This is a genomic window from Flagellimonas lutimaris (assembly GCF_051494225.1).
Lineage (GTDB): Bacteria > Bacteroidota > Bacteroidia > Flavobacteriales > Flavobacteriaceae > Flagellimonas > Flagellimonas lutimaris_A.
The window spans coordinates 519,043-576,713 of the sequence record NZ_JBNPYE010000001.1 but is presented as its reverse complement, the minus strand read 5'-3'; the positions used below and the strand labels follow the sequence as shown (position 1 = coordinate 576,713).

Below are 57,671 nucleotides of genomic sequence, written 5' to 3'. Positions count from 1 at the left end.
GTGGCCGTAGCTCACCAGTCGCCAGCCATAACGAAATCATGGCCGAGACCGTTGTGCTTTATTATAACAAACCGTAATAATATTATTTCAAAAGAAAATGGAAGTATCTTTAGACTAAACTTCGCTTGATGTTTTCAAAATATCTCGACAAATACAACGACACCCTTATATTCCTAATATTAATACCTTTTATTAATACCATTAATTACCATTTAACCTATACCAATATTCGTTGGGACTGGTACACCTATACCACTTACCTGATAGATACGGCTCAAGGCTATGTTGCATGGTGGATTATAAGGGTTATAATAAGATTTTTAGATCGAAGATTGCCCTACGATAAGGCCTTGATGAAGCGCTTATTTTTGCAATTGTTATTGACCAACATTTTTGCGCAAGGGTTTATTATTCTGGCTACCGTTGTAATAAATGAAATTTTTGGGGACCACCCCCTGCCCATAAAATTCTATACCTATAATCTTTTTATCTTTTTTATTTGGATATTGGTCATCAATGGGATTTACATTGGAATGTATTTTTATGACCAATGGCTAAAAACGCAGTCGCTTCGCGAAAAAGACAAGAAACTCCGGCTACACGGATTTGAAGTTCAATTGGGGAAAACTGTTGAAACAATACCTTTTGAATCGATTTCTGCATTTTATGTTGATGATGGCGCAACATATTTAAAAACGAAGGAAAACAAGAATTTTGTCCTTGATAATTCGCTCAACAAAATTATGCCATTACTACCCCAAGAACTTTTCTATCGACTAAATAGAAAATTTATTCTTCATAGAGATTTAATTAAAAATTACAGTAGGGATATTAATGGCAAATTAAGTGTATCCATATACCAAACTAAAAACCTTCCCGATAAAATTATTGTAAGTAGAACCATTGCCCCAGATTTTAAGCGATGGGTAAGTATTACATCTCATGACTGATGAAATGCAATTGCTACATTTCATACTGAAATTTGCTACACTTCAAGAAAACGACAAAAAACTATTCATGGTATTCACTTGAATCCCATAATATTTGCTCAAAATCTTTAATCATGAAAAGAACAGCATTTATTTTAGTATGTACATTCCTTGTGTCCATAAACACGTTTTCACAAACCGTTGAGTTTCCAAAAGAAAAGCAGGAAGCTTTAAAAAAGGTATTTAAAAAATATTTGGACATGGGTATTCCCGGTCTTGGAATTTCGGTTTATACCCCCGATACGGGAGTGTGGTCCTATGCCGATGGCTATGCCAATTTGGAGAGAAAAACTCCACTTACCGTAAACCATAAGTTTTATTTACAAAGCATAAGCAAAACATATATGGCAGTAATTATCTTAAAACTTTATGAAGAGGGAAAGATTGATCTAGAAGACCCGATCAATAAATTCTTGGACTATCCTTGGTTAAATTCCATTGAAGGTTTTGAAAAGATTACGGTCAAAATGCTTTTGAACCATACATCGGGGCTTCCTGAATACAGTACAAATCCATTGATGGTTTCCAGGATCATGCAGGACCCACCTACGATAATTTCAGTTCCAGAAATGTTATCCTATATACAGAACGGTAGCTTAACTTGTGAACCTGGGACCAAATACGAATATCGAAACACCAATTATGAAGTGCTTTCATTGATCGCCGATAAAATAACAGGCGACCATGGTACCTATATGAAAAAGGTGATTTTTGATAAACTAAATTTGGATTCAACATTTTATCTGACCAAAGATAATTACTTGTCAGACCTAAAATTGGTAGATGCTTATTGGGATGTCTTACAGGTAAGCCTACCTGTAAATGTTTCTAAATTGCAAAGATCCAATGTGGCTTCAATGCGTGGCGATGATGGCCTCATAACAACAACACAGGATGCTGTACAATTTTTGAAAGGTTTAGTGGAAGGAAAACTGCTCAAACCCCAAACTTTGGAAATGATGCAGGAATGGGTGACCAATGAAAAAGGAGAGAAACGATATGGTTTAGGATTAACTTATTATGATTTGGATGTGACTTATGGTGTAGGACATTCAGGTGGCGGTATTGGTGCTGGATGCGTGTTGATCTATCTACCCGAATTGAATGCCATTGTATTTCTGGCCACAAATTTCAATACAATGATGGAGTCTCCAATTAGGGAAAAAGCCGACAACATTCAAACGGATGTATTAATGACCCTATTTTCTCAATAGGTGATATTATTAAGATCAATGAAGTTTTCTAATTCACAGTGCACTATGAACAACTTAATCAATAAAAAATGGTGCTAGTGATTAACTATTAAAATTTAGCTTTCATTTGGCTTCGATTAAACACTGATTTACAATAGAACATTGGCAATTTGGATCAGTTTATTAAACTCCTGATCCAATTAGTTTGAAAAAGTATAAAGTTTCTGAAGAGAATGGGTTATTTATGGCAAATAACGTTGCTCATGAAAATTCAATGTAATCTTGAAAGAAACTGAAAATTACTTTTATGAATTGTAAAATCCAAAGCAATGAACTATTCCCTTTTCTTTACTAACTTAGTTGCTTGCCCATGCAACTAACCATACAACAGACCGTTACACAACACTTACGAAATGAAAAAAATTACGCTACACTTTTTACTGATTATTTGTTTTAACATTTCGTTTGCGCAAAACCCAATCGGATATACACTTGATTATACACCGGGTTCGGATAAAATCAATATTGAACTGGAATTTGATACGTTAAACGCCGACTCCATTAAGCTAATAATTCCAAGAAGTGCACCTGGAACCTATATTCTAACAAACTACCTAGCCTTTATTGATGATGTTGTTGGTTATACCACTACAGGTAAGCAATTATCAGGAATGATAGGAGACGGAAGCTTCTTTACGTTTGGGGATAGTAATGATCTTCTGAATAAGGTGAGTTATACGGTCGACATACAAAAAATGGAAATTGATTTATTGGATGCCTCCACAAGTTCCAAAGCCAGAAAAGACTATCTGGGACTGCTTGGCTATTCCGTTTTCGGCTTTATTGAAGGACTGGAAGCAGAGGCCATCAATTTAACCATCAATACCGACCCTTCATGGCCTATTTTCAGCACCTTAAGACCTGATACCGACCGACAATACGGAACGGATAGTTTTGAGGTTGAAAACTATGCAGTACTGGTTGATGCGCAGTACCTCATGGGCGAGGGCGTTCTGGTGATTCGTGTTGAAGAAGCGCAAATCCCTTTATTTGTAGCGGCCTATGCAGCGACAACCAATGATTTGGAAGGTATTGGAAATACAGGTTTATTATCGCTACAGAAACTTGCCTATTATTTTGGATACGTTCCCATGCCGCATTACACCTTGGTGTATGAGTTTCTGAAACCTATATCGGCAAGACATGACTACGGCTTTAATATGGAGCATTTAAACAGTATGACGGCACACAGGGATATTACGCAGGAATATAATCCCAGTAGGGATTTGGGAACCATCCTACATCACATGGGACATTCATGGATGCCGTTACGATCCTATGGTGAAGGATACCGCCCATTTGCGTGGCAAGTGGCACCACTTATAGAAACCATCTGGTTAAATGAGGGGTTTATATGGTATGCTTCTTTCCAAAATATCCTTGAGAATGACGGTATATTGAACTGGTGGAAGTCCAACTTGGACACTGCACCGGATTTTATCAAAACCAAAACCCTAAAGGAATTGTCTCTTCTAGGTTCAACCCAATATGCCTCTGATTTTAGAATAGGGAAAAATCTATTCTCCAGAGGAGCGCTTTTGGCACACGACCTTGATGTACTGATACAAAAAGAGACAAAAGGTGAAAAATCATTCAAAGATGCTATGCTTGGATTATTGAAATGGACCGAAACCAATAAAAGAGCATTTAAGTATCATGAAATTGAACCGATCATGTCTGAGAGCACAGGTGTTGATTTGAGTGAAGTATGGGACAAATGGCAAAGGCCCATAAAACATTAAAAACGTTGTGCTTTATTATAACCAACGATTGACCAATGATAAAATTCTTTAGAAAAGTTAGACAAAGATTACTTTCAGAAGGCAAAACTGGAAAGTATCTGAAATATGCCATTGGGGAAATTATTCTCGTGGTTATTGGGATTGTAATCGCATTACAATTAAATAACTGGAATGAATCAAGAAAAAACGAGGATGAATTTAAAGCTGTTTTACAACAAATATTTACAGTTGTAGACCAAGATTCAGATAATCTCAAACTAACAAGATATCAATTATCCCAACAAATTAAAATTATAGATGACCTAGTTCAACATGCAGATGAAATAGATAAAGAATTACTCCCTCATCTATTGTATTATTTAGATACAGAACCATCCGGGACAAACTCGGAAATTTCATATCTCATCGGTTATCTCAAATTCAATCCTCATAACAAGAAACAAAGTAATTTGAATAAGAGCCTATCTTCTTATGGCAGTACCATAAACGAAGGATTTAACTACAACAGGAAGATTATCTTGCCTTTTTTAGAGAAATCGAACATACCATATCCCAGTATTGTTTTCGGTTATTCTGCCATAAATGATTTTGAAAATATGGACTCCAATTTTTTTAGTGAGACCGATATTGATAAGGCATTCGAACTAATTAAGAATCCTGTATTTCTAAATGCATTAAAATCTGTAAAAAGTATAAAATCAACGCATTTAATTTTTATTGATGATTTGATAGCAATAGCAAACACTAATAAAACCTTTATCCAAGACTATTATCCCAATGTAAAATTACTTTATTCCGATATTGGATTAATAGGAGATGCTACACCACATAATAATTGGAGCACCAACCTCCCATTGACTTTAACAAATGAATTAGAAGCTATCTGGGAAGGAGATTTTAATCTAACCAAAGGTTCGGTAAAATTCCGAGAAGGAGAAAATTGGAATTTTAATTGGGGGGGCGACACTTTTCCCAATGGAAATACTTTATCCTTTGGCAACAATATTCAAGTAAAACCTGGAAACTATCACGTTATTCTTAACCTTGATAAGAAGACATACCAATTTATTGAACAAAACGAATAAATAACGAAAGTAAAACAATGGCTCTGCGTAATGGCACCGTACTACCCGCTCCCTTAATTAACATTGTATCTTGTAGCCTTTTGGTTTACAGCCCCATTGTCATTTCGACATAAGGAGCACGGCGACCATTAAGAAATCCAAAATGTAGTTTCTAAAATTCTCACACTCCCTTTGGTCTGTTTGGAATGACAGCGATTTTATTCCATTTTGGGGTATAAAATTGTATTTTACAGGTAGCTAAACAACTTGGCAGTAATTCGGTACAGCAAATTTCGTCTGGACCATACCTCAAAAAAAATGAAAACAACCACATTTCTAACATTTGTAGGTGCTCAATGCGGAAAAGCCGAAGAAGCTATAAATTTCTACACTTCCATCTTCCCAAACTCGGAAATTAAAAGCATAACAAAATACCCAGCAGGTGAGGCAGGAGGAACACCAGAGCTTATAAAACATGGGGTGTTTAAATTAAATGGTGTGGAGTATATGGTTTCCGAAAGTAATTATGATCACGCTTGGTCATTTACGCCCGGGGTATCGCTTTTTGTTTCCTGCAACTCTGAAGATGAGATACAAACTTTGTTCGAAGAACTTTCTTCAAATGGAGGCCACGTTATGGTCCCTCTGGATAATTACCATGGCGAAGGGGATTACGGATTTGGTGAAAAGTTCGGATGGTGCGAAGACAAATATGGCATTTCATGGCAACTTAATCTTTCAGAATAAATCAGCTGGGTAATTTAAAAAACAACAGTAACGGTCATCAAACCATTATATATCTAATTGTGAACACTAACTCCAAAATAATGCGATTACTACTATTTACAACCTTTATCCTGCTATCCACAATATCCAATGGGCAAACCTCATTAAACAAAATTGACTTGGATTTTGGAAATTATAGTGTTGGATTTAAACATTATACCATTTCTGACAGCACACGAACTTACAGTAGGATTTATGATTTTGTCAATCAAAAAATTCCTAGACCGATCCCTATAAGTATTTGGTATCCTTCACGCCAAAATACCAATGGCAAAAAACAATTGAAGGTTTTGGATTATTTGGAAATCCTAAAAGAAGAAGAGGAATGGGAGCACTTGCCAAATGAAGAAATACTAAAATGGTTTTACTATGCGAACACAACTGAAAACCAAGAACATCTTACGGAAATAACAAAAGCCTACTCGGAATTGGAATTTGGAAACAGTAAATTCCCGGTTGTAGTTTACGCACCAAGTTATCAGGCATCGTCCATAGAAAATTTTGCGCTTTGTGAATATTTGGCCTGTCACGGATATATTGTGATCTCCAGCCCAAGCAGAGGAACCGAAACGCGTTGGTTTGGCAGAAATAATGCGAAGGAGATGGAAACCCAAGCCAGAGATGTGGAGTTTTTAATAAAAGAGGTTTCAAAGTTTCCAATTGCCAACACTAACAAAATCGCAACTATGGGTTTCAGCTTTGGAGGTTTAGCGAACATACTTGCTATAACCAGAAATGATAAAATAAAAGCAGTTGTCAGTCTTGATGGTACAGAAAGGTATCAATACGGGTTATTAAAAAAATCACCGTTTTTTGAACCAGAGAAGGTAGACGTTCCATACATTCATATGGCACAGAAAGATATACCTGAACAAGTTCTTAAAGAAGATAATATTGATCCCGAGTTAAATATAAAATTTCAATTGTTCGATAGTATCACAAATAGTAATGCATATCGTTTAAAGTTTCAAAATCTAACTCATTCTTATTTTAGCACACTAGGTATTCTTTTCGGGCAAAGAGATAAAAGACAGGACAAAAATGATCCTGAAATTATGGAATCCTATAAATTGGTTTCGGTTTACGCTTTAAACTTTTTAAACGCCTATTTAAAAAACGATGGAAGTGCATTAAAATTTATTGAGAACAATGCACTCAATAATGGCATTAAAAAAGGTCTTTTGACCAAACAGTCCAAAAAAGCCAACAGTCAAAATTTCACTTTCAAAGATTTTAATGAATTGGCCTTGCAGCAAGACTATAATAAGCTTTACGACTTGTATGTTGCAACCAAAAAAGAACACCCAATAATGGAAATTCCTGAAAATAATCTTAACACACTTGGATTGCAACTCGTTTTCAACCCGAATACATCGGAACAAGGAATACATGTTTTTTTATTGGCAACAAAACTTTATCCAAATTCTGCAAATCTTTTTGATAGTTTGGGGGAAGCTTATCTATTTATGGATGATAAAGACAAAGCAATAGAAAGTTTTGAAAAGTCATTAAACTTAAATTCCCAGAATCAAAACGCAATTGACCGATTAAAGCAACTTAAGAAGTAAAGTCCGCTTCCTCATTATTTTACCAACCAGTGATGAAATTCTTTTGGAAAATTAATCGAGACCTTTCTCGGTCGTTAAAGTATTGGTAATTTCCTTGCTCCTACAGGATTATATCTTGTAGCCTTTTGGTTTACAGCCCCATTGTCATTTCGACATGAGTAGAATAGCGACGACTGAGAAATCCAAAAATTACATTTTTGGATTTCTCTTTGATTCCAGTGTAACAAAATTGCTTTTGGGAAGTCTACAGGTGAAACAGTATACAATGAAATCAATCAAAATCCTATCGTTGGTTCTTGCAACCATGGTAATCAGCAATTGCAAAAATGCCCCAAACAACACGGAACCCACAAGTTCCATCATCACTTTTAAAGAGGACGCAAACGCATTCACCCCATCACAAAAAGAACTCATTCGCGAAGTAGTTTTGGAATCAGAAAAAGAAATCCGGACCCTACTGCCTACCCTACCGGACAGCATAAACGTATCCTTGGAAATTGTAGATTGGGACCTTGACGTGGTCGGAGGCGTTACCGGGCGTACGGAAACCAATACCCCTCCCGTTGTGTTCATTCAAATTTCAGAGAAATTTCCGGGCGGCGTGACCAAAGCCACGCAAACGGCATTAAAACATACCATTTTTCACGAATTCCACCACTTATCACGTGGTTGGGCCATTCAGGACAATGTTTATGGCCCGGGCATATCCATCGCGGCCATAAATGAGGGGCTCGCCGTTGTATTCTCCGAGGAATATACCGGGGAGACCATGGAAGCCGATACTCCACCTGAAGCAGCCATTGCAGAGCAATGGGTAGAGGAAATTAGGTCGTTGCCGATCAATGCAAACTATCAACATTGGATGTTCCAACATCCTGATGGTAGGTTGGCGGTTGGTTACCGAACCGGAAACTATCTAATTCGAAAAGCAATGGCCAAATCCGGTAAAAGCGTTCTTGAACTCAGTGAACTTACCCCTGATGAAATTTATAAGATGGCAGGGTATTGACAAAAGTCTACTCGGAATTGACCGGTTAAACAACTTAAGGAGTAAATACTGGATAAAAAGCTTGTCTAAATAGAATCGATTATCCAGATAGTGGTATGGGTCAAGCATGGAGGAAAATTATCGTCAATAATCACTTAACCATTACATTGTAAGTACTTTGACCGTGTTTCGTCAAATAATCAATACCACCATCCAATGAAAAAAAGAAACACACTCCTGATACTGACTGCCCTTCTGGCCATTGGGATGTTTTGGGTTGTTGAACCCTTATCCCTGAACCCATTTCGGTCGGTAGATGTCCCCAAAAGTAAAAGTGAAGTAAATTTTAATTGCGTAAACACAACCTTTTCACTGGACAACCAATTGGAAGACAAAGCAAACCAACTGATCGATGCGCAATTGGCCTCCCATAACTTTTTGGGCGTAACCGCAGGATTGTACATTGAGAATTGCGGGCAGTATGTAAGTGGTGGTGGTTTCTGTAATAAAAGGGACCGGATACGAACCAACGATAACACCCTGATGCGAATAGCCTCCATAACCAAACCTATGACGGCCATAGCAATTATGCAATTGTATGAAAAAGGGGTTCTGGACTTGGATAAACCCATACAAACATATCTCACCGATTTTCCCAAAAAAGCCAAGGGGGACATTACCATTAGGCAATTACTAAAGCACACCTCTGGAATTCCTCATTATTCATCAAATTGGGATGCACTCTCGTTTACACACTATACCTCACTAAAAGCTGCGCTGGAGTCCTTTAAACACAAGGAACTGGAGTTTGAACCAGGAACCCGCTTCTTATATTCTTCCTACGGATATACTGTCTTAGGGGCTATCATAGAGAATGTGACCCATATGAGCTATGGAGAATATATGAAACAATACATTTGGGACGTTGCAGGAATGATAAACACCGGTCTTGAAGAAGATGGACAAAAAAACAAGAACGATTCAAGGCTCTATCTCAAAGTAGGCTCAACCTATATAAAAAGCCCAAAAACCGATCTAAGTATCATATATTCGGCCGGAGGAGTACAATCTACCGCAAAAGACCTTCTTAAGTTTGGAGAAGCAATATTGCACAACAAACTGGTTGAGCGCAGTTCCCTTGAAATGATGATCAATGCAACAGATGAATTGGCCCCGGCCATTGGTGATGACCCTTATGGTTTTGGATGGGCCGTATACCATGATCCCAAGCTAGGTAGAATTATCCAGCATGGAGGATCACAGCCAGGAGCAAGTACTTTTTTTTCAATTTTTATGGATCATAATATGGTGACCACGGTACTGTCCAATAGTTTTGGAAATCGAAGGAACGCATTTTCGCTTTCAAGGGATATGGCACGTTTGGCCCTGGAATCACAACATTAGGCAACCAAGTCCATTGGATTAAAACCAAATCAAACAATACCTATTTCATTCCAAACCTTTTACCCACGACTTCTTTTATCTTTGCACCATGCAAAACCATAAAAAAATCATATTGTTCGATGGGGTGTGCAACCTATGCAACAGCTCTGTTCTGTTTGTCATCAAACGGGACAAAAAAGATGTGTTCCGCTATGCGGCCCTACAAAGCGAAGTGGGACAGGAACTGGTAAATCAGCGCCATATCGATAGGACCAAGGTGGACTCCATTATCCTTATTGAGCCCGGAGTGGCCTACTATACCAAATCTGATGCTGCTCTGGAAATTGCACAAGAACTTGGTGGATTATGGAAGTTGTCCGCTATTTTCACATGGATTCCTACTTCTATCCGAAATAGCATTTATGACTTTGTTGCCAAAAATCGCTATAAGTGGTTCGGGAAAAAGGAATCTTGCATGATCCCCACACCTGAGCTCAAGGCAAAGTTTTTGGGGTAGCACTTCTTGGTACAATTTTACTACAAGTGACCCCTTCATGATTTATCCCCGTCAGTTCGAGTGTTTTCTATGAACAGAGTGAATGGAAAACGTATCGAGAACTCTTAAGCGGTGAACGTAAATACATTCTAACAAGAAACACTTCTCGATACAATTTTCTCCGAAAATCACTCGAAGTGACATATATTCAAAAACTATTTGCTGTTAAATTTTTTCTTTGCCAGATTAGGCAGCTTATCGTATTCTCCATCAATAAGTGCTTTCTTTTTCTGTCGTGACCACTTTTTGATTCGCTTCTCAAAAGCTATTGCTTTCATTGGCTCAGTAAACTCACAGTAGTATACCAGTTCAACAGGTCTTCTTGAATACGTATAACTGTTCGCATATTTTCCTCTTTGGTGAGATTCTAGTCTTTCGGTCAAATCTGAAGTGACACCTGTATAATAGGTCTTATCGGAGCAAGACAAAATGTAAACGTAGTATGTTTTCATTCCTGTGCCACTACATACAACTACTTCTCGATATAATTTTCTCCGAAAATCAATCGAAGTGACATATCAGATTTACTAGTTATAACGATAAAGTCGTGATTATTTCACTTCATCATAGTGCTCATCCCAATCGTGAACATGTGGTTTTCCAAGTTTACCCACTGATTTGGCCACGAGCATGGAAACCGTTGCATCACCTGTAACATTTACTACAGTTCGGCACATATCCAAAGGTCTGTCCACTGCAAAAATCAAGGCAAGACCAATGGCCAATTTATCTGGTGGAAACCCAATGGACTCCAATACAATCACCAACATTACCATTCCCGCTCCGGGAACAGCTGCAGAACCAATCGAAGCTAAAAGTGCGGTCAATACAATGGTCAACTGATCGCCAAAAGTAAGATCAAAGCCTAATGCTTGGGAAATAAATACTGCCGCAACACCTTGGTACAAACTAGTACCATCCATGTTGATTGTAGCACCCACTGGAAGCACAAAACTGGATACTTCTTTGTCCACTCCAATATGTTCCTCTACCCTTTCCATGGTCACCGGTAGGGTGGCCGCACTGGAACTGGTGGAAAATGCCAATAATTGTGCAGGACTGATTTCTTTTAAAAACCAAAATGGGTTCTTTTTGGTAAAAACTGCAACAACAATAGAGTAAAAAACAATCATAAGAACCAGACCCAGTACCACTACTCCGGCATATTTTAACAATGCCAATAATAAATCTGGATCACTTGAAGAAACCACTACCCCTGCCAACAAAGCAAATACAGCATAAGGAGCGGTCAACATGATTAAATCCACCATTTTTAGGACAACATCGTTCAATGTATCAAAGAAATCCTTTAATGGTTTAGCCTTTTTCTCCCCGATCAACAACATGGAAATACCAAGAAAAATGGTAAAGAAAATAACTTGTAACATCAAACCGTTATCGGTCATAGCAGCCAAAGCATTGTCGGGCACCATATCGACCAAGAATTGCAATGGTCCGCTATCTTTTTGTCTTGTTGCTTCTTCAATTTTAGAAGTCACTCCGGCATCACCTGCATAAGTTTCGGTAAGTTTGGTTACCGTTTCATCAGCAATTCCACTTCCCGGATTCATTACATTTACTAAAAGTAGACCAATGGTTATGGCCACCACCGTAGTAATAATATATGTTGCAATGGTCCTTAAACCAATATTCCTAAATTTTGAGATGTCTTTGAGGTCTGAGATACCTTTGACCAGAGATGCTACGATCAAGGGTATAGCAATAAGTTTAAGTAGTTTTACAAAAATGGTCCCTAAAGGCTGAATCCAATCCGATACAAATTCCTTACCCCAACTAATTTGGGTCATTGCAAATCCAAAAAGAATACCAAGTAGCATCCCGATCAGGATTTGCCAGTGCAATTCCAATTTCTTCATAAAGTAAAATTATGGTCGGTAAGATACTTTATTGATTGGAAACCACCTAACGGGTCAGTTAGATTTTGTTAGTTCTGGCCAAAAGTGAATAATCTGCCAAAACCAATGCGGCCATTGCCTCTACAATGGGAACCGCTCTTGGAACAACACAGGGGTCGTGCCTTCCCTTTCCTTGGGCAGTTACCTTTTCACCTTCCTTGTTGATGGTTTCGTAAGATTGTAAAACTGTGGCTACAGGTTTAAACGCTACGTTAAAGTAGATATCCATTCCGTTACTTATCCCTCCTTGAACTCCACCGCTACGGTTGGTTTTTGTAGTTCCATCTTGATTAAAGGCATCGTTGTGCTCGCTTCCTTTCATGGCAACTCCAGCAAAGCCACTTCCGTACTCAAAACCTTTTACCGCATTGATGGACAACATGGCTTCACCTAATTTGGCATGTAGCTTATCAAAAACAGGTTCACCAAGACCGACCGGTACATTTTGAATGACACAAGTTATAACACCACCAATGGTATCTCCTTCTTTCTTAATGGATTTGATATAGTCCTCCATTTTCTGGGCCATTTCGGTATCCGGACAACGAACTGCATTGGATTCTATCTTGGAAAAATCCAATTCTTGATATGACTTGTCCAATTTCATCTCCCCAACTTGAGAGACAAAGGCATTTACTTTAATATCACTCAAAAACTGCTTTGCAATGGCGCCTGCCACTACCCTGCTCGCCGTTTCGCGGGCTGAGCTTCTTCCACCTCCGCGGTAATCACGGAAACCGTACTTTTTATCGTATACATAGTCAGCATGCGATGGTCGGTAGGAATCTTTGATATGTGAGTAATCTTTGGATTTTTGGTTGGTATTGTGGATCGCAAAACCAATAGGCGTTCCAGTAGTCTTTCCTTCGAAAACACCAGAATAAATTTCAACCGTATCGGGCTCCTTACGTTGGGTTACAATGGCTGATTGCCCTGGTTTTCTGCGGTTCAGTTCCAATTGAATCTGCTCCAAGTCCAATTCAATTCCGGCAGGACAACCATCGATGATGCCTCCCAAAGCTTTTCCGTGTGATTCACCAAAGGTGGTGAGTCTAAAAAGTTGTCCAAAAGAATTTCCTGCCATTCGGTATAAAATTATGCTGCGCTCAAAGGTAAACGTTACAAATCTAATTCAAAAACAGTGTTTTGGCTTAATGTTATTGTAACATATTTAGTTTCAAGGTGATGATTATTTAACAATATCCTCATGAATTAATGACTTCGATTTGATTTCTATTTTATTCCTACCGTTTTATTTTGCATACAAACCCTATTGCATTGAAAAAAAGGAAGATAGAATTGGCAGTTATCTCAGATGTTCACTTGGGAACATACGGCTGTCATGCCGATGAACTCATTACTTACCTCAACAGTATACAGCCCAAAAAGCTCGTTTTAAATGGTGATATTATTGATATTTGGCAGTTCAGTAAACGTTATTTTCCACCATCGCACTTAAAGGTTTTGAGAAAAATCATCGGGATGGCTTCCAAAGGTACTGAAGTTTACTACATTACTGGAAATCACGATGAAATGCTCCGTAAGTTCAGTGATACTTCAATGGGAAACTTTAAAGTGGTGGACAAATTGGTACTGAATTTGGATGGTAAAAAAGCATGGATTTTTCATGGTGATGTCTTTGATGTTTCGATACAAAATGCCAAATGGTTGGCCAAATTGGGCGGATATGGATACGACCTCTTGATTTTGATCAACAGTTTTCTGAATTGGTGCTTGGCCAAAATGGGACGTGAAAAATATTCGCTGTCCAAACGCATTAAGAATAGCGTAAAGGGTGCTGTGAAGTACATCAATGATTTTGAAAAAACAGCTGCTGAGCTTGCTATAGAAAATGACTACGATTATGTGGTCTGTGGACATATCCATCAACCTAAAAAAGAGATTTACGAAAATAAATATGGCAGCTGTACATATCTAAATTCTGGTGATTGGGTAGAAAACCTGACCGCATTGGAATATTCGTTCAAGCGTTGGAAAATCTATCATTATAACCACGATAGGCTCTCCCCTTTCTTTATGGATGAGGATTTAAAGGAAATGGACATGAACGACCTCATCGCTTCCATTACCGACAAAGAAGCAACTATTGAAGACCTTACTGAGGAACATTTCAGCGAAACCGAAGAAAATATAGACAAGGATTCTTTAGATAACCAAGGCCTGTCTCAAGATTGAAACAGGGTGTTGCGCCTCCCTTTTTGTCCCATCCTTAATTTGATGCCTACAACTTGTCCCATTTGCGGCAATTAAAGTGTCTTCCGAGCTTTTCTCCACCGCAGGGAACAACTTTAGGCCCCCTACCCTCATACTGGTTTCGTAGTGTTCTTCCTCATATCCAAAAGAGCCTGCCATACCACAACAACCTGACGATATAATTGTCACTTTGTAGTTTTTTGGTAAGTTCAGCACATCAAACGTCACTTTTTGATTGCTCAACGCTTTTTGATGGCAATGCCCATGAATTTTAATGGTTCGTTCCTCTTTGGTAAAACTATCGGAAGAAATATGGCCTTTGGCGATTTCGTCGGCCAAAAACTCTTCAATTAAAAATGAATTGGATGCCAGTTTCTGCAATTGGTCCTTATCATCGTGCAAACGTTGGTACTCATCGCGAAAAGATAAAATTGCCGAAGGCTCCAAACCTACAATTGGTGTTCCTTCATTCAAGATACCTTTCAAATTTTGCATGTTCTTCGCTACCAACTTCTTGGCTTGTTTCAAGAATCCTTTGGAAAGGTACGTCCTACCGCTTTCGCCATAGAATAGTTCCACATCGTAGCCCAGTTTACAGAGAAGCTCAATGGCATCTTTTCCAACTTGAATATCCAGATACTTCACAAACTCATCAATATAAAGAACTACCTGCTTTTTGGATAAATCTGTTCGCTTAACCCTATATTTTTTTAAATGATTTTTGAAATTGAATTGGCCTACTTTGGGCAAATTCCGTTCCTGTGCCACCCCAACCGCCTTTTTCAGCATACCACCTAGGGTTTTGGATTCATACATCCAATTGGTGAGGCCAGCAAATTTGCTTCCCAAAGCGTTCAATTGTGTGTTATAGGCAAAAAGTTTACTTCGCAACGAATATCCGTTCGCTTCTTGATAATTATAAAGAAACTCAGCTTTTAATGCGGCAACATCCACATTACTTGGACATTCACTGGCACAGGCTTTACAACTCAAACATAAATCGAAAGCATTTTTGAGTTCTTCATGGTCGAACCGATTGGTTTTTTCAGAATTGGTCAAAAACTCCCGTAACGCATTGGCCCTACCACGTGTAGTATCCTTTTCATCCTTTGTGGCTTGATAGCTTGGGCACATCCCCCCGTTCATGTGGTGGCTTTTTCTGCAATCTCCACTACCGTTACATTTTTCGGCAGCTTTTAAAATCCCTTGGCTATCCGAAAAATCCATTAGTGTTTTCAATACTGGTTCTTCACGGTCTACTTCGTAACGCAGAGACTCATCCATCGGATAAGCGTCCACAATTTTACCTGGATTGAGCACAAGGTTCGGGTCAAAGAGGTTTTTTACCCTTTTTAATAGCTCATAATTGGTTTCACCGATCATTAACGGAATGAACTCGGCACGTACAATACCGTCACCATGCTCGCCACTAAAGCTTCCATGGAACTTTTTAGTGAGTTTCGCCACATCGGTAGTAATACTTCGGAACAACACCACATCCTCTGCCTTTTTTAAATTGAGAATAGGTCGTAAATGCAATTCACCCGCTCCGGCATGGGCATAATACACTGCATCTTGATTGTACCCTTTCATAATCTGGGAAAACTCCCCAATAAAATTCTTGAGGTCTTCCAGGGCAACAGCAGTGTCTTCAATACAGGCTACTGCTTTTCTATCCCCCACCATATTTCCTAAAAGACCTAGTCCTGCCTTACGCAGTTCAATGGCCTTGTTGATATCGTCACCGTACAAAACAGGACTGGCATAACTTAATCCAGAATTTTCAATGGTTTTTAAAAGTTTGTCCAGTTGTTTGTCCAAATCTTCTTTTGAATCCGCTTTTACTTCCAACATTAAAATCCCGGCCGGGTCTCCTTCCACAAAAAAACGATTGGCCAATTGTGCCCTGTTATTCTTGGTGCAGTCCAAAATAACCTTGTCCATCATCTCACATAGGTGCAGGTTGTGCTGCATCACGGGAGCCACATCACTTAAACAATCTTCCAAGGTTTTATAGTGGGTGGCCACCATTGCGGCATATGATGGCGGTAAATCATCCAGTTGTAGCGTTACTTCGGTAGTAAATGCAAGTGTACCCTCACTTCCTGATAGTAGCTTACAGAGATTGAATTCGGTTTCATCTTCTCCAAAAATGTTGTTTTTGAGCAATTCATCCACTGCATACCCCGTGTTTCGTCTGTGGATACTGGGTTTTGGGAATTCTGCTTTTATATTGTTCTGGATTTCAGGATTGGAAAGTTCATCGAATAACTTGTTATAGATTTTGGCTTCCAGCGAATCCCCCCTCTTTTTTTCCTCAAATTCCTTTTTGGAAAGGTTGGAGAAAAATGCATCACTTCCATCAGACAAAACACATTGCATTGCCAAAACCTTGTCCCTGGTTACTCCATATTGAATGGATGTAGTTCCCGATGAATTATTCCCTACCATCCCACCAATCATACAACGGTTGGACGTAGAAGTATTTGGGCCAAAGAAAAGACCAAAGGACTTTAAATATTGATTAAGCTCATCACGAACCACACCTGGTTGTACCGTAACCTGCTTCTTATCCTTATCCAAACTGATTATTTTGGTGAAGTAGCGACTAACATCGACTACAATGCCTTCCCCAACACATTGACCGGCCAATGAAGTACCCGCTGTCCTAGGAATAAGTCCGACCTTGTTTGTGTTGGCAAATGCGACCAGTTTTTTTAAATCGGCAACATTTTTAGGGTAGGCCACCGCTGTCGGTAGCTTTCTATATACTGAAGCATCCGTAGCGTAGATTGCTTTGCTCAAATCATCGAACAACAACTCGCCTTCCAATGCTTCTGAAAGGTTTTTTAACAAACTTTTAATCAATTTGGAATACTTTTAGGGAACCAAAACAGTTTTTCGAACGTAAATCTAGTTACAAAACTATCTCTAATTTTTAACTTAACGAGAATCTCATGAAGATTACCACATTATTTTCAGTATTTATTTTGTTTGCAACAGCTAGCCTAAGCGCACAAAACATATCAGAACATGCCCTAGGGCTTAGATTGGGAGACAGTGACGGCTTTGGAGCTGAGATTTCTTACCAAAAATCCATTGGACAGTATCACCGAGCCGAGTTTGACCTAGGTTGGCGAGACAGTAGGGATTTTGACGCCTTTAAATTGGCCGGAATATACCAATGGGTGCATCAATTGGATGGTAATTTTAATTGGTATTACGGTGTTGGTGGTGGATTAGGAAGTGTAGATTTTGAACCTAATCCAAATTTTGATTCCGATAACGATGGACTTTTTGTATTTGCGGCAGGTGACATTGGTGTGGAATACAATTTTGATATACCACTATTGCTATCGCTGGATTTTAGACCAGAAATTGGTATACTTGGTTACGATGGCTTTGACAACGATTTTGATTTTGATATTGCCCTAGGTATTCGATATCAGTTCTAATCAGTTCTAAATAAAAAGTTAACCCTTGATTCTTATAGAGTCAAGGGTTTTTTTATGCCATAAGTATTGAATACCTTAGCACTCTAAATATTTTGAAATGAAAAAATTATTTGCGTTATCCTTAGGTGTTTTATTTTTGACATCCTGTAATTCCGACCCTAAGGGATACACATTAAGAGGCTCTATTACCGGTGAACCCGAAAATGGCACCCAGATATTTTTAAAGACCACAGATTCCATTAACCAATTAATAGACATTGACACTACAACCGTTGAGAATGGTTTATTTACATTCAGCGGAAACCAAGTCGAACCAAAAATGCACTACATTTTTGTGGACAAAGCTCGTGGCAATGTCCCAGTTATTGTGGAAAATGGAAATATTGAAATTGAGTTCCAAAAAGACAGCATAGACCAGGCAAAGCTTAAAGGTACAGCGCAAAATGAGTTGTTTATGGACTTTTTAACCGAGTCCCGTAAATTATCACAACGTGCCAGGTCCATGCAAAACGACATGCGCATGGCCGCACAACAGCAAGATACGGCTACTGTTACCGCATTGCGTGAAGAATTTATCGAGTTTCAGGAAGATGCCAAGAACTTTAATATAGATTATGTCAAAGACCATCCCGATGCATTCATCTCTGTTTTGATTGTCGGTAATTTATTGGCTACTAAAGCCCTTCCGGTTGATGAGATTAAAACCATGTTTGAAGGACTAACACCAGAGATGCAAGCAACTGAACCCGGTAAAAAAGTTGGTGAACAGTTGGAAAATTTAAAATCCACTGAAGTTGGTGCGGTCGCACCAGACTTTTCTGCCCCTACCCCAAATGGTGATGTACTGGCCCTTAGCGATGTTACAAGCAACGCCAAACTAACGTTGGTCGATTTTTGGGCAGCATGGTGCAAACCTTGCCGTGCAGAAAACCCGAATATAGTTTCTGTTTATCAAAAGTATCACGAAAAAGGTTTTGATGTATTGGGAGTTTCCCTGGACAATAAGGCAGAACATTGGACCAATGCTATAGCTTCTGATGGTTTGGCTTGGAATCATATTTCCAATTTGCAACGCTTCCAAGACCCGATTGCACGTTTGTACAACATCAATGCGATTCCTGCTGCATTTTTATTGGACGAAAACGGTGTTATCGTAGCAAGAGACCTAAGAGGTCCTGCCTTAGAGCAAAAAGTAGCTGAAATTCTAGGTAAAAGCTAGACAACAAAATATATTTTCGACAAAAGGAGGTCTTGATAATTTCAAGGCCTTTTTTGTTGGATTATATTTTGCCCATTTTATCCAATACAAAGAGAATAATAATCGGTATGGCCAGCAATACTACGATCAAAGTATCCGTTACAAAAAGTTCCGGCTTAAAAAGCAAGGTGGTCGCATAACCTCCAATGGCACCACCAAAGTGAGCGGTATGTCCAATATTGCCCATTCTGCTCTTCATTCCCCAAATGGAATACAACAGATAAGCGATACCCAAAACATAAGCTGGCAACGGAATAGGGATAAACATAATGCCCAATTGCATATCGGGATTCAACAAGATGGCCGCATACAGAACCCCCATAACTGCCCCACTTGCACCAACTGCACTGTAAAAAGGTTCGTTTTTATGGAAAAACAGGGCCAACAGACTACCCGCAATCAAGCTGACGAAGTAAATTATCAAAAACTTCACAGAACCGAACCAACCAATCACCACAGGAGCAAAAAAATAGAGCGTAAACATGTTAAGGAACAAATGGGAAATATCCACGTGCAAAAAGCCAGAAGTTGCCATTCTTTCCTTCTGACCAGCCTGTATGGCATTGATACTGAACTTGTATCTATCAAAAAAAGCCATGTTATTGAAACCGCGCAGTGATACCAAAACATTGGCGGCCATTATAGCAATAGTAGCGATATGTAAATTGAGCATGTAATTAAAGGTTTGGGTTCAAATATAGCTATATTTGTACACAAGAATAGTCTATGCAGCTTGTAGTTTATATCCTTGTTTATCCATTGCTCTGGTTGATTTCCAGACTTCCCTTCAAAGTCATATATTTTATTTCTGATGTTGTCTACGTGCTTTTGTACAATATGATTGGATATCGTAAAAAAGTGGTACGCAACAATTTAGCGCTTGTATTCCCTGAAAAGTCCGAAGAAGAACGTTTACGGATAGAAAAAAAATTCTTCAGGCACATGTGCGACATCTTCTTGGAAATGATGAAGACCATGGGAATGAGCAAAAAAGAAATTCAAGAGCGGTTTACCGTAACCAATATTGAGCTGCTCAATGGCTTGGAAAAAAAAGAAGTCAATACAATGCTTATGCTTCCCCACTATGCCAGTTGGGAGTGGGTTCTATCCTTAAATCTTCAAATATTATCCAAAGGCTACGGTATTTATCAAAAAGTAGAAAACAAGTATTTTGATAAATTGGTAAGGGACATCCGCGGTAAATACAATACCGAACTGATTTCCACAAGAGAATCCAGAAAAATCCTGGAGGCTGCCAAAGAGAGTAACGAGTTATTCATGGTTGGCATTATCAGCGACCAATCGCCCATGGTAAGCCGAGCCAAATACTGGACCGACTTTATGGGAATAGTGGTTCCCGCTCATGTAGGTGGTGAAGAAATTTGCAAAACCAACGATATAATTCCCGTGTACCTTAAGGTAAAGAAATTAGGTAGAGGCTATTATGAAGGTACCTTTAAAATACTTACCGAAAACCCTACCGAGGTTCCCGATTATGGAATTACAGATGCCTTTTTAAGGGAAACAGAAAAATCTATTCGGGAGGCACCAGAATATTACTTCTGGACACATAAACGCTGGAAACATAAGGACAAAGCCCCACAAGAGTTTCAACAAAAGCCTGCAAGAGCAATTAATTCTTAAAGTCCCGCTACTTCCTTAATTTCACCAATAATACGATCGGCCAAACCATCGGCTTCGTCTTGTGATTTTGCCTCGGTATAAATTCGAATAATAGGTTCGGTGTTCGATTTTCTTAAATGCACCCAGTTCTCAGGGAAATCAATTTTAACACCATCGATCGTAGATACCTCTTCACCTTTGTATTTGTTGTGCATGGCATCCAAAAGCGCATCCACATCCAATTCTGGAGTCAGTTGGATCTTCTTTTTGCTCATAAAGTAGCTAGGATAACTGGCACGCAGTTCGGCCACAGTTCCGCCTTTTTCGGCCATCAACATTAAAAACAATGCTGTTCCAACTAAGGCATCACGCCCATAATGACTTTCAGGATAAATAATTCCACCATTCCCCTCACCACCGATTATGGCGTTGTTGGCTTTCATTTTGGTCACTACGTTCACCTCTCCCACGGCAGCAGCCTCGTAAGTGCCACCATGTTTTTCGGTAACATCGCGCAAAGCTCTTGAAGATGATAAGTTGCTAACTGTATTTCCTTTCGTTTTTGATAATACATAATCGGCGCAGGCGACCAAAGTGTATTCCTCACCAAACATTTCACCGTCGTTACTTATGAACGCCAATCGGTCTACATCGGGATCCACCACAATTCCAAAGTCCGCTTTTTCTTCCACAACTTTTTTACTGATGTCCCCTAAATGCTCCTTCAAAGGTTCGGGATTGTGTGGAAAATGTCCAGTTGGGTCACAATACAACTTCACAACTTCCACCCCCAACTCTTCAAGTAGCTTCGGAATGGCAATGCCCCCTGTGGAATTAACCCCGTCAACAACCACTTTAAATCCAGCTTTTTTGATGGTTTCTGCATCCACCAAGGGTAATTCCAATACTTCATCAATATGGATATCGATATAGGAATCATTTTTAATGATTTCACCCAAATCATCGACCTCTGCAAAATTAAAATCCTCTTTTTCGGCCAATGCCAAAATCTTTGCCCCCTGCTCAGCATCCAAAAACTCCCCTTTTTCATCCAACAATTTAAGGGCATTCCATTGCTTGGGATTATGGCTGGCCGTTAAAATGATTCCTCCGTCAGCTTTTTCCAAAGGCACCGCAATTTCTACCGTAGGTGTAGTGGACAAGCCTAAATCGATTACATCTATTCCCAACCCTACCAATGTAGAAACTACTAGGTTCTGAATCATTTCCCCTGACAAACGTGCATCCCTGCCAATTACAACTTTTAATTTCTCTTTCTCGGAATACGTTTTTAACCAACTGCCATATGCTGCTGCAAATTTAACCGCATCAACAGGTGTTAGGTTATCGTTAGTATTGCCTCCAATTGTACCTCGTATTCCCGAAATTGATTTTATCAGTGTCATAATTGTTAAAAAAGTTTTTGCAAATATAGTCGGGCATATTCGATTCCATGTTTTGAATTTGTAAATTTCGACAGAAAAGAAATTTGCCCCGATGAACTTCTTAGCGCATATCTATCTTTCGTTTGATGATAAGGAAATCACCTTGGGTAATTTCTTTGCCGATCATATCCGTGGTAACAAGTACAAGCATCTTCCAGATAGAATCCAAAAAGGAATTCTGCTGCACCGTGAAATTGATACATTTACCGACTCCCATCCCACTGTTAGACAAAGCAGTAAACGACTACATAAAAATTACAGTCATTATAGCCGTGTGATCGTGGATATTTATTACGATCATTTTTTGGCCAAAAATTGGAGTGATTATTCCGATGTGCCTTTGGATGAATACGTTGAGGATTTTTATGATTTACTCGAGGACAACTATGACATTTTACCACTTGCTACCCAACGAATGATGCCCTATATGATTGCTGACAATTGGCTGCTCAATTATGCCAATTTAGCTGGAATTGACCGCGTACTCAATGGAATGAACCGACGAACCAAAAACAAATCCAGAATGAATTTTGCCATTTTGGACCTTGAAGAACATTATATAGATTTCGAAAAAGAATTCACTTCATTTTTTGAAGAATTAATAACCTTTTCCAACCAAAAATTTATTTCCTTATGCGAAAACTGATTCTCCTTCTACCCCTGATCTTATTTATTAACTGTAAACAACAACCTGCCAAACCTACTGGACTTGTCGCTGAAAAAGCTATGGTAGTGTCCGCACGTGAAGAAGCCTCACAACTTGCTGTGGATATCATGAAAAAAGGCGGTAATGCCTTTGATGCCATGGTTGCCACAGAACTTTCCTTAGTAGTTGCCTATCCATTTGCAGGTAGCGTTGGTGGAGGTGGGTTTATGGTCTACCGTAGAAACGACGGCGAAGTCGGAGGCATAGATTATCGAGAAAAAGCTCCATTGGCTGCTCATAAGGACATGTATTTGGATTCTTTGGGCAATGTAATCCCTGGACTGAGTACTTCTGGCGGAACTGCCGTAGGCGTACCAGGAACTGTGGCCGGCGTGATAGAAGTGCACAGAAAATTTGGAAAACTTCCATTAAAAGACATTATTCAACCTATCATAGCCCTTGCCAATAAAGGAGTCGTGGTTACCGAGAAGCAAGCCAAGCGATTGGAAGGGTACAGGGAACAATTTATTGAAGCCAATGGCGACAGCACTAAGTTCGCTGGTCCTTTTGAAGCAGGGGATACTATAAAATACGCCGCCTATGCCAAGACACTTCAAAAAATCATGGAAGAAGGACGGGATGGTTTCTACAAAGGGGAAGTTGCCCAAAAATTAGCGGCCTTTGTTCAAGAAAATGGTGGTTTGATCACCACGGAAGATTTAGAAAAATATGAAGCCGTTTGGAGAGACCCGGTAGTTTTTGATTATAAGGACATTAAAGTTATTTCTATGAGTCCGCCTAGTAGCGGTGGAGTTACCATTAATCAAATATTCAAAATGATGGAGCCTTACAACGTGTCAAAGTTTGGACATAACTCACCTAAAACCATTCAATTGTTTACAGAAGCTTCTCGGAGAGCCTACGCCGATAGAAACTTCTTCTTGGGAGATCCCGATTTTGTGGACATTCCTTATGATATTTTGTTGGATGACGAATACCTGCAAGAAAGAATGGCCGATTTTTCGTTTGATAAGGCAACGCTATCCTCGGATGTGAGCCATGGCGAAGTGGAAATTATTGAAAGTGCACAAACCACCCACTACTCTATTGTAGATAGTGAGGGGAATGCCATTTCTGCCACATCAACCCTAAATGGAGGATATGGTTCTAAACTCTACTGTACCGAACTTGGATTCTTTTTGAACAATGAAATGGACGACTTTAGCTCCAAGCCCGGTGTACCGAATATGTTTGGGCTAGTAGGTGCCGAAGCCAACAGTATTGCGCCAGAAAAGCGTATGCTCAGTAGTATGACCCCTACCATTGTAGAAAAAGATGGCAAACTCTATATGGTGGTTGGGACTCCTGGTGGCTCTACCATCATTACTGCCGTTGCCCAAACCATTTTGAATGTATATGAGTTCAACTTGAGCATGCAAGAAGCCGTAAATGCGCCACGTTTCCATCACCAATGGTTGCCCGACATGGTGATTTTTGAACCAGAAGGGTTTTCGGAAGAGCTCAAGGCAGATTTAAAATCCAAAGGATACATCATTAATGAGGAACGAACACCTATTATTGGTAAAGTAGATGCCATTCGTGTTCTATCTAATGGAAAACTGGAAGGCGGGGCCGATAAACGTGGTGATGATACCGCTGTTGGATATTAATTTTTCTGCGTATGGAGTTTGATGTTGTTATTCTGACAGACCACCGATACGTGGCTCCGGAAATGAAGACACCCTATATTGAAAATATACTTCAAGAAGACCTTCTGGTTTTAGAGGCTTTAAAAAAGCAAGGTTTACAGGTCACTCGAAAATCATGGGACGACCCTAATTTTGATTGGTCGACCACCAAATATGCTCTATTTAGAACAACTTGGGACTATTTTGATAGGTATCAGGAGTTTTCGCGATGGCTGGAAGAAGCTTCGAAGCAAACACAGTTTATCAATTCGAAAAGCCTTATTTATTGGAATATTGACAAGCATTATTTGAAAGATTTATCAAACGCTGGTGTAAATATCCCCAAAACTATTTTTGTGGAACAAGGTTCAAAAGTCACCCTTGCCGATACTATTTCAAGTGCCAGAACTAATAATGGGTTTACAGCGGATACCTTTATTTTAAAACCCTGTGTTTCTGGAGCGGCGCGTCACACCTATAAAATAGAGGAAGATGAAATTGAAGTTCATGAAAACATCTTCCAAGAATTGGTGGCCGAAGAAGCCATGATGCTCCAAGAGTTTCAAAAAAATATAGTTTCAGAAGGAGAAATATCCATGATGGTTTTTAATGGGGACTTCACCCATGCCGTTCTGAAAATTGCAAAACCAGGCGATTTTAGAGTACAAGATGATTTTGGAGGCACCGTGCATAATTACACGCCTGACCAAGAACAAATCGCTTTTGCCCAAAGTGTTGTAGAGGCAGCCCCGGAACTACCGATTTATGCCAGGGTTGATATCTTTAAGGACAACAACGGAAACTGGGCCTTGGCCGAACTGGAAATCTTTGAACCGGAATTGTGGTTTCGCCTGAACCCTATTGCAGCAGATATTTTGGCTAAGGCCATCAAGGATAATTGTCTTTCTCAATTGATCTAAGATTTTAAAGGATTGGCATCTTTATATTTATATAAATTTCTCAAAATGAAAAACTTACCTCTCCTCCTGCTGAGTATTACTTTAGGGTGTTTTGCGCAACAAAAGACCACCGGCAATTTGGTTGTACTGGATGATGCTTTTTTTGACTATGTGGAGGAGAATGCCAAAATAGAGGTGCTTGCCGAAGGGTTTATTTGGTCAGAAGGCCCTGTTTGGGTCAAGGAAGGAGATTTTCTTCTATTTTCTGATGTTCCTCAAAACACCATTTTTAAATGGAAAGATGGAGAAGGTCTTTCCGAATTTTTAAAACCTTCAGGATATACTGGCGTCCTTCCCTATAGTAATGAGCCCGGAAGTAATGGACTCATTATAAATAATGATGGAGAACTGGTAGCCTGTGAACACGGGGACCGTAGAATATCCAAAATGCCTTTGGTGGGAGGTGGAAAGTTCACGTTGGCCGATACATGGATGGGGAAACGATTCAATAGCCCAAATGATGTGGTTCAAGCTTCCAATGGCACTTATTATTTTACAGATCCTCCCTATGGTCTGCCAAAACAAGAAAATTCCGAAACTCGAGAAATTGATGCTTTTGGAGTGTTCAAAATAGCCCCCAATGGCAATGTGGACATGGTAGTCAGCAATCTTACACGTCCAAACGGTCTGGCGCTGTCCCCTGATGAGAAAATACTCTATGTAAATCAATCTGATTCCAACGCCCCCTATATCATGGCTTACAACATCGATGAAGATGGTTCACTGGATAAGGGCCATATCTTTTTTGATGCAACTTCCTTATTGGAATCTGGGCTTGTAGGTTCGTTGGATGGGATTAAAGTAGCTCAGGATGGTACCCTTTTCTCTACGGGACCGAGTGGTCTTTTGGTAATAACACCCGAAGGAAAACTATTGGGACGTATAGAAACCGGACAACGTACGGCCAACTGCGCTTGGGGAGAAGATGGGTCAGTTCTTTATATGACCGCGGACAATTATCTCATGAAAATTCAGACCAAAACCCTTGGAGACGGTTTCTAAGTTGCCTTATTTGGCAATTTGCTTTTTCAGCTCGTCCATAGATTGTTGTAACTGCTTCAACAAACCAGTTTCAGTTGTGGCATCCACGTTAAAAGTGAGTTTGCTGCTCACTTCCCAAATTTCTTGGATTTGAAACGGTTTGATTTCGTAGGGAGGATAGGTCTCGCTTAAAGAAACTAAAGTGATGTTATTGGAATTGGGCTTTCGCTCTATTTTTTTCACCATAACGGAATCTTGAAGTACCACTACATACATTTTATTCGGACTAACATGATCGATATGCTCAACCGCACGGGCCAAAACCCAGTCATTGGGCCTTAAATTCGGCAACATACTGTCCCCTTCCACCTGAAAACCGCGATAGGTAGCATTCCGAAATTCGGGAATAGGCATATCAAAAGCGGGCAATTGCCTGTACCAACTCGTATCTGCTATATTTTGGGGATATCCCGCAGCCGCCTTGGCATTCACCATCACCATGTTATCATTTTCGGAATTGTCAACAGTAACCACTTTGGGAATAACACTGGTTTTGGAAGTATCCAAATGTTTTTGGTCACTTTCACCGAACAACCACAACGGATTTATTTTAAATTGTCGAAGCAGCTCTGTCACAACTTTTCCGGAGAGTTTGGTCCTCCCACGCTCAATATCGGCAGTGGTGTTCTTCACGCCCAACAATTTAGCGAACTCGGTTTGCGTATATCCGAGTTCCCTGCGGATATCCGTAAATCTTTTTAAGGTTATTTCATTTTCCATCATCCTATTGATAATGTCTGTCGAGCGCACTTGAGAAATTAAACCGTGTGTTAATCTCAAATGCAATCATGCAGACCATACTTTCTCAAATATAGTTATTTTGGAATATTTCCAAAAACTTTTATGGATTATTTCCATTATTTGGATTATTTCCATATATTTGATTGGAATATTTCCAAGTTAGGTATTTCATTTTAAATAACACAATTATGGAACCCACAACAACCCTTATTTACGATGGTAGCTTCAACGGATTTCTAACTGCGGTCTTTATTGCTTTTGATGAGAAAATCAATGTGGCCGATATTCAAAAGAACAATCAATCCCAAAGCGGTTTGTTTTCCGACACCGAAACCGTATTTACCAACGTGGAAAAAGCCAAACGTGTGTGGAACGGTATCCGTAACAAGAGCCATAATGCCATATCTAATGTTTATTTTGCATTTTTGAGTGAAACCGAAGGCGTTGAAATGATGCTCTACACCTACATTCAAAAGCTAATGAGGGCTCAAAACGGTAAGTATTTGGACTATTCGGACAGTACGGTGCTATACATTGCTCAATTGGCCAAAAAAGTGGGACGGGAAAAACACCGTATGGAAGCTTTTGTTCGGTTCCAGTTGACCAAGGACAATATATACTTTGCCAACATTGAACCCGATTTTGATGTACTTCCCTTGATTTCCAAACATTTTCGTGACCGCTACGCGGACCAAAAATGGTTGATCTATGACGTTAAGCGTAAATATGGCATATTCTATAATTTGGGGCATGTAGAAATGGTGTCGCTTAATTCAATGGAAAATTTCCATCTTGGAAACATTGAAAACATCTTGTTAAAAGATAAAATCAATTCAAAGCTGCATTCCAAGCATACAGGTTACAATCAAAGAAAACCTTCAATTGAGATAAAAGAAGCAGTTTAAGGCTATGCCTTACCTCTCTCCCCCACAAAATGGTCGTTTTTGGTTTTAAACAGTACATTAAAACTTGTTAAACTGCCATAAATACGGGTAATGTATTGCTGTAGGTCCACCTTTTCTTGGTCGTCCAGGTTTTTACTACTATTTATTTTTTGCTCCATCACGCGGATACGGTCGCGCACCATCACAATTTTATGGAAAAAGGTCTCAATCGGCATTTCTTTGTTGGCCGTGCCATCATCGGGTTCCAAGACCAATTTGCCGCCTTTCCATTTATCAGCTATGGCCACTTTTTCGTGCGTATCGCTCCATTTTTCGAGAATCTTCACCAAGGAACGTTCCACATCAAAAAAGCTAACGCTGTCCACTTCATCCTCCACCCCTTCAATTACTTCAAATTCAGCGTCCAAATCAATGGTTTCCAATCCGTTTTCCAAAAAAGTCACCCAATAATGTTTGGACGATACGTTGGTCACCACCCCTTTTCCGTATTCTGGGTGGTCTATTCTGGAGCCTATGCCTAAGATTTTCATAATTACAATTATTTTCCGTTACCAAATTTAGAATTTTTGGCTGTATACCCTAACTTCGTTGTTGGTTTAATAAACCAATATTCATGGAACCACAAAAAATTAGAGTAAAGCTCGGGGAGTTGGCCTCAACTTCTATCAGTGGTAACGATATCAGTTCTTCTTGCCTGTACGTGTCCGCCTTGGCCGTTTTACATGCTGGCCAATATGCATGGATTTCATTATTGATCGTAGGGGCCGTTCTTTTTTTATTTCGAAAAATTTATGGCGAAGTAGTCGGCGCACTACCTATGAACGGAGGGGCATACAACGCCTTGTTAAACACTACAAGTAAGAGCATGGCATCTTTGGCTGCGTCCTTGACCTTATTATCTTATATGGCAACTGCAGTTATTTCCGCTAATGAAGCCATGGCCTATTTAAAAAATATTGTGCCTCAATTGCCCGTTATTTTGGCCACTATTGGTTTGTTGGCCGTTTTTATGGGATTGGTTATTATTGGTATCGGGGAATCCTCTAAAGTGGCAATTGTCATTTTTATTTTCCATTTGTCCTCACTGGTCTTATTGTCCTCTTTCGCGGGCATCTATCTTTTTGAACATGGATGGGATGTGTTTACCAATAACAACGCATTGCCTGTAAAACATGGAGCATTGCCTATGGCGCTGTTTTTTGGATTTTCTGCCGCCATGTTGGGAATTAGCGGTTTCGAGAGCTCGGCCAACTTTGTGGAGGAGCAGAAAAAAGGGGTGTTTCCCAAAACCTTGCGCAATATGTGGGTAGTGGTTACTATTTTTAATCCATTGATTGCCTTCTTGGCTCTTGCCGTTTTACCTATTTCAGATATAGAGTCCAATAGTGAAGCTCTCTTGTCCATAATGGGCAACCAAGTAAGTGGTTCATGGTTATCCTTCTTGGTTTCTGTGGATGCCGTACTGGTTTTGAGCGGGGCTGTACTCACGTCTTTTGTAGGTGTGTCCGGTTTAGTGGAACGTATTACATTGGATAGAATTCTACCGCCTTTTCTTTTAAAAAGAAATAAAAATGGAAGCACCTATCGCATTGCCATTGTATTTTTTATGCTTTGTGTGTCCATTCTATTGATTACTGAAGGTAATCTGGAGGCTTTGGCAGGTGTGTACACCATAGCTTTTTTATCTGTAATGGCCCTTTTTGGGATAGGTAACATCTTGTTGAAAGTAAGACGGAAGAACTTGCCACGTCCCGAACACTCTGGTTGGTTGTCCTTGCTGGTTGCTATTTTGGCCGTTATCACAGCTTTGGCAGGTAATATTCTATTGAACCCTGATTATTTGGCTGTTTTTATGGAATATTTTATTCCAACCATAGCTTTGGTGTTAGTAATGCTCAACAGAACGGCCCTTTTAAAATTGTTACTTCGTTTGATTCGGTATTTCTTGGACCCTATAAACCGTTTCTTGGTGAAATCATATCGCGGCATTAATCGAATGATTGACCGCATAAACGATCAAGAATTTGTATACTTCACCAAAAAAGATGATGTCGCTGCTTTGAACAAGGTCTTACTCTACATACGAAACAATGAACATACCCGAAAATTAAAGATTGTATCTGTTTTTCCTGAAGGAGAAAAAGCCACAGAAAGCTTTGTTTCTGATTTGAAAGTTTTGGATAGGGAATATCCAGAAATTAAAATCGAGTACATTCAGTTATATGGAAAGTTTACTCCTGAATTAATTAAAGAACTATCGGAAAGATGGAATATTCCCATTAATTTTATGTTCATTGGCAGTCCAGGGGATAGATTTCCATACCCTTTACAAGATCTTGGTGGGGTTAGACTGATTATTTGATTGAAATTGCAGTATTTCTTATAGCTTTCATTAAGAAAACGAAACTTCAGTCCCCTTCCTTTTTACATCTCAAATCGCTACTTTTGAGGTTTGCTATGATTTATGATCAATTACGAAGAAAATATTGAGGTCAAGGGTGCTCGAGTCCACAACCTCAAAAATATAGACGTTACCATTCCACGTGAAAAACTGGTGGTGATCACTGGGCTTTCGGGGAGTGGAAAATCTTCTTTGGCCTTTGATACCATATACGCGGAAGGGCAACGTAGGTACATCGAAACCTTTTCGGCCTACGCCAGACAATTTTTGGGTGGATTGGAACGCCCCGATGTGGATAAAATAGATGGCCTTTCTCCTGTAATCGCCATTGAGCAAAAAACCACCTCAAAATCCCCACGTTCTACCGTAGGGACCATTACCGAGGTTTATGATTTTTTACGTTTGCTCTTTGCCCGCGCTGGAGATGCGTACAGTTACAACACGGGTGAAAAAATGGTGAGCTACAGCGATGAACAAATCAAAGATTTGATCATTGAATCCTATTTCGATAAAAAAATCAATGTGCTTGCCCCTGTCATCAAATCCAGAAAAGGGCATTACCGTGAACTTTTTGAACAGATTGCAAAGCAAGGCTTTGTAAAGGTTAGGGTTGATGGTGAGATTACCGACATTACCAAAGGGATGAAGGTAGACCGTTACAAAACGCACGACATTGAAATTGTAATAGACCGCTTAAAGGTCGGTGATAGCGAGGATTTCCATAAACGGTTGAGCGAAACCATCAATACAGCCATGTACAGTGGAGACAATGTGCTTATGGTCTTGGAGGAAGGTGAAACCGTACCCCGATATTTCAGCAGGGATTTGATGTGCCCATCATCCGGTATTTCCTATCCTAATCCTGAGCCTAACACGTTTTCCTTCAATTCACCCAAAGGCATGTGCCCTGAATGCAGCGGACTCGGTCACGTGTTTCAAGTTAATGAAGATAAAATAATCCCCAACAAGAAAGTATCCATCAAATCCGGTGGACTTGCTCCTTTGGGCGAATACAAGAATTCTTGGGCTTTTAAGCAACTGGAGACCATTGCGCAGCGTTACAAATTTGACCTTTCGGATGCCATTGAAAAGATTCCGGAAGAAGCCATGAACGTTATTTTGAATGGTGGCAAGGAAAGTTTTGAAGTGAACTCCAAAAGTTTGGGTGTAAAAAGGCAATATAAAATTGATTACGAAGGAATTTCCAATTTTATCAAAACCCAATACGAAGAAGCCAATTCCACTTCCATAAAACGATGGGCCAAAGACTATATGGACCAAGTGAAGTGTCCTAGCTGTGAAGGTTCCCGGTTACGTAAGGAATCCCTCTATTTTAAAATAGAGGGTAGAAATATTGCCGAACTGGCACAAATGGACATTGCTGAGCTGGCCGATTTCTTTAAGAATTTGGAGGAAACGTTAGAAGGCAACCAGAAGAAAATTGCAGAAGAAATCATAAAAGAAATCAAAGCACGAGTTGGTTTCTTATTGGATGTAGGACTTGATTATCTTTCCATGAACCGAAGTTCAAAGTCTCTTTCGGGTGGTGAAGCACAACGTATTCGACTGGCTACACAAATTGGCTCACAATTGGTCGGGGTGCTCTATATTTTAGACGAACCCAGTATTGGCTTACACCAACGCGACAATGAACGGTTGATTCAATCCCTTGAAGCACTCCGCGATATCGGGAACTCCGTTATTGTGGTGGAACATGATCGCGATATGATTGAAAGCGCGGACCATGTTATTGATATTGGTCCAAAAGCCGGGAAACACGGAGGGGAAATCATTTCCCAAGGAAGTCCCAAAGAATTAATCGACCACCATACCATGACGGCGCAATATATAACAGGTGAGGTGGAAATCCCAGTTCCAGAGAAACGGCGCAAGGGAACGGGCAAAAAGATTACGCTCTCGGGATGCACGGGCAATAACCTGAAGAATGTGACCGTAGATTTCCCTTTGGGAAAACTTATCGGAGTAACGGGAGTTTCAGGAAGTGGCAAGTCCACTTTGGTAAATGAAACCCTTTACCCTATTATGAACGCACATTACTTTAACGGGGTGAAAAAGCCGATGCCCTATAAAAAGATTAAGGGACTGGAACACATTGACAAGGTTATCGACATCAATCAATCCCCTATTGGGCGTACACCTCGCTCGAATCCTGCCACCTATACTGGAGTTTTTAGCGAAATACGTTCCTTGTTCTCCAAAACCACCGAAGCCACCATTAGAGGGTACAAACCGGGGCGTTTCAGTTTTAATGTGGCCGGAGGGAGATGTGAAACTTGTCAAGGTGGAGGCCTTAAGGTCATTGAAATGAACTTTTTACCCGATGTTTACGTAGAATGTGAAACCTGTAACGGGAAAAGGTTCAACCGAGAAACCTTGGAAATCAGATATAAGGGAAAGTCCATTGCTGATGTTTTGGAAATGACCATCAACGAAGCCGTGGATTTCTTTGAGAATATTCCAAAAATTCATCGTAAACTTAAGACAATAAAAGATGTAGGTTTAGGTTATATATCATTAGGACAGCAGTCCACTACCCTTTCCGGTGGTGAAGCCCAAAGGGTAAAGTTGGCCACAGAGCTTTCCAAAAGAGATACGGGGAACACGTTTTATATCCTCGACGAACCAACCACAGGCCTACATTTTGAAGATATTAGGGTGCTCATGGAAGTGCTTGACCGCCTTGTGGACAAAGGAAACACCATTTTGGTGATAGAGCACAATATGGATGTAATCAAAATGATGGATTACATTATTGATATTGGCTACGAAGGTGGAAGAGGTGGTGGAACGGTTGTTGCAAAAGGAACCCCGGAAGAAGTGGCAAAAGATAAGAAAAGTTATACTGCCAAGTTTTTAAAGAAAGAATTGGACAATACAAAACAAAAAATTGCACGAGCAGTTTAAAATACATTACAACTATGCAAATGCGTAAAGAACAACATTCCAAAGGATGGAATGAAATCAAGACAAACGATTCATGGGCCATATTCAAAATTATGGGCGAGTTTGTCAATGGATTTGAAAAAATGAGTGTAATAGGTCCTTGTGTGTCCATTTTTGGGTCGGCCAGGGTTCGGGAAGGGCATCCCTATTATGATTTGGCCGTAAAAATATCCAAAAGGATTTCTGAAGCTGGTTATGGTGTAATTACGGGTGGAGGGCCCGGGATAATGGAAGCTGGAAACAAAGGTGCCAGCCTAGCTGGGGGCACATCCGTAGGACTTAATATTGACCTTCCCTTTGAACAACACGACAATCCTTACATTGATGAGGACAAGAGCCTTGATTTTGATTACTTCTTTGTCCGAAAGGTGATGTTTGTAAAATACTCCCAAGGATTTGTAGTAATGCCCGGTGGTTTTGGAACGTTGGATGAGTTCTTTGAAGCACTTACCTTAATTCAAACGCATAAAATACACACCTTCCCCATAATTCTTGTTGGTACGGATTTCTGGAAAGGATTGATAGAATGGATTAAAAATACATTGGTCGAGGCCGGTAACATAAACCCAAAAGACCTCGACTTAATCAAATTAGTAGATACAGAGGATGAAGTAGTGGAAATAATAGATGCCTTTTATAAAGGTAGAACCCTGAGCCCAAATTTTTAATCTTATAGCATTGAATAACCATCGAGCATTACTTGGCATTTCGCTATTTATCATTATGGTGTGCCCCACCCTTTGGGGGCAACACAAAAATGAAATAGTGGCTACTCTCGATGGACCTACTAACCAAATACGAATTCGCCAACATTTTACCTATGTAAACCAATCAAACAAGGGGCTGTCCACTCTTTATTTTAATGATTGGAATCACGCCTATTCCAATAAGAACACAGCACTCGCCAAGCGATTTGCGGAAGAATTCAACCGAAGCCTTCATTTGGCAAAGGATAGGGAAAGGGGAAAAACCACCATTAGAACCATTGTAGATGAAAACTACACTGGGCTGGATTGGAATCGGGAAGGAAATATGGATATCATTTCTGTCAGTTTAAATGAAATCTTAAAGCCCGGAGAATCAATCCAACTGTTTTTCACCTATACCATAAGATTGCCCGAAGCAAAATTTACGGGATATGGACATACCGATAGTCGCGGATACAACTTAAAGGATTGGTATTTTACCCCAGCCGTATTCGATGGTGATTGGAAATTGTATAATAATATAAACCTTAATGACCTTTATACAGATGTCACGGATACTAGAATCAATTTTACCTTTCCCGAAAGATTGTTCTTAGCATCAAATTATAGAATGTCCAGTGTTTCCAATTTTCCAGGAGGGCAGCATGCCCAGCTATTTGGGGACAAAAGAAAAAATTGCGAACTCATCATATCCATTGTCGATAGATTCACCAAGCACGTTACAGAGTATTTAACAATTACTACTGATATAGAGTCTGATAAATATGATGAAACAGCCCACGGAATCTCAATTAATAAAATTGCCCAGTTTCTCAATGAGAACTTAGGGAAGTATCCCCACGACAATCTTTTGGTAAGTGAGTTCGATTACAATAAATCTCCCCTTTATGGGATAAGCCAGCTCCCATCATTTATAAGACCCTACAAGGAACAATTTCAATTTGAAATGAAATTTTTAAAAACCGCCATTCGCAGTTATTTAAAGGAGTCTTTATATCTAAATCCTCGCAAAGAACGATGGGTAAACGATGCCATTGGCTACTATTTAATGATTAAATATGTAGAAGAATTCTACCCTGACCAGAAACTAGCGGGAAAACTTTCACAAATATGGGGCCTAAAAAACTTCCATTTTGCAAAAATGGGCTTTAATGAGCAATATTCGCTCTTTAGTATGCTTTCCGCGCGAAAAAATATTGATCAAGCCCTAACAACTTCCAATGATTCGCTGATCAAGTTCAACCAAAAAATCGCTAACGGATACAAGGCAGGCCTTGGAATGTCTTACCTATCCGCCTACTTAGGTGAGAAAAAAATAGACAGTACCGTGTTGGATTTTTATAAAAATTACAAACAGAAGCAACAAGTAACTGCTGCCGATTTTAGAGAAACCATAGAAAAATATGCCGATAAGGAAGTAGATTGGTTTTTTGATGAGTATGTGTCTACAGACAAAAAAATTGATTTTAAAATAAAGAAGGTTGAAAAAACAGAGGATTCCATCATGTTTGTTTTAAAGAACAAACGAGCAACCAATGTTCCCATATCTGTCTTTGGTCTTGAAAATGATTCTGTTGTATCTCACTATTGGTTTTCGGATATAGATTCAACAAAGATTATTACTATTCCGCGAAAAAGTGAAGATCGCTTGGTATTGAACTATGACCAGAAAATTCCCGAATTCAACCAAAGGGATAACTGGAAAACTCTAAATGGATTCTTTTCGAGCAACAAAAAATTGAAATTTCAGTTTTTTAAAGACACTGAAAACCCCTATTACAATCAGGTTTTCTATGTGCCCATTGCAAATTTTAACTTGTATGATGGTATAACGCCCGGATTGAGGCTTTACAATAAAACATTTTTAGAGAGACAGTTTCAATATGATATATCGCCCACCTATTCATTCTTGGAACGCACTCTTGTAGGCAAAGCAAGTTTTAGATACCGAAAATATCATCAGAAATCAGGTTTGTATGTTACCAACTACTCATTTTCTGCATCTACTTCGCACTTTCGGGAAAACTCACGGTTTTCTACATTAACCCCTGCGGTAAGCTTTGGTTGGCGCCCAAACGACATGCTTTCCAATCGTAGGCAATACCTCCTTTTAAGGTATAGAAACGTGTTCAGAAGTATTGATGAAAATCTGGTAGGCGAATTGGATACCGACCCCGACTACGGAGTTATGAATGTACGCTATACCGATGTTGACAATAATATTCTTAACTACTCATCTTGGTCCGTAGATGCACAACATTCCAGTGAATTCACGAAACTCGCCTTTGAAATGGAATACAGAAAACTATTCCAAAGCAACAGGCAATTGAACCTGCGGTTTTATGCCGGTAAGTTCTTGAGAAATAAAACAGAGTCAGATTTCTTCAGTTTTGCCTTGGACAGGCCAACAGATTATATGTTTGACCTCGCATACTTGGGTAGATCTGAAGATTCCGGTATATATAGTCAACAAGTGATTATTGCCGAGGGAGGATTTAAATCAAAACTGGAAAATCCATTTGCCAACGATTGGATTGCCACCACTAATGCAAGTACCAACATTTGGAGATGGGTAGAAGCCTATGGAGACCTTGGCTTTATAAAGAACAAAGGGAATGACGCGCGTTTTGTGTATGACTCAGGAATCCGTCTAAATTTGGTCACAGATTATTTTGAATTATACTTCCCTGTATACTCCAATAGAGGTTGGGAAATAGCCGATGATGACTATGGAGAACGTATTCGATTTATAGTTACCATAAGCCCAAGAACCCTAATTGGACTATTTACCCGAAAGTGGTTTTAATTATCAAATCAATAATTACAAGCTTTCATATATGTTTTAAATTACACAATATGCAATTATTACGCCTTATTTTTAACATTTCTTCATTTTATTAAGAGTGTTGCATATTGCTTTTTTGAGGGTTTTTTAGTACTTTCGCAGAAATCTTTCAACAATTCATGAAACCTAACCCAAGCACAAGCAACGATATTTCCTTTGACGATTTCAAATCACAGATTCTTCAAGATTATGAGACTGCGGTCACCAGCCGGGAATGTAGCTTAATGGGACGAAGAGAAGTTCTCTCGGGAAAAGCCAAATTTGGAATTTTTGGAGATGGAAAAGAGCTTCCCCAACTGGCCATGGCAAGAGCTTTTCAAGATGGTGACTTTAGGAGCGGTTATTACCGTGATCAAACTTTTATGATGGCGCTTGACTACTTAAGTCCGAAAGCATTTTTTCATGGACTATACGCTACCACCGACTTGGAAAAGGAACCCATGAGCGCTGGAAGGCAGATGGGCGGTCATTTTATAACCCACAGTTTAAATGAAGATGGTTCATGGAAGAATTTAACAGAGCAAAAAAACAGTAGTGCCGACATTTCATGTACGGCCGGCCAAATGCCCAGATTACTCGGCCTTGCCCAAGCCTCTAAAATATACAGAAATGTTGATGGAATTGATCAGACCAATTTCTCCAATAATGGAAACGAAGTAGCTTGGGGAACCATTGGAAATGCCAGTACCAGTGAAGGACATTTTTTCGAAACGATCAATGCGGCCGGCGTAATGCAGGTACCCATGGTAATCTGTATTTGGGATGATGAATTTGGTATTTCCGTACCTTCGGAATATCATACCACCAAAGGAAGTATTTCCGAAGCACTAAGTGGATTGCAACGTGACGAGGACAGTAAGGGCTATGAAATACTGAAAGTTAAAGGCTGGGACTATACAGCTTTGATTCATGCATTTGAAAATGCTTCGGACATAGCTCGTGAAGGTCATGTACCTGTACTTATCCATGTAACCGAACTTACCCAACCTCAGGGGCACTCCACCTCAGGCTCGCACGAAAGATATAAATCCCCTGAGCGTTTGGAATGGGAGCGCGAGAATGATTGCAACAAGCGTTTTAGGGAGTGGATCATTGAGAACGGCATAAGCACCGAGGAAGAACTTAAAAAGGTTGAGCGCGAAATAAAACATAAGGTTCGTGCTGCCAAAAAAGAAGCTTGGTCCGAGTTTTTAAAACCTCAACTGGAAGCTAAAAAGCAGTTGGTTCAGTTATTGGAAAAAGTTTCTGCCCAAAGTCCTAATCGGGCCTTTATAAACAAAATAAAGAACGATTTGATAGCCATTGAAGAGCCATTGAAAAAGGACTTGGCTTCCAAATCAAGAATGGCACTTCGTTATCTTTTAGGAGAGAATACGGCGGAAAAGAAACAGCTTCAACAGTGGGTCGATAACTTTTTGGTAACCCATGAATCAGAATATAGTTCCCATCTATATAAGGAGGTTGGAAACAAAGCCACGGAAATAGAACCCATACCCCCAATCTATTCAAATAATGGTAGCGATGTGGACGGTAGGGTTATTTTAAGGGATAATTTTGATGCATTGTTCGGTAAATATCCAGAAGCGTTGGTTTTTGGTGAAGATACTGGTAACATCGGCGATGTAAATCAAGGCCTTGAAGGCCTTCAAAAAAAATATGGTGAGCTTCGGGTTGCTGATACGGGAATACGCGAAACTTCCATAATTGGACAAGGAATTGGAATGGCCCTGCGTGGTTTGCGCCCCATTGCCGAAATACAATATTTGGATTACATTCTATATGCTATCCAAACATTGAGTGATGATTTGGCCACACTTATGTACCGTACTGTTGGGAAACAAAAGGCACCTCTCATTGTCCGGACACGAGGGCACCGTTTGGAAGGGATTTGGCATTCTGGCTCCCCAATGGGTGGTTTAATCCACTTATTGAGAGGGATGTACATCTTAGTCCCTAGAAATATGACCCAAGCAGCAGGGTTCTACAACACACTTATGAAAAGTGATGAGCCTGCACTAATTATCGAAAGCCTCAATGGGTATCGTTTAAAAGAAAAAATGCCCTCTAACCTAGGGGAATTCTGCACGCCCATCGGTAAAGTTGAAACACTCAAAGAAGGAACTGATATTACCCTTTTATCATACGGTTCAACATTAAGAATTGTAGAGAAAGTAGCCCACGACCTGTTGGAAGTAGGAATAGACGCTGAGGTTATTGATGCACAATCACTCCTACCTTTCGATTTAAACCATGATGTGGTAAAAAGTCTAGAAAAAACCAATCGTTTCCTAGTAATTGATGAGGATGTGCCTGGTGGCTGTTCTGCATATTTAATGCAAGAAGTGGTTGAAAAACAGGGTGGTTATAGGTATTTGGACAGTGCGCCTCAAACCTTGTCCGCCAAAGCACATCGTCCAGCTTATGCCTCGGATGGAGACTACTTTTCCAAACCAAATTCGGAGGATATTTTTGAAAAAGTGTACCAAATCATGCACGAATCGAATCCAAAATCATATCCACAACTTAGGTAGGTTTTAAGGCACCTCAATACAAAGCTGCTTTTCGTCGAAGATTGTTACGTTTTTTAAAACATAATTAATACTTTCACGGGGATTAAAATATTCCCCACATGAAAAACAACACTTTGATACACCTAGGGTTGGCATTGTTAAGAATTGTTCCTTCTGCATTCATGCTTACCCATGGTTACCCCAAACTCATGAATCTTATCAACGGAAATACAGAATTTGCCAATCCATTCGGTATTGGTCAAGCTCCATCACTTTTTTTGGTAGTTGTAGCTGAGTTTGTTTGTCCTCTTTTAATAATTATCGGTTTTAAAACACGTTGGGCGGCCATTCCTACAGCATTCACTATGTTCGTTGCCGGATTTATTATACTCGGTGGAGATTCATTTGCAAGAAAAGAAACAGCTTTGCTCTACCTTACCGTATTTGTGGTTATTATACTACTAGGCCCAGGTAAATATAGTGTGGATAAAAAGTAATTTTATATTATTTCGAAAAGGAGCTCTTTTAGCAAATCGGTTTGGGCCATATTATTAGCCCCAACTCCTTTGCTTTTCAAATCCAAGGTTCTAAGGCTTGAAATAATCCCACTTACCCGTTTCATTGGATAGTTTTTTGCTGCTACTACGTACTCATTGACAAAGTATGGATTTACACCCAATACCTTTGCAACATTACCAGGAGAATGATCTTTAAGTCCATGGTATTGCAATAACTGCGTAAAGAATGTGTTCAACAATGTAATGGTTACTACAAAAGGATTATCCTTGGGGTTTTGGGCAAAATAATCCATGATGCGAGAGGCCTTTTTAACATTGCGCTCCCCTATTGCCTTTTTCAACTCAAAATTGTTGAAATCCTTGCTGATACCAATGTGTTCTTCAACCAATTCCGGTGTAATCTCCGTGGTCGGAGGAACAATCAACGTTAATTTATCCAGTTCGTTGTTGATCTTGCTCAAATCGGTTCCCAAAAATTCAACCAGCATCACACAAGATTTTGGTGATATCTTATATTTTTTGTTCGCTAGGGTTCTTCTTATCCAATCCGCCACTTGATTGTCGTACAATTTCTTGCTCTCAAAAAGCTCCCCGCTCTTTTTAATGGCTTTATAAAGTTTTTTACGCTTATCCAACTTTTTGTACTTGTAACAAAGCACCAAAATCGTGGTCGGTTGTGGATTCTCGGCGTACGGAACAAGGTTTTCTATGGTTCTGGATAAATGCTGAGCTTCTTTTACAACAATAACCTGGTACTGAGCCATCATGGGAAACCGTTTGGCATTTGAAACTACCTCATCCACAGCGGTCTCCTTTCCATAAAGCACCATCTGATTAAAGCCCTTTTCATCTTCAGTGAGCACATTTTCGGCAATATATTGGGAGATTCGATCTATATAATAGGGCTCCTCCCCCATTAAAAAATAGATGGGTTTTGGGTTACCATTATTGATTTCCGATACAATCTCTTTTACTTTGTCCATTCAAAATATTTCACCAGTTTTGTCCAATGCAAGATTTGAACTTTCCACCTTATTCGTTTCGAATCAAAAATAGCCAAAATAGACAGTACATTTTTGATGGTATCCGTAAAAAATTTGTAGTACTCCAACCTGAAGAATGGGTACGCCAGCATGTGCTTCGTTATTTGGTGTTTACAAAAAACTATCCGAAGAGTCTTATCAATGTGGAAAAACAACTTACCGTAAACAAATTAAAGAAGCGCTACGATGTTGTTGTTTTTAATCCAGATGGCACTATTTTTCTTTTGATTGAGTGCAAAGCGCCAGAGATTAAAATCACACAATCCACTTTTGATCAAATAGCAAGGTACAATTACGAACTAAAGGCTGAACACTTGATGGTCACCAATGGATTGGAACATTACTATTGTGAAATGGATCATGAGAATGAAAAATATAGGTTTTTAGAGGATATTCCTGATTTTAGCCGTTAATTTGCCTCCGTTTTGAAAATCGCCGTAGTCATACTCAACTGGAATGGAGAAGCCTTGCTAGAAAGGTTCCTACCGTCGGTTATGGCATATTCCAAGGGTGCATCTATTTATGTTGTGGACAATGCAAGTACGGATGGTTCAATCGATTTTTTAAAAAGAGAATATCCTACGATTGGTATTGTTCAAAATAAATCCAATGGAGGATTTGCCAAAGGATACAATGATGGACTTAAAAGTATTGAGGCCGATATTTTCTGTTTACTAAATTCCGATGTGGAAGTAACCCCAAATTGGATGGAACCCATCCAAGAGGCTTTTGATACGCTACCGGAAGCATCCATAATCCAACCCAAAATACTGGATCTCAATAAAAGGGACCATTTCGAATATGCTGGTGCAGCAGGTGGTTTTATTGACATGTTCGGATACCCATTTTGTAGGGGACGGATTTTTCAGACCATTGAAAAGGATGAAGGTCAGTACAATGACATTAAAGAAGTTTTTTGGGCAACAGGCGCCTGTATGTTTATAAAAAGTGAAGTGTTCCGAGAACTAGAAGGTTTTGACGAAGACTATTTTGCCCACCAAGAAGAAATTGATTTATGTTGGAGGGCGAAAAATGCTGGACATAAAGTGTTTTATGTTGGCGCAAGTCATGTTTATCATTTAGGAGGCAGTACATTATCCAATATGAACCCAAAGAAAACCTTTCTCAATTTTAGGAACTCTCTATACTCCATCACAAAAAACCTTCCTAGAAAAAAGGCCTTTCCTATAATTTTTGTTCGCTTGCTTTTGGATGCCATTGCTGCAGCACGGTTTATACTCCAATTAAAGTTTGATCACTGTTTCGCAATCCTCAAGGCTCATCTCAGTTTTTATGCTAACTTTATAAAAATGTACAGAAAGCGCGAAAAAGCTAATTTTATATTAAAATACTATGTAACGACATCCATAGTATGGTCCTATTTCGTACATCAAGTAGCTAGTTTTAACATTTTAGTAAAAGATTAACGAAGCCGAAATATAGGTACCTTGGTTTTTATCTAATTTTGGTTTAGTTTTTTAATATTTGATATATCTAACAATCCTTAAATTATACTTTGAACTATGAAAAAAATCTTTCTAGGAACATTGGCGATGACCCTCCTATTATCTTCTTGCGTATCGCAAAAGAAATATGCAGATCTTGAAGCCAAACAAAAAGAAACGCAAGACCTATTGAACTCTGCAACCGTTAAGCTCAACGATTGCTTGGAAGAAAAAGCAACTGCAAGTTCTAGGTTAAAAACCCTCGAAGATCAAAACGCATTCCTAAAAGCCAATAACCAAGAGCTCATCAACAACATGGGCAACTTGACAACGCTTACCACAAAAGGTGCTGAAAACCTTGAGAAATCCCTTGAGAGTCTTCAAGAAAAAGATCTTACCATTAGAAAACTACAAAATGCCGTTACACGTAGAGACTCCGTGAACCTTGCTTTGGTTCAGAGCCTTAAAGGGGTATTGGGCAACTTGGATGACGAAGATATTGAAATAAGTGTTGAAAAAGGTGTGGTATTCGTATCCATTTCGGACAAATTATTGTTTAGAAGCGGAAGCTACAACGTAACCAGTGCTGCCAAAGAAGTACTTGGTAAAGTAGCTAAAGTAGTAAACAACAAACCTGATTTTGAATTCATGGTCGAAGGCCATACCGACAATGTACCAATTAAAACTGCGGAACTTGCAGACAACTGGGATCTTAGTGCCAAAAGAGCAACATCTGTTGTTAGAATTCTACAAAATGATTTTGGCGTAGACCCTGCTAGAATGACAGCTGCTGGGCGTAGCTACTACGTGCCACTTGTAGACAACGATACTTCGGCCAACAGAGCCAAAAACAGAAGAACAAGAATTGTTGTACTTCCAAAAATCGATCAGTTCTATAACATGATCGAAGAAGGAATGAAAGATCCTGCTATCGGTGGTACCGGTAAATAAGAATAAGCTTTAGCTTAAAAAGTAGAAAAGCGGCCAAATGGTCGCTTTTTTTATTTAAAAAATTTCAAGACTTCCCTTGCCCTCCCGCACAACTTCGGGTTCGTCGCCGGAAAGGTCGATTACCGTGGATGCAACATTATCACCGTATCCCCCATCAATTACAATATCCACAAGGTTTTGCCATTTTTCAAAAATAAGCTCAGGGTCTGTGGTGTACTCCAAAATATCATCATCATCACGAATTGAGGTAGAGACAATAGGATGTCCCAACTCTGACACCAAAGCCCTTGCAATTGCATTATCGGGCACGCGAATTCCAACCGTCTTTTTCTTTTTAAAATCCTTGGGCAGATTATTGTTCCCGGGTAAAATAAAAGTATAAGGTCCGGGAAGGGTTCGTTTTAATATTTTAAATGTTGAACTGTCAATTTGCCTAACATAATCCGATAAATTACTTAAGTCCGCACAAATGAACGACCAATTAGCTTTTTCCAGTTTTATACCTTTAATTCTGGCTATGCGTTGCAATGCCTTGGAATTGGTTATATCACAACCAAGTCCATAGACAGTATCCGTTGGGTAAATTACAAGACCTCCTTTCCTAAGCACATCCACAATTTTTTGGACCTGCTTAGGGTTAGGGTTTTCTTCGTAAAGTTTTATCAACTCAGCCATTAGCTTAAAAATATATCCCTGATTAAAAAGGAATTAAAAACAAAGATACTACTTATTCCAGCTAAACATTATGTCTCACATCATGTGTATAAGTATCAATGGTTCAAGACTATCACTTGAAATCTCCATAAAGTGAAATTGCCCATCCATCAATCCATATAGGCGATTGGTTGATTACCTACATTATCATTGATATATATACCTCAATTTTATATAAAAATTGCATCCCTATGAGATTAAAAACAATCATTTTCCTATTTATTGGTTTTGGATTTCTTCTACTACATTTCACAAGCTGTAACACTTCCAATAACACAGAGGTTAAACAATTTGATGCCAAGGGTACCTTTGCTGAATTGGATCATTTATTGATTCAATTACATCAAATTGATGTTTCGGACTGTACAAATTTGGATGAAGCAGTCTCCATCAATGAAAAAATGCGAGGAATAATTGAAGACGTAAGGTCCCAAAAAGAATTTGATGGTTTGGTAAACGTTTTTGACGCAGATAAGTACAAAATTAGCTTTTTGGTATCACAGGATAAGCAATTCGGTGTTTTCTCTTGGACGACAAAAATGGATTGTTTGGGTCACCACATTAAAAACATAGCACTTTATAAATCTAATAATGAAATTAAGACATCTTCCCTTTATGGAAATCCACTCGTTTATATTAAAATTACCACGGTAGAGTTGAACAACAAGTCTGTATATCTGCTCAGTGGCAAAGAATCTGTGGATAAAAAACCTTCAGTTACAAAAGGTTATACAATCTCCAATGGAGACTTGGTGGAATCACAGATTCCACTCCCAAAGCAATCTTCTAAGGAGTATGCCGATTCTATAACCAGATATTAACCTAGGGGCACCCAAACATTGAACCTTATTGCGCTTTTCTGTAAAATCCAATATCATCCAAGACAACAACACCAAGAGAATCCTTGTCAAAAACCAAATGGATACTTTGTAGTTTATTCAATTTTAGGCTATCTGTCTTTTCCAAAAAAGAAGAGATTGGAACATAACAACTCTTCAATTGCACCTCCGAGTCCTTACCAATCATATCCTTATCTAAAAATTTAAACTTGGTAAACTTGGTTTTGATAGTACTCGGAAGCCTGTTCTCCTCATCCAACGCTACCGAAGCGGAATTCCCTAAACTATCTTTGAGCACCACACTAAAATTGAATCCGATTTTTGGTGTCTCACTTTTTTCACCTTTTTCACCTTTTGTTTTTAATTCGGAAATATTTCCCATTGCCATAGAAAGTGCCAGTGTATCAACAATACTAAAATCCTTTAGGGTATCTGGCAGCACTATTTGATAACTCGGTATAGAATCCTTACTTACATTTGAACCATACTTCCAGCCAAGAACTAACGCATTGTTCTGTTGACTTCCACCATCTCGAGACTCCAATTCCGTTTCGCGCCAGAACTTGAAATTCTCGGCAGACAACTTTATTCCATTTGATGCACTGGTCACATCTATATCGCCCTCAAAATTTAACAGTACATTTTTGTAAATATCGCTGTATTGGGTCCTGTAATCCTCTTTTGGCAACCAATCGCTTACCAAATCCACGTTTTTGAACATGGGTTGGTAATCCTTATTCCCATTTAGTACTGCCTCCGCAAAAGCGCTCACATAAACTTTGGCCGTTTGACGCTGCTCTTCTCCCGAAACCAAAGGTTTCAGGTTAAGCAACCATTTCATCGGCGCACCAAAATCAGACCGCCCCCAGGTAGAATTAAACTGGCCATGATTGGCATGATTCATATATAAACCCGCCTTGAAGCCATCAAAATCTTTTGAAAATTTAAGACGGTGATAAGGTCGCATTCCCCAAAAACTGGTCTCGTCGGAGTCGTACGCTCCCTGAATCGACAAATAATTGATATCGGTCAGACTAATTTCACGATTGTACCTATAATCCGTTGGAGCTATTGTAATGACACCTTTAATACCAAAACCAAAATCGAACTTTTCATTGCCATTGTCAGGGAACCTATCCAATGTGTTGAAGGCCGCTGCAATGGATACTGCTTCTCCTCCTCGGGAATGGCCCACAAGTATAATATTATCCAAGTCCACTTTGCCAGCCAAATCAGAACCACTGTCTTGGTTCCATTTTTTCCATTGTTCCAAATGTTTGAGCAATAACCATCCACGAGTAGGCATTTCTTTGCCCATAAAATCACCGGACCAATGTCCATTGATAAAATTCTCATCCACAGAGACCCCTATAATTCCCCTACTGGCCAAAAGTTCTCCTAGATAAGCGTATCCACCATCCGAATAATCCAGCATACTATGGTTACCGTGTACCATCATTACCATAGGAAAAGGGCCATCGCCTTTCGGCATATAAACACGGGCGTTCAATGGAAAACTATCTACACCAAATCCCCAATATTTTTCTCGCCATTTCTTCTTTTTACCCTTCCAATCAGGTAACAATAAAGAAGCATCCACCGTTGGTGTTTTCAATTTGACACCCTCTGCGTATTCAGGTCGCTTTTCATCTGTTCCACTTCCATAAGTAAAAACATCTACCTCAAAATTTCCTTTTGTAGCTGGATTTTCAATACCCATTTCGCTCAAATAGGTAACATCAGCAGATTCTTCCGCTGCTGATGCATCTACATAAGGGTCTCCATCAAGGGAGTTGAATCCATAAAACCCCAACACCACCAAAACAACACTTAAAACAACAAGGGGAACACTTGCTTTTGCGTTTCTCTTTTTAATGATTTGCCAAAGACCTAAAGTGAGTAGTACTAAACAGATAAAACCAAAAAGTGCAAGACCATAAAATAAAACGGAAGGCCATCTAAAAGCATACATTCGCAAGATGTACAAGGTTAAAAAGCCACCAAATAGAGTTGTGACAAAGGCCAACGGTATTTTCTTTGCCAAAGGCGCCAGCCAGGTCAATAGTATTTTCAATAGGGCGAGCAATACAATACCTATCAGCATTCCAGCTAACATGGTTGCCCAAGCTGGGTATCCTAATGCATAATGATAGCCAGCAACTCCAAAAAGAGTGAGAATAAGAATGGTAACTGCTAGAAATACAGGTTTGAGAAAGAGATTTTTCATAGGGGAAGTCGGTTGGTTTGGTCTGAAAATTCAAAAATTTAGCTCTGAATTTAAGCATTTTTACCCACCTATGCAGACTCCCTAAAATTATTTAGAAAATCCCTAAACCCGTGAGGGTTTCATGATCAGAAAGCGAAAATTTGGATTAGGCATTATCCAAAACCTCAAGTTTGGCAAAACGCAGCAATAATTTCTTGATGCCGCCTTGGTCAAAATGGATTTCAGCTTTTCTATCGTTCCCTGCACCTTCAATATTAAGTATTTTTCCTCTTCCAAAGCGGGTATGGTTAACACGGGCGCCCACAACCAATCCAGGATCAATATCCGTTGTCATGGCTGGTGAAGAAATTTCGGGTTTTAGCTTTCTTAACTTCCGTAGCTGGTTTTCGTTAGGTTTCTGAGTACTTGGTGGCATACCATTTTGAGGCTTAATTTGTCGAAGCCTACTTTTATCCACCTCTCCAAAAATGTCTTTGTTGATCATGGATTTATATCGGTAACCATCGTTCACAGGAGTCAGGTTCTCCACATACTGCTCTTCTATCTCTTCCAGAAATCGACTGGGTTCAGCATCAATAAGTTTACCCCAACGGTACCTATTCTGGGTATACGTGAGAAATGCTTGTTTTTCGGCACGTGTTAATGCTACGTAGAACAATCTTCGTTCCTCCTCCAACTCACTTCGAGTGTTCATGCTCATGGCCGAAGGGAACAAATCCTCTTCCATTCCAACAATATATACATATGGAAACTCCAATCCCTTGGCCAAGTGGATGGTCATAAGAGCAACTCGGTCGTCATCTCCTATATCCTTATCCATATCCGTAGCAAGAGCCACATCTTCTAAAAATTCTGTAAGGCTTCCTGTGGCATCAGCTATTTCCTTTTGTCCCTCCACAAAATCCTTGATACCGTTTAAAAGCTCTTCAATGTTTTCCATCTTGGCGATACCCTCTGGAGTACCGTCCTTTTTAAACTCCAATAAAAGACCTGTTTTTTTGGCCACATGTTCTGCCAAAGTAAAAGCATCGGAACCTTCATTCATGATTTGGAAACTCTTGATCATGGTGACAAAATCCGTCAACTTACGCTTGGTCCCCGCATTGATATTCAAATTAAGCTTATCCAAATGCTCCATTACTTCATAAATGGAACGACCGTAATGGTTTGCTGCCACCAAAAGTTTATCAATGGTGGTTTGTCCTATTCCCCTAGTTGGGAAGTTGATGACCCGCTTTAGCGCTTCTTCATCTTTTGGATTGATGATAAGCCGCAAATAGGCCAGCACATCTTTGATTTCCTTTCGTTGATAAAAGGAAAGTCCACCATAAATGCGATAAGGGATATCACGTTTACGAAGAGCATCCTCTATGGCACGAGATTGTGAATTGGTCCGATACAATACGGCAAAATCACCATTTTGCATTTGCTGCTGCATCTTGTTCTCAAAAATAGAACCTGCCACATAGCGTCCCTCCTCTGCATCTGTAACACTTCGGTGTATTTGTATAAGCCCGCCATCATCGTTGGAGGTCCATACATTTTTCTCCAACTGGTTTTTATTATTGGCTATAATAGAGTTGGCGGCATTCACGATGTTTTTAGTGGAACGATAGTTCTGCTCCAAACGGTACATGGCCACATCGTCATAATCCTTTTGAAAGTTCAAGATGTTACTGATGTTAGCACCTCGGAAGGAATAAATACTCTGTGCATCATCCCCTACCACACAAATATTCTGGTATCGGTCAGAAAGCGCTTTTACAATCAGGTATTGCGAATGATTGGTATCCTGGTACTCATCCACCAAAATGTATCTAAATCGGTCCTGATACTTCATCAACACCTCAGGAAAACGGGTCAACAGCTCATTGGTCCGCAATAAAAGGTCATCAAAATCCATAGCGCCCGCCTTAAAGCATCGATCCACATAATTCTGATAAATCTCTCCCAACCTTGGACGTTTGGCCATGGCATCGGCCTCCATCAGTTCAGGATTTTGAAAATAAGCCTTAACGGTGATCAAACTATTTTTATAGGATGAAATCCGGTTCTGAACCTGCTTGTATTTATAGATATCCTTGTCCAGCCCCATTTCTTTAATAATGGAAGCGATCAAACGCTGGGAGTCTTGCGTATCATAAATGGTAAAATTGCTAGGGTACCCCAATTTATCACCATCAAATCGAAGCAATTTGGCAAAAACGGAGTGAAAAGTTCCCATCCAAAGGTTCTTGGCCTCAGAATCTCCAACAATCGTGGCGATTCTTTTCTTCATCTCACGTGCTGCTTTATTGGTAAAGGTAAGGGCCAAAATATTAAAGGAGTCCACCCCTTGCTCCATTAAATGGGCAATTCGATAAGTTAGCACTCGGGTTTTCCCGGAACCCGCACCTGCAATCACCATTAAAGGTCCATCCTTATGCAGTACCGGAGCACGCTGCGCATCATTCAATTCATCTATAAAAGTACTCAAGGGCGAAGCTTTTTTAAAGTAGGTGTGAAATTAGCCAATATTGGCCTTTTGCTAAAATGAACCTTTCACTTTTTATAAACACTGTTGTCGGATTTAAGTTGTTTTTTGAATATATTTAGGCTCTCAATTAATAATGCTGATGAATTTTCACCCTTTCCCCCTATTTCTTTTACTTTTTATGACATTTTCCGGAATTTCCCAAAAAACCAAATCAGGCCCGATTATAGAAGACTATGGAGCTGTTTGGGAAATAGACAATCCCGACTTCAAAACTGACACTTCACAAGAGCTCAAGGTAGTTTTTGATGTTAAAGATGGTCCAGAATCCGATACGGAAATCAATAGAAACTTGAACACCGTTGCGCGTTTTTTAAATTTACACGCACAAAATGGATTCTCGCTTTCCCAATTAAAAGTTGCACTCATTGTTCATGGAAGCGCTGCCAGAAACCTGTTGTCAGATGAAGCATTTCAAAAAAGATACAAGGTGGACAACCCAAACCGTGAACTTGTAGAAAGTTTATTGGGTGCCGGTGTGGAAGTCATCATGTGCGGACAATCATCAAAAACAAGGGACCTTCCAAAAGAAGATTTGATTCCTGGAGTTAAGATTGCGCTATCTGCAATGACAGCCAACATCCAATTACAAAACCAAGGATACCGTCCAATTAAATTATAAACCAACACATTATTATGAAGAAATTTTTAGCACTTGCACTCTGTTCTGTAAGTTTATCCATGTACGCCCAAGATCATGGACTGGAAAAGGATATTGCGGCCGTAGAATCCAAAGTAATCGAATGGCGTCGAGACATACACCAAAATCCAGAGCTCAGCAACAGGGAGTTCAAAACTGCGGAGAAAATAGCCGCTCACTTAAAATCTTTAGGAATTGAGGTGCAGTCTGGTGTGGCACACACAGGTGTAGTAGGAATTTTGAAAGGAGGCCATCCCGGAAAAGTTGTTGCGCTTAGAGCCGATATTGATGCTCTTCCCGTCACCGAAAGAAACGACCTTCCTTTTAAATCGGAGGTCAAATCCGAATATTTAGGACAAGAAGTTGGTGTAATGCACGCTTGTGGACATGACACTCACATTGCCATAATGATGGGAACTGCAGAGGTTTTGGCCAAAAACAAGGATAAAATCCACGGAACCGTAAAATTTATATTCCAACCTGCCGAAGAAGGAGCACCTCCAGGAGAACAAGGTGGCGCTGAACTTATGGTAAAAGAAGGTGTACTTGAAAACCCAAAAGTGGACGCCATTTATGGACTTCACATTGGTTCTTACCTTCCTGTTGGGCACATTGCCTACAAACCAGGTGGAGCTTTAGCCGCAGCACAACGTTTCGTAGTCAAAATTAAAGGAAAGCAATCTCACGGTTCACAACCATGGGGCGGTGTTGACCCAATTTATGTAGCTTCTAAAATTGTAGATGGTTACCAATCCATCATTAGCCGTGAATTGGAGTTGACCAAGGAAGCAGCAGTAATCACTGTTGGGAAAATCAGTGGTGGGGTTCGTAACAACATCATTCCCGAAAGTGCGGAACTGGTAGGGACAATCCGTACGTTGGATTACGATATGCAAAAGCAAGTGAACGATAGGATGAAAGAAATGGCAGAAACCATTGCCAAAGCCTATCGCGCCGAAGCTACCGTGGAAATTGCCAAAGGGGTGCCAATCACTTATAACGACCCAGATTTGACCGAAACCTCTCTTCCAAGCCTTCAAAAAATGGCAGGAAACGAAAATGTACATTTGATAAAAGCCATCACCGGAGCCGAAGATTTCTCCTTCTACCAAGAAAAGATACCCGGTTTCTTTTACATTTTAGGAGGGAAAGACCCCAACGCTGGGCCTGATGAGCATTTTCCGCACCACACGCCCGACTTTAAAATTGATGATAGCGGCTTGCAGTTAGGTGTAAAAACGATGACAGAAATTGCACTGGATTATTTGGATAGAAGTAAATAATCCTTCATTTCGAAAATTGACGCATACAGCCTCAATATCTTCCGACATTTGGAATTGGATATTGGGGCTTGATATTTGTAGCTACTACTTCAAATTATACAAATGGAAGCATTTCTTGATTTTCTGGCCAATATCCAATGGTGGGTGTGGATATTGATTTTCCTTCTCTTGGTTGCCCTACGGGATATCTTTTTCCAAAAAGCACACACAATTAGTCACAATTACCCCATCGTAGGTCACCTACGCTATTGGTTGGAGAGCATTGGACCTGAAATGCGCCAGTATTTTGTGGCCAATAACCGGGAGGAACTTCCTTTTAACCGTATTGAACGAGGGTGGATCTATGCATCAGCTAAAAAGGAGAACAATTATGAGGGTTTCGGAACCGACAGGGATATTTACAAACACCAACATATCTTCATCAAAAATGCAATGATCGGGTTTCAGGCCCCTAAAAATCATCCAAATAATGAGCATCCATATTTTTTGCCCTGCGCCAAGGTGATGGGAGCTTATAACAAACGTAAAAGACCCTATCGTCCTGCATCCATAATCAACGTTTCTGCCATGAGTTTTGGTTCTTTGTCCGCTGCTGCCATTGAATCTTTGAATCAGGGTGTAGAAAAATGTGGCGCGTACCACAACACAGGGGAAGGTGGACTATCCCCTTATCATAAAAAGGGCGGGGATGTTATTTTCCATTTTGGAACAGGCTATTTTGGCGTTCGATCTAGAGATGGTGGATTCTCCATGGACAAATTAAAGGTCTTGGTGGATGAAAACCCTTGCATCAAAGCCATTGAAATTAAACTTTCCCAAGGAGCCAAACCGGGAAAAGGTGGAGTACTCCCTGGTTCAAAAATCACCCCAGAACTTGCAGAGATTCGTGGGGTTGAAGTTGGTGAAGATGTTATTTCCCCTCCTACCCACAAAGCTTTTACTACCATTCCAGAGCTTTTAGAATTTATTGAATCGATTGCAGAGGAGACTGGATTGCCCGTGGGCATAAAAGGAGCTATTGGGAAAATTGACCAATGGAAAGAATTGGCCGATTTAATGAAGAAGACAGGAAAAGGTCCCGATTTTATTACTGTTGATGGTGGTGAAGGTGGAACCGGTGCCGCTCCTCCAAGTTTTGCCGACCATGTTTCATTACCTTGGACCTATGGCTTTTCCAAAGTTTATAGTCTGTTTATGGAGTATGGACTTACGGAGCGAATTGTGTTTATTGGTAGTGGAAAGCTTGGTTTCCCAGGAAAAGCAGCAATGGCATTTGCCATGGGTGCCGATTGCATCAATGTAGCCCGAGAAGCGATGATGAGCATTGGTTGCATCCAGGCTCAAGTGTGCCATACCAACAGATGTCCCGCTGGTATCGCCACTCAGAATAAATGGCGCCAAAATGGCATCAACGTGCCTTTAAAATCGGATAGGTTGGCCCAATACTTCAAAACATTCAGAAAAGAACTTTTGGAAATCACGCATGCCGCGGGCTACGAGCATCCTTGTCAATTTAAGATGGATGATGTGCAAGTAAACGTAGATGATGATTATCTTAGCAGTGATTTGAAATCCGTATACAGATATCAAAAAGAAAATGTAGAATTTGATTCCATGCAACACCTTTTTGATTGTAAACACCTAGGCGGAAAACCAGCATTGGAAAAAACATTATAATTTAGACCCAGATAATTGTACTACTTATGAAAAGAAATTTACCCTTAATCCTGTTTCTTGTGATTGCCACAAGTGCTTTTTCTCAACGAAAAAGCGAGCTTTTTGCTGAGATCGATATTCTTAAATCCAAAATTTCAGAGGTAGAACAGGAATTGGCCAAGGCAAAACGTGAAATATCATCCAGCAATGCAGAGGCCGAAGCTTTAAAAGCAGAAAATGTTAGCCTGCGAGATGCCAACGCCACCTTATTGGGCAACTTGAGCAACTTCTCGGAACTCTCAAAACAAAACTCTGAAAATGTGGACATGGCCATGGCAGCTCTTTCCAGAAAAGAAAAACAACTTAGCGGTATCAATGATATGATTTCAGCCAATGATTCCACTGCTATTGTTTCTTTAACTCGTATAAAACAAACTTTAGGTGAAAATGCCAAAGTAGGTGTTGAAGGAGGTATTGTTATCATAAGCAATAGTTTAACTGCACTTTTTGATTCGGATACGTCATCCGAACTTTCGGAAGAAGGAAAAACATGGCTGGCCGGTGTTGCCGATGTAATCAAATCGAACCCCAACTTCAAAGCAGAGGTTGAAGGTTTGAACATTACTGGAGAGTTTGGCCCAACCTACAATCAAGTTACTGCTATCGCTTCGGAATTGGTGACGAGCTTGGAGATTCCTGCGGAAAGCATTAAAATTTCTGCCAAAGACGGCAATTTCAAAGAAGGTATCAATATTAAATTGCAGCCCGATTACAAAGGTTTTTATGCTAAGGCCAAAGAAAGTGCAAAGGCAGCGCAATAACCTTTATACCAAAATACTTTTTGAGGTTTTGGTGCGTTCTTGGTAGTGTAAAATCAATAAAAAACCAGACTACCTTATGAGTGGAGATCAAATCCTTCAGTTATTTGCTTATTTATTACCAGCTGTCGTGACAGGTGCGGTGGCTTTCTATTTTTTTAGATTGCACACCCGAAACGAAGATGGACGCAGACGATTTTTGCTGCACAAAGATTCCCAAAAAGAAACTTTGCCAATTCGTTTACAGGCCTACGAACGTATGGCACTTTTCTTGGAACGTATAGCATTGAACAGTCTTGTTGTGCGTGTAGCTCCTAAAGGAAAAAGTAAAAGTGACTACGAAAACTTGCTTATAAAACAGATTGAAACGGAGTTTGAACACAACTTATCACAGCAGATTTACATGTCGGATTCTTGTTGGAACATTATTAAAACAGCTAAGAATACGACGATTCAAATCATACGTTCTGCTGGGATGAGTGAAACTGATTCGCCGGATAAACTTCGAGAAGACATTCTCAACCAGACCATGGAGAAAGAGTCTCCATCCAATGCGGCTTTGGCATTTGTAAAGAAGGAAGTAACCGACCTTTGGAAGTAATCTATTCTTGCCTTTCAGGTTCTATTGGGCTAGTTTCCTCATTCTTATTTTTGGCATACAAATAACCGCGTTTCCACCACAAGGTCATTCTTTCTTTATTGAAAACCAATGAATTTGTGGTGAGAACCGTTGGTGTATAGTAGAAATTGATGATGGCATCCTTTTGGTTCGCCACTAATTTACCGATTCGGATATTCTGATTCTCAATACGATCCAGCATAAAGCCGAAAATCGTAGTGATCAGATCGAACGGGTTTTTGGAGGACATCCGGTTCAAGTGGTTTACTTCTGTATGAAGCACCACTACATCGACTTCTGTGGCACCTCGATTCAACGCTTCCTCAATGGGAACTAAAGTTCCCAAGCCTCCATCAGCATATTCGCAACCATTCTTTTTAACCAAGCTCATAAAAGGCGTGTAGTTGGATGAAATCCATATCCAGTCGCAGAATTCGTCATACGTGCAATCGTTTATGGATTTGTATTCCACTTGGTTCAACGATAAATTGGACACGGTAACCACTACATCGATTTTACTCTGTTTCAACTCGTTGAACTCTTCAACAGTAATAGATCTACGAATTAATTTTCGCAGATTTTCACTTTCTCCAAAGGTTTTTTTACCCTTAATGAAGTTTTTGACCACATTCCAATGGTTAATGGCAATGGTTTCTACACCATGTTTTTTCTTGATAATGAAAGGGCAATTGTTGAAAATACTGCCTTGGTTGACGTTTGAATAGATGTTTTTGATCTTATCCAATTTATTCAATGCCAAATGTGAAATCAATAGACTGCCCGTAGAAGTTCCAACGAACAAATCGTAATCATGTTTGGCTTCCTGAATCAAAAATTGGGCAACACCACCTGCAAAGGCACCCTTACTACCTCCTCCTGAAATAACCAATGCCCTCATTCACCTAAAGTTTTCTCCAAATATTGTTTTTCTTGCTGACTTAACAAAGGGTAAAGACTCTTAATACGGGCCGTATTCCCTTCAGATTGCAAAAAGGCGTTCAATATTTCTCTGGCCGACTTTTTAAAATGCCATACATGGTGACTGCAGGACTCCACTAAGTTCTTTAGCACAGTATCCGTAAAACCACCAATACTTTTTAAGTATTGAAAAGCAATCAAACGAGTTTCAAAATGATGCTCGGAACCTGTATAACCGCTCAATTCATCAAAATATAAGGCTTTTGAGTTTGGATTGTACTCAGGAGTTACTAAGGCAAGGGTCAACCATAACAATCGGATATTCTTATTCGGAAACCCTATGATTCCATCAGTTTCATTGAGGTATTTGCTTCTGTTTCGGGGAAAGTCGGTCCACAATCGGTACAAAGCAGCTTCTATAGTCGTGTAGCTCTTATCGTTTAAAAGTCCCTCGACCGTTGTTTGAAGCTCTACTTGAATTTTGTTCTGGGACAATATAACGGCTTGTATTACTTTTAAAGCTTCAGATTTGATAATGTCGCTCAAAAATTCTGCGGATAACTTATCTCCATAATCCAAAACAAGGTTTTCTTTTAGTTGGTTTGATTTTAATCTTTTCCAAGCTCGTTTTAAAATGGCCTCGGTCTTTTCAGGTTGATCCACTATCTTATTTTTTAGCTCAAAATAGGTTTTGATGGACGCATTTTTCTGTTTCAAGAATGAAACTACTATCTCATAAGGAAAATCAGGATTCTGCAGCCACAGCTTCTCAAAATCATCGAGGTCGGTGTTCGAAACTTTTTCCAGTTCCTCCATAAAATTGGGAATGGTCACATTTTTAAAGGCATATTTGTTTAGGTAATTCTGCACGCCTCGCTGAAAAGCTTCCTCCCCTACGCGATCTCTGAGCATTACCAAGGCCCAAGCACCTTTTTCGTAAAAAGTAAGGCTGCCTGCGTTCGGATTGCGAAGTGCCTCGCCTCCATCATCACCAGAAAAACGCTGTAAGGCTTTGGCCGTTTCCAATAAATGCCAATAGAAATAATCATCACCAAAAATGTCCTTTTCCGCCAAATAAGCGTAAAATGTGGCAAAGCCTTCGTGCAGCCAATGGTGTTCGCTACTGGTTTCGGTGACCAAATCGCCAAACCAATGGTGAGCCATCTCGTGAGCATTTACATTCACGTAGTTTTTGTCCACAAAGGCGATAGAATCTATCACATATTGATTGGAAAATATGGTGCAGGTGGTATTTTCCATTCCCGCATACAGAAAATCCTGAACGGGCACCTGTTTATAGGTCTGCCAAGGATAAGGAACGCCGATTTCTGTTTCTAAAAAGTCAAAAATATGTTTGCTGTATCGGTAAGTGGGCTCCACTTTAGTAGAATCCGTGGGTTCATAATACAGTTCAATCGGAATTCCAGAAGATGATTCAACTGTTTTTTTATTATAGTCCCCAATGGCAAAACCCACCAAATAGCTGCTCATCCGTTTCTCCATATCAAACTGCCACAAATACCCCTTGGAATCGGGCAACATATCTTTCTTGACCAACTTGCCGTTCGCGATTACCGTATAATCCTGTTTTAGGATAATATCCAGGTCAAACTCGACCTTTTCGGTCATATCATCAAAACTGGGCAACCAATGACTGGTATATTTTCCCTGTCCTTGGGTCCAAACCTGTTCATTGTTCCTAACACCATCGTCCCATCCTAAAAAATATACCGTTTGTTTGGGTTTGGCTACATATTCTAGTTTTAGCGTATGATTCCCTCCCCTTTCCAACTTTTTCTTGATGGTTATTTTTCGACCAT

The 57,671-nt window shown here is 39.7% G+C and carries 47 protein-coding genes (1 of these 47 running past the window's edge); 33 read left to right on the top strand and 14 right to left on the bottom strand.

Going from position 1 to position 57,671, the window contains the following annotated elements; all coding sequences use genetic code 11:
* Positions 1-128 precede the first annotated feature (128 nt).
* The 9 genes from ACQQ5U_RS02570 (at position 129) to ACQQ5U_RS02530 (ending at position 10,290) form a co-directional block, all read left to right on the top strand.
* Entirely contained in the window at positions 129-950 is an 822-nt protein-coding gene (locus ACQQ5U_RS02570; RefSeq protein ID WP_437395373.1) for a LytTR family transcriptional regulator DNA-binding domain-containing protein, read from the top strand.
* Positions 951-1,063: 113 nt separating this feature from the next.
* Positions 1,064-2,203 carry a serine hydrolase domain-containing protein gene (locus ACQQ5U_RS02565; protein WP_437395372.1) on the top strand — a complete coding sequence of 380 codons (1,140 nt, stop codon included), beginning with the start codon at positions 1,064-1,066 and terminating at the stop codon, positions 2,201-2,203.
* Between the two features lie 392 nt (positions 2,204-2,595).
* Positions 2,596-3,984 carry a hypothetical protein gene (locus ACQQ5U_RS02560; RefSeq protein WP_437395371.1) on the top strand — a complete coding sequence of 463 codons (1,389 nt, stop codon included), beginning with the start codon at positions 2,596-2,598 and terminating at the stop codon, positions 3,982-3,984.
* A gap of 35 nt (positions 3,985-4,019) precedes the next feature.
* Positions 4,020-5,069 carry a DUF6090 family protein gene (locus ACQQ5U_RS02555; RefSeq protein WP_437395370.1) on the top strand — a complete coding sequence of 350 codons (1,050 nt, stop codon included), beginning with the start codon at positions 4,020-4,022 and terminating at the stop codon, positions 5,067-5,069.
* Between the two features lie 297 nt (positions 5,070-5,366).
* Positions 5,367-5,795 carry a VOC family protein gene (locus tag ACQQ5U_RS02550; RefSeq protein ID WP_437395369.1) on the top strand — a complete coding sequence of 143 codons (429 nt, stop codon included), beginning with the start codon at positions 5,367-5,369 and terminating at the stop codon, positions 5,793-5,795.
* Between the two features lie 467 nt (positions 5,796-6,262).
* Complete coding sequence (locus ACQQ5U_RS02545; RefSeq protein WP_437395368.1) at positions 6,263-7,402, top strand: dienelactone hydrolase family protein; 1,140 nt, start codon at positions 6,263-6,265, stop codon at positions 7,400-7,402.
* A 265-nt stretch (positions 7,403-7,667) separates the two neighbouring features.
* Complete coding sequence (locus ACQQ5U_RS02540; RefSeq protein ID WP_437395367.1) at positions 7,668-8,411, top strand: DUF2268 domain-containing putative Zn-dependent protease; 744 nt, start codon at positions 7,668-7,670, stop codon at positions 8,409-8,411.
* Between the two features lie 195 nt (positions 8,412-8,606).
* Positions 8,607-9,794, top strand: a complete 1,188-nt coding sequence (locus tag ACQQ5U_RS02535; RefSeq protein ID WP_437395366.1) for a serine hydrolase domain-containing protein — start codon at positions 8,607-8,609, stop codon at positions 9,792-9,794.
* An 88-nt stretch (positions 9,795-9,882) separates the two neighbouring features.
* Positions 9,883-10,290 carry a thiol-disulfide oxidoreductase DCC family protein gene (locus ACQQ5U_RS02530; protein ID WP_437395365.1) on the top strand — a complete coding sequence of 136 codons (408 nt, stop codon included), beginning with the start codon at positions 9,883-9,885 and terminating at the stop codon, positions 10,288-10,290.
* Between the two features lie 194 nt (positions 10,291-10,484).
* On the opposite strand, the gene ACQQ5U_RS02525 is transcribed toward ACQQ5U_RS02530, so the two are convergent.
* From ACQQ5U_RS02525 to aroC, 3 genes are all read right to left on the bottom strand, one after another.
* Positions 10,485-10,781, bottom strand: coding sequence for a GIY-YIG nuclease family protein (locus ACQQ5U_RS02525; protein WP_437395364.1), 297 nt, complete (start codon positions 10,779-10,781; stop codon positions 10,485-10,487).
* 99 nt (positions 10,782-10,880) lie between these two features.
* Positions 10,881-12,206: a dicarboxylate/amino acid:cation symporter gene (locus tag ACQQ5U_RS02520; RefSeq protein WP_437395363.1), complete on the bottom strand. Its 1,326-nt coding sequence runs from the start codon at positions 12,204-12,206 to the stop codon at positions 10,881-10,883.
* A 58-nt stretch (positions 12,207-12,264) separates the two neighbouring features.
* Positions 12,265-13,329, bottom strand: a complete 1,065-nt coding sequence (aroC, locus tag ACQQ5U_RS02515; protein ID WP_437395362.1) for a chorismate synthase — start codon at positions 13,327-13,329, stop codon at positions 12,265-12,267.
* Positions 13,330-13,523: 194 nt separating this feature from the next.
* On the opposite strand from aroC, the gene ACQQ5U_RS02510 reads away from it, so the two are divergent.
* Positions 13,524-14,441, top strand: a complete 918-nt coding sequence (locus ACQQ5U_RS02510) for a UDP-2,3-diacylglucosamine diphosphatase (RefSeq protein ID WP_437395361.1) — start codon at positions 13,524-13,526, stop codon at positions 14,439-14,441.
* Here ACQQ5U_RS02510 and ACQQ5U_RS02505 read toward each other — a convergent pair.
* A complete protein-coding gene (locus ACQQ5U_RS02505) occupies positions 14,412-17,327 on the bottom strand; it encodes an FAD-binding and (Fe-S)-binding domain-containing protein (RefSeq protein WP_437395360.1) in 2,916 nt (971 codons plus the stop codon). The two genes, ACQQ5U_RS02510 and ACQQ5U_RS02505, sit on opposite strands and share 30 nt — an antisense overlap.
* Positions 17,328-17,416: 89 nt before the next feature.
* Here ACQQ5U_RS02505 and ACQQ5U_RS02500 point away from each other — a divergent pair, with 89 nt between their 5' ends.
* Complete coding sequence (locus ACQQ5U_RS02500; protein ID WP_437395359.1) at positions 17,417-17,914, top strand: hypothetical protein; 498 nt, start codon at positions 17,417-17,419, stop codon at positions 17,912-17,914.
* A gap of 97 nt (positions 17,915-18,011) precedes the next feature.
* A complete protein-coding gene (locus tag ACQQ5U_RS02495; protein ID WP_437395358.1) occupies positions 18,012-19,133 on the top strand; it encodes a DUF4369 domain-containing protein in 1,122 nt (373 codons plus the stop codon).
* Between the two features lie 61 nt (positions 19,134-19,194).
* Here ACQQ5U_RS02495 and ACQQ5U_RS02490 read toward each other — a convergent pair whose 3' ends face one another.
* Positions 19,195-19,845 (bottom strand): rhomboid family intramembrane serine protease, encoded by a 651-nt coding sequence (locus tag ACQQ5U_RS02490; protein WP_437395357.1) that lies wholly within the window; start codon positions 19,843-19,845, stop codon positions 19,195-19,197.
* A gap of 53 nt (positions 19,846-19,898) precedes the next feature.
* Between ACQQ5U_RS02490 and ACQQ5U_RS02485 the strand changes: the two genes are divergently transcribed.
* Positions 19,899-20,816 (top strand): lysophospholipid acyltransferase family protein, encoded by a 918-nt coding sequence (locus ACQQ5U_RS02485; RefSeq protein ID WP_437395356.1) that lies wholly within the window; start codon positions 19,899-19,901, stop codon positions 20,814-20,816.
* On the opposite strand, the gene glmM is transcribed toward ACQQ5U_RS02485, so the two are convergent.
* A complete protein-coding gene (gene glmM / locus ACQQ5U_RS02480; RefSeq protein WP_437395355.1) occupies positions 20,813-22,201 on the bottom strand; it encodes a phosphoglucosamine mutase in 1,389 nt (462 codons plus the stop codon). The two genes, ACQQ5U_RS02485 and glmM, sit on opposite strands and share 4 nt — an antisense overlap.
* A gap of 91 nt (positions 22,202-22,292) precedes the next feature.
* Here glmM and ACQQ5U_RS02475 point away from each other — a divergent pair, with 91 nt between their 5' ends.
* The 4 genes from ACQQ5U_RS02475 to ACQQ5U_RS02460 are packed head-to-tail and all read left to right on the top strand — an operon-like array spanning position 22,293 to position 26,535.
* Positions 22,293-22,886 (top strand): ACP phosphodiesterase, encoded by a 594-nt coding sequence (locus tag ACQQ5U_RS02475; protein ID WP_437395354.1) that lies wholly within the window; start codon positions 22,293-22,295, stop codon positions 22,884-22,886.
* On the top strand, positions 22,874-24,556 hold the full coding sequence (ggt, locus tag ACQQ5U_RS02470) for a gamma-glutamyltransferase (protein WP_437395353.1): 1,683 nt from the start codon (positions 22,874-22,876) through the stop codon (positions 24,554-24,556). The genes ACQQ5U_RS02475 and ggt overlap by 13 nt, the downstream gene beginning before the upstream one ends.
* Before the next feature lie 11 nt (positions 24,557-24,567).
* Positions 24,568-25,494 carry an ATP-grasp domain-containing protein gene (locus ACQQ5U_RS02465; RefSeq protein WP_437395352.1) on the top strand — a complete coding sequence of 309 codons (927 nt, stop codon included), beginning with the start codon at positions 24,568-24,570 and terminating at the stop codon, positions 25,492-25,494.
* Positions 25,495-25,539: 45 nt separating this feature from the next.
* A complete protein-coding gene (locus tag ACQQ5U_RS02460; RefSeq protein ID WP_437395351.1) occupies positions 25,540-26,535 on the top strand; it encodes an SMP-30/gluconolactonase/LRE family protein in 996 nt (331 codons plus the stop codon).
* 6 nt (positions 26,536-26,541) lie between these two features.
* On the opposite strand, the gene ACQQ5U_RS02455 is transcribed toward ACQQ5U_RS02460, so the two are convergent.
* Complete coding sequence (locus ACQQ5U_RS02455; protein ID WP_437395892.1) at positions 26,542-27,294, bottom strand: XRE family transcriptional regulator; 753 nt, start codon at positions 27,292-27,294, stop codon at positions 26,542-26,544.
* A 209-nt stretch (positions 27,295-27,503) separates the two neighbouring features.
* On the opposite strand from ACQQ5U_RS02455, the gene ACQQ5U_RS02450 reads away from it, so the two are divergent.
* Positions 27,504-28,220, top strand: a complete 717-nt coding sequence (locus ACQQ5U_RS02450) for a TIGR03915 family putative DNA repair protein (RefSeq protein WP_437395350.1) — start codon at positions 27,504-27,506, stop codon at positions 28,218-28,220.
* 2 nt (positions 28,221-28,222) lie between these two features.
* On the opposite strand, the gene ACQQ5U_RS02445 is transcribed toward ACQQ5U_RS02450, so the two are convergent.
* Positions 28,223-28,750, bottom strand: a complete 528-nt coding sequence (locus ACQQ5U_RS02445) for a hypothetical protein (protein ID WP_437395349.1) — start codon at positions 28,748-28,750, stop codon at positions 28,223-28,225.
* Between the two features lie 83 nt (positions 28,751-28,833).
* Here ACQQ5U_RS02445 and ACQQ5U_RS02440 point away from each other — a divergent pair, with 83 nt between their 5' ends.
* From ACQQ5U_RS02440 to ACQQ5U_RS02415, 6 genes are all read left to right on the top strand, one after another.
* The gene (locus ACQQ5U_RS02440) at positions 28,834-30,582 is read left to right on the top strand and encodes an APC family permease (protein ID WP_437395348.1); all 1,749 of its coding nucleotides are present in this window, start codon (positions 28,834-28,836) and stop codon (positions 30,580-30,582) included.
* A 102-nt stretch (positions 30,583-30,684) separates the two neighbouring features.
* On the top strand, positions 30,685-33,546 hold the full coding sequence (gene uvrA, locus ACQQ5U_RS02435) for an excinuclease ABC subunit UvrA (protein WP_437395347.1): 2,862 nt from the start codon (positions 30,685-30,687) through the stop codon (positions 33,544-33,546).
* 20 nt (positions 33,547-33,566) lie between these two features.
* Positions 33,567-34,253: a TIGR00730 family Rossman fold protein gene (locus tag ACQQ5U_RS02430; protein ID WP_437395346.1), complete on the top strand. Its 687-nt coding sequence runs from the start codon at positions 33,567-33,569 to the stop codon at positions 34,251-34,253.
* Between the two features lie 10 nt (positions 34,254-34,263).
* On the top strand, positions 34,264-37,098 hold the full coding sequence (locus ACQQ5U_RS02425) for a metalloprotease (RefSeq protein WP_437395345.1): 2,835 nt from the start codon (positions 34,264-34,266) through the stop codon (positions 37,096-37,098).
* A 158-nt stretch (positions 37,099-37,256) separates the two neighbouring features.
* Complete coding sequence (locus ACQQ5U_RS02420; protein WP_437395344.1) at positions 37,257-39,668, top strand: alpha-ketoacid dehydrogenase subunit alpha/beta; 2,412 nt, start codon at positions 37,257-37,259, stop codon at positions 39,666-39,668.
* Between the two features lie 98 nt (positions 39,669-39,766).
* The gene (locus ACQQ5U_RS02415; protein ID WP_437395343.1) at positions 39,767-40,144 is read left to right on the top strand and encodes a DoxX family protein; all 378 of its coding nucleotides are present in this window, start codon (positions 39,767-39,769) and stop codon (positions 40,142-40,144) included.
* A 2-nt stretch (positions 40,145-40,146) separates the two neighbouring features.
* Here ACQQ5U_RS02415 and holA read toward each other — a convergent pair whose 3' ends face one another.
* Positions 40,147-41,148: a DNA polymerase III subunit delta gene (gene holA / locus ACQQ5U_RS02410; protein ID WP_437395342.1), complete on the bottom strand. Its 1,002-nt coding sequence runs from the start codon at positions 41,146-41,148 to the stop codon at positions 40,147-40,149.
* A 26-nt stretch (positions 41,149-41,174) separates the two neighbouring features.
* Between holA and ACQQ5U_RS02405 the strand changes: the two genes are divergently transcribed.
* The 3 genes from ACQQ5U_RS02405 to ACQQ5U_RS02395 all read left to right on the top strand — a co-directional run bounded on the left by ACQQ5U_RS02405 (position 41,175) and on the right by ACQQ5U_RS02395 (position 43,604).
* A complete protein-coding gene (locus ACQQ5U_RS02405; RefSeq protein ID WP_437395341.1) occupies positions 41,175-41,621 on the top strand; it encodes a type I restriction enzyme HsdR N-terminal domain-containing protein in 447 nt (148 codons plus the stop codon).
* Positions 41,622-41,633: 12 nt separating this feature from the next.
* Entirely contained in the window at positions 41,634-42,635 is a 1,002-nt protein-coding gene (locus ACQQ5U_RS02400) for a glycosyltransferase family 2 protein (RefSeq protein ID WP_437395340.1), read from the top strand.
* Positions 42,636-42,731: 96 nt separating this feature from the next.
* Positions 42,732-43,604, top strand: a complete 873-nt coding sequence (locus ACQQ5U_RS02395; RefSeq protein ID WP_437395339.1) for an OmpA/MotB family protein — start codon at positions 42,732-42,734, stop codon at positions 43,602-43,604.
* Between the two features lie 54 nt (positions 43,605-43,658).
* Here the strand turns inward: ACQQ5U_RS02395 and ACQQ5U_RS02390 are convergent, their stop codons facing one another.
* Positions 43,659-44,279, bottom strand: coding sequence for an L-threonylcarbamoyladenylate synthase (locus ACQQ5U_RS02390; protein ID WP_437395338.1), 621 nt, complete (start codon positions 44,277-44,279; stop codon positions 43,659-43,661).
* Between the two features lie 230 nt (positions 44,280-44,509).
* On the opposite strand from ACQQ5U_RS02390, the gene ACQQ5U_RS02385 reads away from it, so the two are divergent.
* The gene (locus ACQQ5U_RS02385) at positions 44,510-45,139 is read left to right on the top strand and encodes a hypothetical protein (RefSeq protein ID WP_437395337.1); all 630 of its coding nucleotides are present in this window, start codon (positions 44,510-44,512) and stop codon (positions 45,137-45,139) included.
* A gap of 25 nt (positions 45,140-45,164) precedes the next feature.
* Here ACQQ5U_RS02385 and ACQQ5U_RS02380 read toward each other — a convergent pair whose 3' ends face one another.
* Positions 45,165-47,384, bottom strand: coding sequence for a hypothetical protein (locus ACQQ5U_RS02380; protein WP_437395336.1), 2,220 nt, complete (start codon positions 47,382-47,384; stop codon positions 45,165-45,167).
* Positions 47,385-47,529: 145 nt separating this feature from the next.
* On the bottom strand, positions 47,530-49,860 hold the full coding sequence (locus ACQQ5U_RS02375; protein WP_437395335.1) for an ATP-dependent helicase: 2,331 nt from the start codon (positions 49,858-49,860) through the stop codon (positions 47,530-47,532).
* Positions 49,861-50,038: 178 nt separating this feature from the next.
* Here ACQQ5U_RS02375 and ACQQ5U_RS02370 point away from each other — a divergent pair, with 178 nt between their 5' ends.
* The 5 genes from ACQQ5U_RS02370 (at position 50,039) to ACQQ5U_RS02350 (ending at position 54,915) form a co-directional block, all read left to right on the top strand.
* Positions 50,039-50,539 (top strand): DsrE family protein, encoded by a 501-nt coding sequence (locus ACQQ5U_RS02370; protein ID WP_437395334.1) that lies wholly within the window; start codon positions 50,039-50,041, stop codon positions 50,537-50,539.
* A 14-nt stretch (positions 50,540-50,553) separates the two neighbouring features.
* Positions 50,554-51,840: an amidohydrolase gene (locus tag ACQQ5U_RS02365; protein WP_437395333.1), complete on the top strand. Its 1,287-nt coding sequence runs from the start codon at positions 50,554-50,556 to the stop codon at positions 51,838-51,840.
* Between the two features lie 102 nt (positions 51,841-51,942).
* A complete protein-coding gene (locus ACQQ5U_RS02360) occupies positions 51,943-53,517 on the top strand; it encodes an FMN-binding glutamate synthase family protein (protein WP_437395332.1) in 1,575 nt (524 codons plus the stop codon).
* A 26-nt stretch (positions 53,518-53,543) separates the two neighbouring features.
* On the top strand, positions 53,544-54,317 hold the full coding sequence (locus ACQQ5U_RS02355) for a hypothetical protein (RefSeq protein WP_437395331.1): 774 nt from the start codon (positions 53,544-53,546) through the stop codon (positions 54,315-54,317).
* 76 nt (positions 54,318-54,393) lie between these two features.
* Entirely contained in the window at positions 54,394-54,915 is a 522-nt protein-coding gene (locus ACQQ5U_RS02350) for a hypothetical protein (protein WP_414460251.1), read from the top strand.
* 1 nt (position 54,916) lies between these two features.
* Here ACQQ5U_RS02350 and ACQQ5U_RS02345 read toward each other — a convergent pair whose 3' ends face one another.
* Both ACQQ5U_RS02345 and ACQQ5U_RS02340 read right to left on the bottom strand, forming a co-directional pair.
* Complete coding sequence (locus tag ACQQ5U_RS02345) at positions 54,917-55,831, bottom strand: patatin-like phospholipase family protein (protein ID WP_437395330.1); 915 nt, start codon at positions 55,829-55,831, stop codon at positions 54,917-54,919.
* On the bottom strand, positions 55,828-57,671 hold the 3' portion of the coding sequence (locus ACQQ5U_RS02340) for a M1 family metallopeptidase (RefSeq protein WP_437395329.1). It continues 247 nt past the right edge of the window; the window shows 1,844 of its 2,091 coding nt (coding positions 248-2,091); its start codon lies off the right edge, out of view; the stop codon is at positions 55,828-55,830. Before ACQQ5U_RS02340 ends, ACQQ5U_RS02345 begins: the two co-directional genes overlap by 4 nt.

Coding starts and splice junctions, on each gene's coding strand:
- ACQQ5U_RS02460 (WP_437395351.1), top strand. CDS start 25,540: ATGAAAAACTTACCTCTCCTCCTGCTGAGTATTACTTTAGGGTGTTTT.
- ACQQ5U_RS02430 (WP_437395346.1), top strand. CDS start 33,567: ATGCGTAAAGAACAACATTCCAAAGGATGGAATGAAATCAAGACAAAC.
- ACQQ5U_RS02355 (WP_437395331.1), top strand. CDS start 53,544: ATGAAAAGAAATTTACCCTTAATCCTGTTTCTTGTGATTGCCACAAGT.
- ACQQ5U_RS02390 (WP_437395338.1), bottom strand. CDS start 44,279: ATGGCTGAGTTGATAAAACTTTACGAAGAAAACCCTAACCCTAAGCAG.
- ACQQ5U_RS02395 (WP_437395339.1), top strand. CDS start 42,732: ATGAAAAAAATCTTTCTAGGAACATTGGCGATGACCCTCCTATTATCT.
- ACQQ5U_RS02540 (WP_437395367.1), top strand. CDS start 7,668: ATGAAATCAATCAAAATCCTATCGTTGGTTCTTGCAACCATGGTAATC.
- ACQQ5U_RS02495 (WP_437395358.1), top strand. CDS start 18,012: ATGAAAAAATTATTTGCGTTATCCTTAGGTGTTTTATTTTTGACATCC.
- ACQQ5U_RS02465 (WP_437395352.1), top strand. CDS start 24,568: ATGGAGTTTGATGTTGTTATTCTGACAGACCACCGATACGTGGCTCCG.
- ACQQ5U_RS02555 (WP_437395370.1), top strand. CDS start 4,020: ATGATAAAATTCTTTAGAAAAGTTAGACAAAGATTACTTTCAGAAGGC.
- holA (WP_437395342.1), bottom strand. CDS start 41,148: ATGGACAAAGTAAAAGAGATTGTATCGGAAATCAATAATGGTAACCCA.
- ACQQ5U_RS02550 (WP_437395369.1), top strand. CDS start 5,367: ATGAAAACAACCACATTTCTAACATTTGTAGGTGCTCAATGCGGAAAA.
- ACQQ5U_RS02420 (WP_437395344.1), top strand. CDS start 37,257: ATGAAACCTAACCCAAGCACAAGCAACGATATTTCCTTTGACGATTTC.
- ACQQ5U_RS02485 (WP_437395356.1), top strand. CDS start 19,899: ATGCAGCTTGTAGTTTATATCCTTGTTTATCCATTGCTCTGGTTGATT.
- ACQQ5U_RS02560 (WP_437395371.1), top strand. CDS start 2,596: ATGAAAAAAATTACGCTACACTTTTTACTGATTATTTGTTTTAACATT.
- ACQQ5U_RS02525 (WP_437395364.1), bottom strand. CDS start 10,781: ATGAAAACATACTACGTTTACATTTTGTCTTGCTCCGATAAGACCTAT.
- ACQQ5U_RS02345 (WP_437395330.1), bottom strand. CDS start 55,831: ATGAGGGCATTGGTTATTTCAGGAGGAGGTAGTAAGGGTGCCTTTGCA.
- ACQQ5U_RS02365 (WP_437395333.1), top strand. CDS start 50,554: ATGAAGAAATTTTTAGCACTTGCACTCTGTTCTGTAAGTTTATCCATG.
- ACQQ5U_RS02360 (WP_437395332.1), top strand. CDS start 51,943: ATGGAAGCATTTCTTGATTTTCTGGCCAATATCCAATGGTGGGTGTGG.
- ggt (WP_437395353.1), top strand. CDS start 22,874: ATGCGAAAACTGATTCTCCTTCTACCCCTGATCTTATTTATTAACTGT.
- ACQQ5U_RS02415 (WP_437395343.1), top strand. CDS start 39,767: ATGAAAAACAACACTTTGATACACCTAGGGTTGGCATTGTTAAGAATT.
- ACQQ5U_RS02530 (WP_437395365.1), top strand. CDS start 9,883: ATGCAAAACCATAAAAAAATCATATTGTTCGATGGGGTGTGCAACCTA.
- ACQQ5U_RS02570 (WP_437395373.1), top strand. CDS start 129: ATGTTTTCAAAATATCTCGACAAATACAACGACACCCTTATATTCCTA.
- ACQQ5U_RS02450 (WP_437395350.1), top strand. CDS start 27,504: ATGGAACCCACAACAACCCTTATTTACGATGGTAGCTTCAACGGATTT.
- uvrA (WP_437395347.1), top strand. CDS start 30,685: ATGATCAATTACGAAGAAAATATTGAGGTCAAGGGTGCTCGAGTCCAC.
- ACQQ5U_RS02440 (WP_437395348.1), top strand. CDS start 28,834: ATGGAACCACAAAAAATTAGAGTAAAGCTCGGGGAGTTGGCCTCAACT.
- aroC (WP_437395362.1), bottom strand. CDS start 13,329: ATGGCAGGAAATTCTTTTGGACAACTTTTTAGACTCACCACCTTTGGT.
- ACQQ5U_RS02565 (WP_437395372.1), top strand. CDS start 1,064: ATGAAAAGAACAGCATTTATTTTAGTATGTACATTCCTTGTGTCCATA.
- ACQQ5U_RS02535 (WP_437395366.1), top strand. CDS start 8,607: ATGAAAAAAAGAAACACACTCCTGATACTGACTGCCCTTCTGGCCATT.
- ACQQ5U_RS02455 (WP_437395892.1), bottom strand. CDS start 27,294: ATGGAAAATGAAATAACCTTAAAAAGATTTACGGATATCCGCAGGGAA.
- ACQQ5U_RS02520 (WP_437395363.1), bottom strand. CDS start 12,206: ATGAAGAAATTGGAATTGCACTGGCAAATCCTGATCGGGATGCTACTT.
- ACQQ5U_RS02475 (WP_437395354.1), top strand. CDS start 22,293: ATGAACTTCTTAGCGCATATCTATCTTTCGTTTGATGATAAGGAAATC.
- ACQQ5U_RS02385 (WP_437395337.1), top strand. CDS start 44,510: ATGAGATTAAAAACAATCATTTTCCTATTTATTGGTTTTGGATTTCTT.
- ACQQ5U_RS02500 (WP_437395359.1), top strand. CDS start 17,417: ATGAAGATTACCACATTATTTTCAGTATTTATTTTGTTTGCAACAGCT.
- ACQQ5U_RS02405 (WP_437395341.1), top strand. CDS start 41,175: ATGCAAGATTTGAACTTTCCACCTTATTCGTTTCGAATCAAAAATAGC.
- ACQQ5U_RS02350 (WP_414460251.1), top strand. CDS start 54,394: ATGAGTGGAGATCAAATCCTTCAGTTATTTGCTTATTTATTACCAGCT.
- ACQQ5U_RS02380 (WP_437395336.1), bottom strand. CDS start 47,384: ATGAAAAATCTCTTTCTCAAACCTGTATTTCTAGCAGTTACCATTCTT.
- ACQQ5U_RS02370 (WP_437395334.1), top strand. CDS start 50,039: ATGACATTTTCCGGAATTTCCCAAAAAACCAAATCAGGCCCGATTATA.
- ACQQ5U_RS02445 (WP_437395349.1), bottom strand. CDS start 28,750: ATGAAAATCTTAGGCATAGGCTCCAGAATAGACCACCCAGAATACGGA.
- ACQQ5U_RS02490 (WP_437395357.1), bottom strand. CDS start 19,845: ATGCTCAATTTACATATCGCTACTATTGCTATAATGGCCGCCAATGTT.
- glmM (WP_437395355.1), bottom strand. CDS start 22,201: ATGACACTGATAAAATCAATTTCGGGAATACGAGGTACAATTGGAGGC.